We start from the raw sequence: 40,567 nt of genomic DNA on the forward strand, positions 1-40,567 counted from the left end.
CGAGCACGGGCACGAGCGGGGCACCGTGACCGCCTGCGGCGATGTCGCGTGCACGCACATCCGACAGGACGGGAGCACCCGTGCCTTCCGCGATCCAGGCGGGCTGGCCGAGCTGCAGGCTGCCGTGCACGGTTCCTTCCCGCACCCAGTGGAAGACGGTCTGGCCGTGGCTGCAGATCAGGTCGACCGGCCCCACTGCGTCGATCACGGCTTCCGCCGCGACAGCGAACTCCTTGCCGATGCGAGCGTCCAGCTCCGTGACGATCGACAGCGGTACGGCAGCCGGCGGCAGCGCGGCGACCAGCTGCGATCGAAGCTCAGAGGAGTACGGGACGCTCGCACGGTGAACGGTACGTGCCTCGAGAGCATCGTCGACGAGCTGGAACTCGACGACGGCGCAGTCGATGCCGTCGTGCGATGTTCCCGAGATCATGCCGAGTACCCGCACTGTCACGCTCCCTTCTCCCTCAGCGCCTCGCGCAAGCGACCGTCTGCGGCTCCGAGCGCTTCCTTCGCTTCGGTAGCCGTCAGCCCCTGTCGTAGCATGAGCACCGCTACCGGAACCGAGTAGTCGGCTTCGGTCAGCGCCTGTTCAACGGTCTCACGTTCCGCTCCGCTGATCTCGGCAGCGATCCGAGCGGCGCGGCGCCGGAGCTTCGCGTTCGTCGGCCGCACGTCGACCATGAGGTTGCCGTACGTCTTGCCGAGCCTGATCATGGCGATCGTCGAGAACATGTTGAGCACGAGCTTCTGCGCGGTGCCGGCCTTCAGTCGCGTCGAGCCGCTGATCATCTCCGGGCCGACGAGTACTTCGATGGGATACTCGGCCGCGTCGCTCAGCGCCGTGCGTTCGTTGCAGGTGAGGCCGATGCCCAGGGCACCGAGCTCACGAGCGCGCTTGACGGCTTCGACAACGTACGGTGTCCTCCCGCTCGCAGCGATGCCGATGACGGTGTCGAGCGGGCCGACAGCGGCGTCCTCGACGGCTCGTGCTCCTGCTTGCGCGTCGTCCTCGGCACCCTCGATCGCGTCGACGATCGCCCGTTCTCCCCCTGCGATGATGCCGACGACCCTGTCGGGGGTCGAGAACGTCGGCGGAATCTCCGACGCATCCAAAACGCCGATGCGTCCGGGCGTGCCCGCTCCCACATAGAGCAGGCGCCCGCCCGCGATCATCCGTTCGCACGCGGCCTCGATCGCGGGCACGATCTGCCCCATGGCCGCTTCGACCCTGTGCGGAACGCTCGCGTCCTCCCTGTTCATCATGTGCGCGAGTTCGGCGACGCTCATAGTGTCGATGGCTGCGAACCGCGGGTCCGGGCTCTCGGTTGCGAGAGCGCCGTCTCCTGTCGGCTGAGTTTGCGTGTTCACGGTGTTGCTAGCCCTTTCGATTCGGGTCGAGCGCATCGCGCAGGCCGTCGCCGAGGAGATTCAGGCCGACGATGAGGAGTATCAGGACCAGGCCGGGTGCCAGCAGCGTCCACGGTGCGGCGATCACGAGCGTCTGCGCGTCGAACACCATCGTGCCGAGCGACGCCGCGGGTGGTGGTGTCCCGAAGCCGAGGAAGCTCAGCGACGCCTCGGCCAGCACGGCCCACGACAGCGTCAGCGTGACCTGCGCAATGAGGATGCCCGCGATGTTCGGCAGAATGTGCCGCACCATGATCGCAGGGGCGCGCATGCCCGTCGCGCGAGCAGCGCTGACGTAGTCGACCTCCCGCAGCGACAGCACGGGCCCGCGGGCGACGCGCACGAAGATCGGCGCGAATCCGGCCGCGATCGCGATCGCGACGGTGAACCAGTTGCGGTCGAACACGGAAGCGAGCGTCAGTGCCAGCAGCAGCGAGGGGAAGGCGAACAGCACGTTCGTCACCGCACTGATCGCGGTGTCGCTCATGCCCCGCAGGTAGCCTGCGATCACCCCGGCAGCGGTGCCGAGCACGCCGGAGATGAACACCGCGACGACCGCCACCTGCACCGAGTTCGCGACTCCCGCGGCGACACGGGCGAAGATGTCGCGGCCCAGTTGATCGGTGCCGAACCAGTACACGCTCGACGGCGGATGGAGGCGCACGGAGGTGTCCTGCGCCGAAGGGCTGAACGGCAGGACTCCGAGCGCCGAGACCACTGCCAGAATGGCGAAGAGGGCAACGATCACGAGCCCGACGACGCCGCTGGGGCTGCGCAGGAGGGCGACAACCGCTTTGAGGCCGCTGCGGCCCGTGAGCGGCCGCTTGGACGTCGTGAGGTCCGGTGTGTCAACGCTGATACTCATTCGGCACGCACCCTCGGATCGATTTTGCGATAGAGCAGGTCGGTGAGCAGATTCACGATCACGAACAGCAACGCGATGATCAGCACAGTCGACTGCACGACGGAGTACTCCTGCTGGTTCATCGCCAGCAGCACCTGGCGCCCGAGGCCCGGGAGCGAGAAGATCTGCTCGACGATCACCGCGCCGCCGAGCAGGAAGCCGAACTGCATGCCCGTCATCGTGACGACCGGCACCAGCGCGTTGCGCAGCACGTGACGCCAGCGCAGCCTCGACGCCGGCACGCCCTTCGCCTTGGCGGTGCGCACGAAGTCGAGGCTCCTGACCTCCAGCACCGCTGTGCGTGTTGTACGCATGATGGGCGCGGCGATCGCGAAGCCGAGCACGAGGCTCGGCAGCAGCATCTGCTGCAGATTGAGCCAGAGATCCTCCCACGGCCTCGCGTATCCGAGCCCGTTCGGGTTGAAACCCCACGATTGCGCGGCGATGCCGAGCAGAAACGTCGCGAGCAGGAAGCTCGGGATGCCGAGCCCTGCGAGCCCGACGCCCTGCCCGAACCAGTCACGAAGCGCGTTCGGCCGCGATGCCGACAGCATCCCGACGGGGATGCCGATCAGCAGCGCGAACAGCACCGCCAGCACCGCCAGCTCGAGCGTGACGGGGAAGGACAGGGCCGTCATATCCCAGACGCTCTGATGACTGCGCATCGAATAGCCGAGGTTGCCGGTGAAGATCGCCCCCACCCAGGTGAAGTACTGCAGGAACAGCGGCTGGTCGAGCCCGTAGTAGCTGCGCAGCGCCTCGCGCTGCTCTTCGGAGAGCGCAGCCGCTTCGACGCCGTAGGCGGCGGTGATCTGATCCCCGGGAATCGCCCTGAGCATCAGGAACACCGCAACCGAGACGCCGAACAGCGTGAACAGTGCTCCCGCGATACGCCGCGCTACCGGAGACGTCCGAAGACGAAAGAGCATCGAGTTCCTCGTCAGTCGATGTAGGCGTCGCGCAGTGCTCGCACGGAGCCGTTCGCCATGGGCGTGAAGTCCGACACGTTGTCCGCGAGCGCCGTGTACTCGTAGGGAGCGAACAACCACACCCATACCGCCTCGTACTCGAGCTCGTGCGAGACCTCCTCGTAGATGGCTGCTCTAGCCTCCTCATCGGTCTCTTCGCGCCCCTGCACGAAGAGCTCCTCGAGTGTCTCGGAGGTGTAGCCGGCGACGGAGTTCAGGCTGCCCTCGGCCATGAAGTAGCGCTCGTAGCTGACACCGGGATCGGGCTGCGAGCCGTTCAGCGCGAGCGCGAGTTCGAAGTCCGCCGCCATCCAGCGGTCGACGTAGTTGCCGGATTCCAGCGCCTCGATTTCGAGGGTGACGTCGATCTGCCCGAGCTGCGCCTGCAGATTCTCGGTCTGTGCGACGGCGGTGGAGGGATAGCCGTCCTGCATCACGATGATGCTGAGCGTCAGGCCGTCCTCGTAACCGGCCTCTGCGAGGTAGTCGCGAGCGCGATCGAGGTCGGGCTCGGGGCAGGGACGGTCGCTCGGGTCGCTCAGGAATGCGGGCGAGGTGATCGGCCCGGTGACCTCTCCGGCTCCCAGCGCCGCCGACTCGAGCACTTCGTCCCTGTCGACAGCGCACGCGAGTGCGAGACGGACGTTCACGTCGTCGAGCGGCTCCGCCTGATTATTGATCTGCAGCACCTGATAGTCGAGCTTCGGCGTCTCGATGACGTCGACGGTGCCGCCGATCGTCTGCGCGACGAGCGGGTCGTCGAACGTCGCCATCTGCACGTTGCCCGCCTGCAGTGCGGAGACGACGGCCTGCTCATCGGGGATCACCCGGTATTCGACGCGGTCCAGGATCGGCTCGCCGTCCCAGAAGTCCGGGTTGGACGCAAGCGTCAGCGACTCGCTCGGAGTCCGGTTCTCCAGCGTGAACGGCCCCGTCCCGTTGGGCGTCGTCTGAATTGCTTCCAGGTCGACATCCGCCGGCAGGATCGCGGTGCTGCTGAGGGCCAGCTTCGACGGAAGGGCGGCATCCGGCGAGCTCAGCGTCAACTCGACTGTGAGCGGATCGACCGCTTCGATCTCGTCGACCGTCGAAAGATACGTTGCCGACACCGCTCCGGTCTCTTCGTCCATGATCGACTCGTAGGACGCCACGACGTCGTCGGCGTCGAGCTCTGTGCCGTCGGCGAAGGTCACGCCGTCGCGGAGATTGAACGTGACGGTCAGCCCGTCTTCGCTGACTTCCCAGTCTTCTGCGATGCCGGGGACGACTTCGAGGCCCTCGTCGAGTTCGGTCAGCGTGCCGTAGATCAACGACAGGATCTCAACGGAGCTGTAGTGCGTTGCGGTCCAGGGGTTGAGGTTGTCGACGTCTGCGCTGAGACCGATGACGAGCTCCTGCGGAGCATCGCCCGGGCCCGTGTCTTCGCCGCCAGCGCACGCTGTGAGCGCGAGCGCTCCGGCGCTGATCAGTGCCAACGCGCTGAGCCCTTTGCGCCCTGCTGGATTCTTGCGGCCAATCATGCTTGCCTCCTGCAACTCTGGAAGAGGGCATCCCGACGCGGGATGCTCACTGGATAGATCTGTCACACCGCGAACCGCTGCGGTGCAAGGTGAACCGTGCCACCATGTTATTTATTTACATGGATCTTTGCAAGGAGGTAAATTATTTCTATTACGCCGACCTGCGCATCCGAACCGGAGTGCCTGCCGTTATGGTTGAGAACAACATGAACGCCCTCGAAGCCCGCAGCGTCACGGCAGCTGTGCGCGGAACACTCCCCTACCTCCGCCCCGCCGAACGTCGCATCGCCGACAGCCTGCTCGCCGACCGCGAGGGGTTCACACGCTCATCGATCAGTGAGATCGCCGCTCGCGCGGACACCTCGACGACCACGGTCGTTCGCTTCTACAAGCGCATCGGCTACGAGCGCTTCAAAGATCTCCTGCACGATCTGACGCAGGAATCCGCACGGGAGCACCTCGCCGGCACCGAGTTCCCGGCAGAGGCGACCGACATCGACCGTCACGACAGCCTGTCGCAGGTCGTGACGAAAGTCGCGAGAGACGAGAGCCTCTCGCTCAGCGACACGGCGCAGCTGCTGGACATCTCGGAACTACGACGTGCTGTCGAACTCACGGCGGCCGCCACGAGAGTCGACATGTTCGGCGTTGGCGCCAGCTCGATCGTCAGCCGTGACCTGCAGCACAAGCTGAGCCGCATCGGCCGCACCGCAATCGACTGGGCGGAGGCGCATACAGCCTGGACATCCGCCGCCGTACTCGGTGAAGGAGCCGTCGCGATCGCGATTTCGCACTCGGGTACGACATCCGACACGGTCGAGTTCCTCAGGCTGGCCAGGGCGTCGGGGGCCGCGACGATCGCGATCACGAACATGGTGGACTCGCCGCTCGCACGGGAGGCCGACGTCGTACTGCGAACCGCGGCGCACGAAACCGCCTTCCGATCGGGAGCGCTCGGCAGTCGCATGGCACAGCTGCTCGTCGTGGACTGCCTGTTCATCGGCATCGTGCAGCAGCACTACGACGCCTCGGTCGAGGCATTGCGCACGACCTACAGCGCCGTGCAGTCCCGGGCTTCGAGAAAAGCAGACTAGCGCCGGACGAGCTCGACCAGCACCTCCGAGTGCGCCGTGTGCGGGAACATGTCGAACAGCTGCGCCCTTGCCGGCCGGTACCGAGGCATCGCTTCGATGTCCAGCTGCAGCGTCTTCGGGTTGCAGCTCGAGTAGATGATGCGCTCCGCACCCGAGTCGTTCAGCCAGGCCGCGAGCGACGTGATGCCGCGCCTGGGCGGATTCACGATCACGACATCCGGTATCGCTTCGCCGCGGGCGGCCATCTGCGTGGCATCGCCTGCAACGAAGCGCGCATCCACGCCGGCGGCCGCGGCAGCTAGCTGCGCACCCTCGATAGCGTCCTCGCTGACCTCCACGCCGACGATGTCGAGCGATACGTTCACCTCTCGCGCTCTCGCACGCTCAGCCGCGTGCAGCGCGAACCCGCCGACACCGCAGAAGAGATCCCAGACGCTGCCGGGTTCGCCATCCAGCACCCACTCCGATGCTCGCGCGTAGAGCGCCCGAGTCACCGGTGTGTTCGTCTGGAAGAAGCTCCTGTTGCCGAGCTGCAACGTGACGGGCCCCAAGCGCATCGGCAGTCGGTGCTCGTCGCTGAGCTCGATCTCGACATCGCCCTCGAGCACGGCCTTGTGCTCGGGCTGCAGATTCGCGCTGACCGCACGGATGCCCGGCACGGCCGCCCGCAGCGCATCCAGCCCCCGTCGAATGCGGCCCAGCTGGGCTTCGCTCCGCATGACGAAGCGCAGAGCAATTTCGGCATCCGGCGAGACGGTCAGCAGCACGTGCTTCAGCTCGCCCTGCCGCCCGGGCACGCTGTACGGCGTCAACCCGCTGTCGTTGATCCACCGGGACAGCGCGGGCAGCGCGTCCAGCAACGGTCGCTCGTGCAGTTCGCAGCCGGTGAGATCGACGCCGTGCTGTTGCCGGTCGAGGATACCGAGCGTCACCCGCCCCTGTCTGCCCCCGACGACCATCTTCGCCTTGTTGCGGAAGTACGCTTCTTCACTCGCCTGCGCCGGCAGCCAGTCGACCGACCACTGCGACAGCGTGCTCGCGGCGGCCCGCTGCTTCTGGCGCAGTTGCTCTTCGTACGGCACCTGCAAGTGCGTGCACGAGCGACACCGATCCGCCGAGAAGTACGCGCACTGCATGCTGCAGCGGTGCGCTAGGCTGCGCCGTCGAACATGCTCGTCACCGAGCCGTCCTTGAAGACCTCTGAGATCGCCGTTGCGAGCAGCGGCGCGATCGAGAGCACTGTCAGCTTCTCGAAGCGTTGCTCCTCGCGCAGCGGCAACGAGTCGGTAACGACGACACCGTCGATGACATCCGAGTTCAGGATCTCGGGTGCCGGATTCGAGAAGATCGCGTGCGTCGCCGCGACGACGACGCCGGTCGCGCCGTTCTTCTTCAGCGCCTCGGCTGCCTTGACGATCGTGCGGCCCGTGTCGATCATGTCGTCGACGAGCAGACAGACTCGTCCGTCTACGTTACCGACGATCTCGTGCACGGACACTTGGTTCGGGATCAACGGGTCGCGCCGCTTGTGGATGATCGCGAGGGGAGCGCCGAGCTTGTCGCTCCAGACATCGGCGACGCGAACACGCCCCATATCCGGTGACACGACCGTCAGCGACTCGGGATCGAGCGTGTTCTTGAAGTGCTGCAGGAGCACGGGCATCGCGAACAGGTGATCGAAGGGGCCGTCGAAGAAACCCTGAATCTGTGCTGCGTGGATGTCGATCGTCATGATGCGGTCGGCGCCCGCCGTCTTGAACAGATCCGCGACGAGACGCGCGGAGATCGGCTCGCGACCTCGACCCTTCTTGTCCTGGCGCGAGTACGGGTAGTACGGCATGACCACCGTGATGCGCTTGGCACTCGCACGCTTCGCCGCATCCACCATGATGAGCTGCTCCATGAGCCACTCGTTCACCGGGTTCGAATAGGTCTGCAGCACGAAGACGTCAGCTCCGCGCACCGATCCCTCGAAGCGCGCGTAGATCTCACCGTTCGCGAACGTGCGCGCGTCGACGCCCATGAGGTCGGCACCGAGCTCGTTCGCGACATCTTGCGAAAGTTGCGGATGGGAGCGCCCTGAGATCAGGACGAGGTTCTTGCGGTTCTTCGCAACGATCGATGACACGATGCTCGCTTCCTAGTCGTTGTCTTCTGCGTTGGTGGCGTCCCGAGCCGCGTCTGCGGCAGCGGAACCGGATCGGTGCTGCTGCACCCAGCCCTCCATGTTCCGTTGCGGGGCAACGTTGATGGCGAGCGCTCCTGAGGCGACATCCTTGCGGATAACCGCTCCGGCACCAGTGTACGCTCCGTCACGGACCGTCACGGGCGCGATGAACACGGTATTGACACCCGTGTGCACGAAGTCGCCGATGGTCGTCCTGTTCTTCGAGACGCCGTCGTAGTTGGCAGTGATATTGCCTGCGGCGACATTGACGCCTTCGCCTACTTCTGCGTCGCCCAGGTACGACAGGTGGGGCACCTTCGACCCCTGCCCTATGCGAGTGTTCTTCGTCTCGACGAACGTGCCGATCTTGCCGCCGGCCTCCACAACGGTGCCCGGTCGCAGGTACGCCCACGGCCCTATCGTGACGCCGTCACCGACGACCGCATCCGTCGCATCGGCCCTGCGGACGCTCGTGCCGCTCCCGACGCGCGTGTTCGCAAGCGTCGTGTCCGGCCCGACGACACTCCCCGACGCGACGGATGTCGTGCCGCGCAGCTGGGTTCCCGGCAGGATCGTGACGTCGGCGTCGAGCGTCACGTCGATGTCGATCCACGTGGATGCCGGGTCTTGCACCGTCACGCCCGCGCGCTGCCAGCGCTCCACGATGCGATTATTGAGCTCACGGCTCGCCTCCGCGAGCTGCACGCGGTCGTTGATGCCCGCGACGAGCCACGCGTCGTGCGTGGGCATCGCCTCGATGCGCCCTCCCGACTCCTGGATGCCCTGCGCGGCGTCCGTCAGGTACTTCTCGCCCTGCGCGTTGTTCGCGCCGATCTGCTCGAGCGCGATGCGCAGTTCGGTCGCGCCGAACACGTAGATGCCGCCGTTGATCTCGGTGACCTGTCGCTGCTCGATCGATGCGTCTTTGAACTCCACGATCGCCTCGAAGGAGCCTCCGCGATTGCGGATGATGCGGCCGAACTCGCCGGGGTTCACGAGGTGCGTCGACAGCACGGTCATGGCGTTGACGGAGCGATCGTGCTCGGCGATCAATTCGTGCAGCGTCGCCGCGTCGATCAGCGGCACATCACCGGAGAGCACGACAACCGTGCCGTCGAAGTCCTCCGGCAGCGCCGCGAGGCCGAGCTCGACGGCACGACCCGTACCGGGCACCTCGTCCTGCTCGGCGATGACGACGCTCTCGGAGAACGAATGAATCGCCTCCACCATCTGATCGCGCTCGTGCCGCACGACGGCCACGACGTGTTGCGGCTGCAGCTCGTGTGCGGTTCGAAGCACGTGGCCGATCAACGGCAGCCCCGCGATCTCGTGCAGCGGCTTCGCGATGCGGCTCTTCATCCTCGTGCCGGCTCCCGCCGCCAACACGATGACGGCGAGCCGATTCCCAGGCACTGGCATGCTCTCAGGCGTAGACATGGCAATAACGCTACCCAATTTTGCGCCGGGCTCTGACCGGGGTGTCATTTCGGGTGCCGACGCGCACATCAACATCGCGCTAGACTGCCTTGGCGGCATTTCGTGCCGCGGTCCGCCTTGGTGTAATGGCAGCACGACAGCCTTTGGAGCTGTTAGGTCTGGGTTCGAATCCCGGGGGCGGAGCAACGAGGAGGCCACGAGTGAGATTCGACGAAGTCGACGCAATCATCAGCCAGTGGGAGCTCGTGCGCCCGGAAGCCGATGTCTCTCCCCTCGCGGTCTTGAGCCGCATCACCAGGCTTTCGAAGCGCCTCGGGAAGGCGCGGGCCGCGGCGTTCGCGAGCGCAACGCTCGAGCCGTGGGAGTGGGATGTCCTGGCAGCGCTGCGACGTGCCCGCCAGCCTCTCAGCCCCAAGCAGCTGCTGGAGGCCACGATGGTTACAAGCGGCACCATGACGAATCGGCTCTCCGGGCTCGCGGAACGCGGCCTGATCGACCGAGTTGCGCACGAGTCCGACCGCCGATCTTCGCTCGTTGCGATAACAGACGCCGGCATCGATCTCGTGGACACCGCTCTGGATGCGCTGCTGGAGGCCGAGCGCCGCATCCTGTCGTCCCTCACGGACGACGAACGCGATGATCTCGCCTCGCTGCTGCGCACGCTCGGTGGCGGATTCGCCGACCGCCAGACCGACTGACGCCGCCCTCGAGCCCATTCCGGCGTCCCGCCGCGCATCACTCGCAACACCCCTCGCCCCAGCTCTTTTGCCAACTTCTCGGTCGCTGGGCGGCGACACGCCGTGATAGCGCCGCCTTATCGCCCAACGACCGAGAAGTTGACGGCAACATAAGGGCTATTAGAGGGTGCGTTCAGCCCCTGATCAACTCGAGCGCGCGATCGCGAACGCGCTCCATGTCAACGCGATTCTCGGCCTCGACGTTGAGCCTGAGCAGGGGTTCGGTGTTGGACGCCCGCACCGAGAGCCACCACTGCCCCGCGTACTCGCCGATGAAGACGCCGTCGAGGTCATCCACGTCGCCGAACCGGCCGAACTCGTCGATGATGCGCCGCTGCGCCGCCACGACATCGTCGACGCGGGAGTTGATCTCCCCGGATGCCGAGTACGGCGAGTACTTGCCCGCCAGATCGCTCATCGTGCGATCGCCGTCGCCCAGCTCGGCGAGGACGTGCATCGCCGCGAGCATCCCGTTGTCCGCTCCCCAGAAGTCGCGGAAGTAGTAGTGCGCAGAGTGCTCTCCGCCGAAGACGGCGCCCGTTGCGTGCATGGCGTCCTTGATGAGCGAATGCCCGACGCGCGTGCGCAGCGGCGTCGCGCCCGCCGCTTCGATCGTCTCGGGCACGATGCGGGACGTGATCAGGTTGTGGATGACCTTGATGTCCTCTTCACCCTCAGCGCGTACGCGCTCGATCTCGCGCAGCGCAACCATGGCTGACACAGCGGAGGGCGAGACGGCATCGCCGCGCTCGTCGATGACGAAGCAGCGGTCGGCATCACCGTCGAAGGCGAGGCCGATGTCGGCGCCGTGTTCGACGACGGCGCGCTGCAGGTCCACGAGGTTCCGCGGGTCGAGCGGATTCGCTTCGTGGTTCGGGAAAGTGCCGTCGAGTTCGAAGAACACGGGCACGATCTCCAGCGGCAGCGCGGCCAGCCCCGCCTCCTCCCCCAGCACGGCGGGCACCGTCATACCGCCCATCCCGTTCGCGGCATCCACAACGACCTTCAGGGGCCGGATACCGGAGAGATCGACGAGAGAGCGCAGGTGGGCGGCATAATCGGCGAGCACATCGCGACGCTCGATGCGGCCCGACCGTTCCGCGGCCGGAATGCACCCCGCATCCAAGTACTCTTGCGCCCTGTCGCGCACGTTCGCGAGCCCGGTTTCCAGGCTCACACCCTGGGCGCCTCGACGGGAGAGCTTCATGCCGTTGTACTCGGCAGGGTTGTGACTTGCCGTGAACATGATGGCGGGCGCATCGAGCTGCCCGGAGGCGAAGTACGATTCGTCGGTCGAGCACAGCCCGATCATCACGACGTCCGCTCCCGCGCCGGATGCCCCCTCGGCGGCCGCGTCGGCGAACGCCGGCGACGACGCACGCATGTCGTGACCGATGATGAGCGGCCGTTCGGTTCCGACCTCCTCGACGAACGCGGCAGCGAGCGCGGCAACGACTTCCTCCGTGAACTGCTGATCCACGAGCCCGCGCACGTCGTAGGCTTTCACGATCTCGTTCAGGTTCATGAGACTCCCCTTGTCATCGACCGGTATCGGGCGCGCTGCGTGAGGAAGCGCTGCGAACGATCTGCCACCCCTTGGGAGCGGTCGTCTTCGACGCGTGATCGCTGCAGAGGTCGTAGCTGCCCTGCGCGGGTGCCCCGAGCAGCGGCCCGATTGCGATGACTCGCTCGCCGTAGTCGTAGTTCAGCGTAAAGTCGGCGTAGTTGCGACACGTCGGCTTGACGCAAAATCGATCTCCCACAGCAATAGACCTTACTCGGCCGGGGAGCGCATCGCTAAGCTGATGCCCGTGAGACGGCCACGAGACAGGCATCAGCGCAGGGAACCGAGGTCTGCGATAACGGGCCCGTTCCTGCCGTTGACGACGACGCGCGAGCTCCGGTTCGTGGATGCCGTCACGGATGCCGCGGGCTACGTGCGAGAGCTCTGGCGGGAAGAGCTGCAGGGGGTCTCCTTCAAGTGCGCTGACCTGCCCGAGCAGTCGAACGTCGACGAAGACGGCAGGGTGCCGCTGTGGACCGTCGACCGTGCGGCCCGCGAAATCGTCGTGTATCGCTTGGTCTACCAGCGGTTTCTCGCGCCCGGTCTCGAAGACGAATGGCAGGAGCGGTTCGCTGCCGAGGGAGCCGTCTTCCGTGCCACCGCCGAATATCTCGGCAAGGACCCGTGGGAGGTCGCTCCCGACCGTTTCCGGCACGGCTGAGCTAATACTCGACGTGCAGCGCTCCCGCGGCGGTCGGTGACGGTTGTACCGGGAACCCGGCCGCCCGCCCGTCCGGTTCGTACGTGACCGAAGCGCGCAGCCCATCCCCCGAGAGCAGCACTTCGCCACCCGGCGGCGTCAGGCTGACGACCTGCCCCGGCGCAAGCACTCGCTCCTCTTCTCCGATCGTGAACGTCTGCTCCTCATCGCTCGAATTCATGACGTGCAGTCGCAGCCCTTCGTCATCCAGCGGCAGCTCGAACCGCACTTCGCCGTCGATCGTCCGCGAGGGCGCCATCCACGCGAAATCCTCTTCGGAGGCCCCTTCCGTCGGCGTGAACCGCACACCGGCGGCAACGGGCACTTCGCTCTCGACCGTGATCGCGTACACGCCTTCCCCGAGCTCCTCGAGCGGCAGTTCCGTCACGCGACCGTCCGTCAGGTTGAGCGTTGTCGTGATCGGATCACCGTCATCCGAGGCGAACGTCACCTCCGCCTCCGTGTTGTCGCCGTCCGGCAGCAACCGCAGAACCGGGCCCGCGTCGACGTGCTGCTCGTCGTCGAGATGCGTGTGCCCTGCTGCAATGGGGATGCCCAGGAACGTCTGTTCACCGCTGACGGCGACGGTCGCACCGGTCGTGTCGATACCGCCGGGGTCGAGCGTGCGGATCGTCGTCTGCTGCAGGAAGGCAGCGACCGGGCCGCCCTCGCTCGTGACCCGAACGGCCGGCGCCGCATTGCCGACGGAAATCGAAGCGAGATCGACGACCTCCGCGGTGCCCGGGTCGATCACGACTCCGGAGTTCGCGGCTGCGCTCACGGGGCCCTCGGCGCCGAAGATGTCGAGCGTGACGCGCGCCTGCTGCTCACCGGGGTTCGCGAGCACGATCGATGTCTGGCGCCCCGTGGCGGTCGAACCGCCGACGAGCCACTGGCTCCACGTCGGCGATGAGCACGCCTCCGCGCCGATGCCCTGGATCTCGCTCGAGCCGACGTCCGACACGGAGACTCCCGCGATCGTCTCGCTCGTCGATGGCGCCGACACGACCGTCAGCTCCGCATCCTCAACGCCCTCAAGCGGAATCTGCTCGATCGCGGCGTCTTCGAACTCGGGGATAGCCGCCTCGCCATCGCCGACGAGGGAGCGAGCCTCCGCATCCCCCGGAACACCGACACGCACCTGCTGCGGCGGGCACACGAGCTGCTGTGTTCCCGACTGCGGTGCAAGCCGTTCGGTCTCACGCAGTTCTATGTGCGACGGCGCCGTCTCGCCGAAGGCCCACACGGACCCGAACCCCAGCGCGACGGTTGCCGCGATGGCGGCGACGCCGACGAGCGATCGGCTGCTCCACAGCGCGATGGTTTTCGAGCGATTCGCGCGCTGTTCGCGTTCGGCCTCCTCGTTCCACTTCGCCTCGCTGTCCGTCGCGGTGACGTCGTCGGCGTGCTCGGTGTCCATGGCGAGGGCAACGGGGTCGGGATCCGCCCCCTCCTCCCGCTGCTCCTGCGAGTCGCGTGCCGGCGAGCGGCCCTGTTCGAGATCGCCCTCCGTGACGACCGAGGCGCCAGCATCATCCCAGCTGTCGTGCTCGGGTCGCTCGTGGTCGTCAGGCTGTTCGTGGCGTTCGTCGGTCATGCGAAGTCCTTCCTGGCCTCCGGTGCTCGCCGTACTCGCTTACGCGCTCCTCGTCGCATCGACGGCAACGCCAGCAACAGCGCCAGCAGCAGCACGAGCAGCTGCGCGAACAGCAGCCACCATGCCCACGCCGGTGTATCCGGCTCGTACTCGCCGATCGCATCCGATGTCCACAGCAGCCCTGCGTCGGTCGCCCCGACCGCCTGCAGTTCCGCCCGCTCATCCAGGCCCCTGCTGATCGTCTGGTAGAGCGATTCCCCGGCGCCGGACGCATCGCGGAGCAGGATGAAACCGATGCCCGCGTCCACGAGCGTTTCGGTCGCATCCATGGAGCTGCCCGACACCAGGTCAACAGCGAATTGACTCAGATCGCCTGTCGCCTCCGACGGCTGCCGCGCGGTTGTGTTCACCGTCTGCACGTCGCTGAGCACTTCTCCCTGCCCGCGTACGACCGTGAGTCTGATGGTGTCGGGGCCAACGGGTTCGATCACGAGCGTGCCGACGTGCGGCTGCTCGTCGGCCGCGGCGACGACCAGCGCCGGCATCGAACGCTCCGGCTCCGGCTGCACGACGGACGGCGTCATAGCGGCACCGATCACGAGTGCGATCCCCGTGACGGCCGAGCAGAGGGTCACGATGATGTTGACAGCTGCGCTGCGCTCCGCCAGCACGCCGATCGTGATCATGGCAGCGATGACGAGACCCAGTGTCGTCAGGCTCAGACCGGGGCCCGTCCAGATGAACACCTCGGTATCGCCTTCGAACGCGACAGCGATGCGACTTGCGGCGACTGCGGTTGCGAACCCTGTCAGCGCGACCGCGACTCCGGCGACGCCCGGGAGCGCCCGCACGAACGGCGCCGCGAATGCGGCCAGCACAAGAGGAGCCGCGAGCCCGATCGTCAGCCACACGGGCCAGACCGTACCGGCGATCTCCATGCCGGACAGCAGCGGTGAAAGTGTCGCGAGTGCAGCATCCGGGTATCCCGTTGCGAGCACGAGGGCGTCTGGGATGTCGTAACCGAGCGGGATGCCCGGGTCTGCCAGCGCCGCCAGCCAGTGTCCCGCCTCCGAGTGCGCCCAAACGAGTGGCGTGAACAGCGCGGCCGCGGGCACGAGCATCGCGACCGCACGGAAGGCGCCGCCCGGACGGACTCGGGTCAGGAACCAGATCGCTGCAACGGCGACAGCGGCGAGGGCCGCCGGCAGCAGTGACGGGGCGCCTGCCAGCACGATGGCCAACGCGAGCGATCCGGTAGCGACGCCGCGCCAAGAATCACGCGCACGGATGAGCCCGTACGCGACCAACGGCAGCGTGACGTGCGCGAGCACCGCACCGATGCGGCCATCCACGATGCCGGCGAACAGCGACGGTGAGAACGCCCAGACCGCGGCGGCGACAACGGGAGCCCACACGACCCGAGTGAGCCTCCGCACGAGCAGCCAGACGGTGACCGTCGACAGTGCGGGCGCCAGCACCAGCAGCAGCACGATGGCCTGCGACGGCTGCCAGAACGTCAGGGAGCCCAGCAGCGCCACGACGACCGAGAAGGGATCTGCCGGCCCGGGGAACGAGCCCAGGAGGTCCCGGTCGCCGAACAACGCACCGGACCACATGTCGGTGAATGACCCGAGCGGCAGCAGTGCCCCTCCCGTAATGCGGGCGCTCGTGACGATACCGATGTTCGTGATGACGCCGGCGAGCAGCGCAAAGGCGAAGACCCAGAGCGCGCCGCCCTGCGCGAAACCGACGAGGTCGTCCGCGTCGGTCGCGTTCTCGACGACATCGTCGCCGACGAGTCTGCGGCGGGCGCGCAGTGTTCGCCAGTCGATACGCAGGGAGGACAGCGTCGTCCAGCTGCTCGTTCTCGTGGTGCGGATGCGCCTTCTGGCATTCGTGATGTTCCGGAATCCGAACATCGCGGCAAGAGCCGCGGAGAACTCGCTGATGAGCGCCGCCGGTCGCTTCGCCAGGACGTGCCCGACACCGCGAATCAGAGCGAGCGGGAGTGCCAGCAACCAGTGCAGGATGAGCGCGAACGCGTTCGCATACGCGAACCGCCGATGCAATTGGGCCCGCCTGCGGACCGCCGTGAGCGAAGCATCCGACAGGCTCCTGGCCGAGAAGAGTTCTGGGCCGCCGTTGCGCTGGATGCGCGCTCGTGGCTGCAGCGCGACCTGATGACCGGCGAGCCGGGCCCTGACTCCCAGGTCCAGCCCGGCGTCGACGGTCATGAGAGCGGGGTCGAAGCCGCCGAGCTCCTCAAAGACGTCGCGGCGGATCAGCAGCCCGGTTTCCGCGACACCGAGAACATCCGAGCGCGAGTCGTACTGCCCCTGGTCGAGTTCACCGGCAGCGAGGCGGACGGCGTTGCCGAAGGGTGTCATCGTCTGACCGAACTCGTTGATCGTGCGGGCATCACCGACGCGCATGACCTTCGGACCGATGATCGCGAGATGGCGGTTGGCCTCCGCGGACGAGGTCAGCTGTGCCAGGGCATCCGGCTCGGGGGCGGCATCGTGGGCGAGCAGCCACAGCCAGTCGCCGTCTTCCGCGTCGGGAAGCTCAGCGACGCCCTGCGCTGCGGCCTGGCCGTAGCTCAGTTTGGAGCGAAGCTTGACGACGGTATCGACGTGCTCGCGCATGAGGTTCGCGGAGTCGTCGCTGCTCGCGGTATCGACGCCGACGATCGTGTCGGGCCGCTTGGTTCCCGCTGCGAGGGCTTCGAGGGTACGCGGAAGTACCTTCGAAGCGTTTCGGCTCACAAGAACCGCGAATACTCTACTGCGCACCCTGACAGGCTAGATGCCGGGTTCTCGCGCGGCCGTCTTGGACTCGGAGCGTCGTCAGGCGCGCTTGCGAAGCTTGCGGCGTTCGCGCTCCGAGAGCCCGCCCCAGATGCCGAACCGTTCGTCGTTCTGCAGCGCGTATTCGAGGCACTGCTGCCGAACTTCGCAGGAGTCGCAGATGCGCTTGGCGTCGCGAGTCGATCCGCCCTTTTCCGGGAAGAATGCTTCGGGGTCGGTCTCGGCGCAGAGTGCGTCGGCCTGCCATGCGAGGGGGTGTTCGCCGTATTCGCTGCCGCTGCCGGGAATCCCTGGGATACCGAGATGGACGGGATCAACAAACCAGTCGTCAGGTACGCCACGGTGCATACCGCCGTGCGATGAGTCCACCATCATGCTCCGTTCCTCTGCAGGCAACCCGTCCGAGCGCCTACCTAATTACAACGGTGTTATTCCGGTTTCGTCAAGTCGGCGATTCTATGAGTGTTCACAGGAAGAGCCGGGATTGGCCGATTCAGCGGCGTGTCTCGGCGGATTTCCACGCACACGCCCGAGGTGCTGGAAGTTACTGCGCCAGCGCGAGCCAGGCCGATTCGGAGACGATCGCAACGCCCTCGACGTTGTCGATGAAGGCCGCTTCTCCTGCTGCCAGCTCCTCGACACCGTCCGCCAGCGTGACCGTCGTCGGCGCGACCGCGATCAGGATGCCGCATGCGGCGACGCCGGGGGCGTGTTCACCATGGATGCGACGCAACTCGAACGGGGCATCCGGCGAGTACTGCAGAGCTCCCGCCAGCGTTCCGCGCGCCATGCGCGGCTCGGGCAGCGGCGAGAAGTCGGCGATGCTCATGAGCTCGTCGACATCGATGTGCTTCTGCGTCAGCCCGGCACGCATGACGTTGTCGCTCGGCCCCATGAGTTCGATGCCGACACCCTCGAGATAGGCGTGCAGATTGCCGGCCGGCAGGAACAGGGCTTCGTCGGGGGCCAGTGTGACACGGTTCATGAGAAGACCGCCGACGACGATGCCCGGGTCGCCGGGATAGTGTTCCGCCAACCGTCGCACCGTGTCCCCCGCACCGGCGTCCTCTCGGCTCAGGATCGTGACGGCGCCGGTGACCGCCGCAACGACGCCGGCGACCGCGTCGTCTCTCGAGAGCAGCCACGCCACGGCAGACTCCATCGAGGTATCCAGGCGCTCCAGCAGCGGCTCGGCTCCCGCATCCACCGCCGTCACTGCCCGCAGGAGTTGCTGTGCCTGCGCGATGGATCGCAGACCGCAGAGCGCTTCGAACTCGGTGACCGCGACGATGATCTCGGGCTTCGCGAACGGGTCGCGGTACGAGCGATGCGGTGCATCCAGCGGGATGCCGGCAGCATTCTCACGCTCGTAGCCGGCTTCAGCCTGCTCGGCCGTCGGATGCGCCTGCAGACTGAGCGGCGATCCTGCCGCGAGCACCTTCAGCAGGAACGGCGGATGCGGAACTTCGGCTTCGTCGAGCACGACCCCGAGCGTGCGGCCGTCGGCAACCCGTGCGGGGCTCCCCTCGTGCGTGCCCAGCCACAGTTCAGCTTCACGAGCGGACGACCGCTGCCCGAACAGCGCGCTGATCCTGCCATCGCTCCCCCATGCGTAATCGCGCGGCGAATTGGAGATCTTAACAAACATCGATGCCCTTCCATCCTGCTTTCGCTGTCGAGAGTAGCAACGGGTGTGCGGCAACGCGCCATCCGGCCTAGTCTTTCGGTACGAACGCCTACCGCTCAGAGAGGACCGAAATGGGCATCGAACCGCTTCCCAGCGACTTCTACGGTTTCGAACAGGAGCTCACGGAGCAGGAACAGGGGCTGCTGAACAAGCTGCGCGCCGTGCTCGATGACACGCACGGCATCGTGCAGGAGCACTGGCACAAGGACGAGTTCCCGCACGGGATCATCGAGCCGCTCGCGAAGACCGGCGCGCTCGGCTTCAACTGGGAAGAAACCTGGGACTTCCAGGGCTCGGCAGCGTTCCGCGGCTGGATCGCGTTGGAGATGGGGCGTGCGGATGCCTCCATCGGCACGTTCGCGGGCGTTCAGAACGGTCTCGCTAGCGGCTCCATCGGTGTCTGCGGATCACCGGAGCAGCGCGCCGAATGGCTGCCGAAGCTGGCAAGCGGCGAAATCATCGGGGCATTCGGACTCACGGAACCGGAGAGCGGCTCGGACGCCTCGCTGGGCCTCAAGACCGGTTGCCGTCGCGAAGGCGACGAATGGGTCATCAACGGCGCCAAGCGCTGGATCGGCAACGCGACGTTCGCGGACATCGTCATCATCTGGGCGCGCGACGAGGAGGACGGTCAGGTCAAGGGCTTCATCGTGCCCACGGAGACCGAGGGCTTCACCGCGACCAAGATCGAGAACAAGATCGCGCTGCGCATGGTGGAGAACGCCGACATCACGCTCGAGAGCGTTCGTGTCCCCGAGTCGCTCAGGCTGCAGAAGGCGAACTCGTTCCGTGACACCGCGAAGGTGCTCAAGCTGACGCGAGCGGAGGTCGCGTGGCTCGCCGTCGGCGTCATGGCCGGTGCATACGAGGCCGCCGTCCGTTACGCGAAGGAGCGCGTACAGTTCGGCAAGCCCATCGGGCAGCATCAGCTCGTACAGGAGCTGCTGGCGAAGTCACTCGCGAACATCACCGCGTCCATCGCGCTGTGCACGCAGGTGTCGAAGATGCAGGACGAAGATAGGCAAGAAGACGCCCATTCGGCCATGGCGAAGATGTTCGTCACGGCCAGGATGCGCGAGGTCGTGGCCTGGGCACGCGAGGTCTGCGGCGGCAACGGCATCGTCACCGACTACGACGCAGCACGATACTTCGCCGACGCGGAGGCTCTCTACAGCTACGAGGGCACGTATCAGATGAACGCGCTCATCGTCGGCCGCTCCATCATCGGCAAGAGCGCCTTCGCATAACGCTGCGCGCGGTTCTGACGCGTCAGATGCCGAAACGACGAAGCGCGTGCCGCAGCTGGGCCGCGCGACGGCCGATTCCCCAACCGGTTACCTTGACGAGCGCTTCTGTGACGATCGCGCCACCCATCTTCGACGCGCCCGCTTTACGCTCGCGGAAGACGATGGGAACCTCGACGATGCGCGCTCCCGCATCCGCGACGATCCTGGTCATGTCGATCTGGAAGCAGTAGCCGGCGCTCGTGACGCGGCGCAGGTCGATGCCGCGCAGGAAGTCGGCTCGAAATACCCGGAACCCGGCGGTCATATCGTGCACCGAAATCCCCATGGCGACGCGTCCGTACGCGTTTGCGGCTCGCGAAAGTCGTGCGCGATCCTCGGCCCAACCGTCGGTTCCGCCACCGGCGACGTAGCGCGATCCGATCACGAGGTCGGCATCCCGTGCCGCAGCCAGCATGTCGGGCAGGGTCTGCGCCGGGTGCGAGCCGTCGGCATCCATCTCGATAATCAGGTCGTAGCCTTCGCGCAACGCCCACCGCATCCCGGCGAGGTAGGCGGCGCCGAGGCCGCGCTTGGCTTCGCGATGGAGCACGCGGATACGCTCGTCCGCAGTCGCGAGTTCGTCGGCCAGTGCGCCGGTTCCGTCAGGGCTGTTGTCATCGATGACGAGAACGTCAACGCCGGGCACCGCGAAAATGAGTTCGTCAAGCGTACGAGCGAGCGACTCGATCTCGTTGAAGGTCGGCATGAGCACGACCGCGCGTGGTTGGGGCAAAGCGGCTCCGTTGTCTGCGGCAAACGAGCACCATCTTGTCATACGCGAGGATGAGGACGCTTACAGCCGTTCGTGGCACGATGGACGAGTGACTGACGATCGACGGCTGACGGTGTTCGCCGTGCTCGTGATCGTGCAGCTCTCGTGCGGCGATCTCGTTCGCAACATCATCGGCTGGCCCGCATGGGGGGCAACGGTCGGGGCGCTGCTCGTGTGGGCGCTGGTCGAACTGTGGTTGCGTCGCAAACGCGTGAAACGGCCCGGTATCGCGGTGCTGATGTTCCTCGCGCTAGCGTTCCTCTCCGCATTCTGGGCTGCATCCTGGTGGTCGACGCTCCTGGGCGCCGCAATAAGCCTCGGGATCGCGGCGTCCGCGCTCGTTATGACGTGCATGCCCCTGCAGCGATTCATAACACTGCTGCACTGGTGCTTGCAGGCCCAGCTGATCGGGTCGCTCCTGTTCGAAGTCGCGGCAGCGCTGCGCGGAGGCGGCGTTCGGCCCGTCTGGTACGGCGATATTGCGAACAGCGAAGTCTATTGGTGGACGCACGGCGAACTCTTCGCGGGCGGCCGCATCTACGGGCTCCCCGGCAACCCCAACCTCATCGCGATGCTCGCGATGCTCGCGCTCATCATCGCGGTCGCGAGGGCGCTCTCGGGGCGAGATCGCCGGACGTGGCCCGTGTGGGTCGGCCTGTCCGTCCTGATGATCGCGCTGAGCCAAAGCATCACCGTTGCCCTCATCGGCGGGGCGATCCTTGCGGCGTCCACGCTCATCGTGATTCGCTTCAGAGTTTCTCGGCCCGCCTACTATCGCGCGTTCTTCGCTTCGCTGTCCCTCATGGGCATCGCGGTCATCATCGGTGCCGTCCTATGGCAGGCGCTCGCCGCATGGCTGGGTCGTTCTTCGGACCTGACGGGGCGTCTCGACATCTGGCGCATCGTGCTCGTTCGCTGGCTCGACAGCCCCATCGTCGGAGACGGGTGGATGGGGTATTGGATGCCCTGGGTCGAGCCCTACGATGGGCTGATCGTGCACGGCTCGATCGTGCATCTGCAGGCGCACAACGCCTGGATCGATATGGCCCTGCAGCTCGGAATCATCGGCGTGCTGATCTTCTTCGCACTGCAGGTGACGGCGATGCGGAACGCGGTCGCCATCATCCGCTACGGCAACGAGCACCCTGCGATCCGGGCGGTTCCGCTGCTGCTGCTGATCGCGCTCGCAGTGCAGGGGCTGACCGAATCGCGACCGCTGACCGAGATCGGCGCACTGCTGCTGTTCGTCTTCGCAGCCGGCCTGCCGCGGAGCCGCGAGGGAGGCCCACGCACGTTGCCGATCGAGACGCAGCCTCGGCAGGAGCAACCGAAGTAGGCACGTCGCCGCCTCTCGTGACGCTGCTCGGCTCGGTGCCGAACGCCGGGGAAATCAACCCGTGTGACCGAATGTCGGGCCGTTTTCCATACATTCGGGCAAACCCATACATTCGGCACAGTCAAGCGGATGGGCACATCCGGGCAGGGTGCAGGCACCGCGTTTCATAGCGCGCCGGCGCAGCAGTGCGCCACGTGCACTCCCCTACGACGCGTATCGTAGACATGCCATGGATAACGAGAATCCCCTGTACCGAGAGCGACCCGTCAGCTTCGTCCGCCGCGGCTCCCGTCTGCAGGGCCGCAGGCAGCAGCTCTGGGACGACTACGCCGACCGCTTCGTCATCGATGTACCCCGTGACGTCGGTGCCACGAGCATCGATCCGGGGTTCCGGCTCGACCCCGAACAGACGTTCGGCAGGGATGCTCCGCTCGTCATCGAGATCGGCACGGGTCTCGGCGAGGCAATCGCTGCCGGCGCTGCAGCGCATCCGGAGAAGAACTTCCTCGGCATCGAGGTGTACCGGCCGGGTATTGCGAGCCTCCTGGGGCATGCGGCGCAGGCGAACGTGAGCAACGTGCGCGCCGTGCTGGCGAACGCGCCCGATGTGCTGGAGACGATGCTCCCGGCGTCGAGCGTCGCGGAAGCGTGGATGTTCTTCCCCGACCCGTGGCACAAGAAGCGTCACCACAAGCGCAGGCTCGTGCAACCGTACTTCGTCGATCTTGTCGCGAGAGTACTGCGGCCGGGCGGCACGTGGCGGCTCGCAACGGACTGGCAGGAGTACGCCGAGCACATGCTGGACGTCACGGATGCATCTGAGCACTTCACCAACCCGAACGACGGCTACGCTCAGCGCTTCGACGGCAGGACGCTCACGAGCTTCGAGAAGAAGGCGGGGCAGGCGGGGCGCGCCATTTTCGACATCGAGCTCACTCGCCGCTAATCGAGCTCCACGAGTTCACGCGCTTCGGCCAGCAGCGTCGCCGTCTCCTCGTCGGTGAACGGAACATCGCGAACAGCATCGACGAGGGGCCCGAGATACCTCGGCAGCACGGGCTCCAGCGCAGTCAGGGCATCCCGCAGCGTCGGCTCGAACACGAAACCGTCGCCGGGACGAGGTTCGCTCGTCACCATTCGCGCCATATAGAACGGCAACAGGCGGCCTTCCTGCCAGCGTCGCCAGTCGCGCATCCCGTGATGGTTCGGGCTCGGCCGCAGTGTCGGGTTCGCCTCGTATCCTCTGCCGGCGTTGATGGTCTTGCGTTCGAACTGCTCCCACGATCGCCACGGAACGTGCAGCACCTCGATTCCGGGGCCTCCCGGGGGCTCGCCCTTCGACAGCAGTGAGGTGAAGTGGTTGCCCTGCCGCACGTCGACGCCGGGATGCCCGACATGGATCGCATTCGGCGTCGGGTGGGCAGGAACACCGGCTGCGCGGAGTTGCCCGGCGCTGCGTTCATCGCGCCACAGCATCCTCGTGATCAGCCCGCCGCCGGTCTTCGCAACCGGCCCCACGAGGTTCACGACGGGGACGGTGGTCGCGACGATCTCCTTCGGCCACGATCGGATGACGTCACTCACGAATGCATCCGGTGTGCGCGAGACGACGAACTCGTCGGCGTCGGAGTTGACGACCCAATCGGCCCCGAACTCGACGCGCGCGAGGCGTGCCATCCGCGTAACGACCTGGGTCTGCTGTTTACGATGCTCCGGGTCGTGATAGACGGTCACGGGAGCGACGCGCGCATACTCGTCCAGGATCTCGCGGGTTCCATCGCGTGAGGCATTGTCGGTCACGAGGATGCGATCGAATCCCTCCGCAAGGTGGTGCTCGATCGCCGCCGCGATGACATCGGCTTCGTCGCGCACCATCATCGTCATGACGACGCGGCGCTGAGCGGGTTCGTTCACGGCACCCATTCTCGCAAAGGTGGCTCGCCCGGGTTCACACTAGGGAGCCGGCGGCACCTCCATCAGCACGAAGTCGTCGAGCTCGAGATTCATCCATACCGGCATCACTCGCATGTACGCGTCCGGCATCGTGACGCGCTCGAGATTCTGAAGCCCGGCATCCTCGAGGGTTCCCTCGGTTGCAGCACGCAGTGCACCATCCTCCAGGACCCAGAGGCGACCGCTCATGTCGGTCATGACCTGCGTCGCCTGCACATCGGAGACGGTCAGGAGACCGCACAGGTCCGCGGGCAGCTCCACCGGGTTCATCGCGAGGTGCTCGAGGGCGCCCTCTGCAACGGGGTGCACCTGTTGACTCGAGGCGAAGAACACCTCGTCACTGCAGGTGACGAGCCAGCTGTCGAGTGTCGTGTCGTGCGTGCCGACATCGTCGAGATCGCTGTCGCTCAGCGCTACCGGGGTCTGCTGCAGGCCGAGCGAGACGAGGATCGCCTCGTCTGCGACGGGTACGAGCCCCGCGTCGGCCGAGAAGATGTACCGGTCGTCGCTGTCGCCGATGACGACCTGCCCGCTCTCGAGGACTCCGTAGGAGGGGATGATGTACGACTCCCCGACGGGGAACGAGTCGAGCAGCCCGGAGGGCAGCACGAGCCGGTACTTCGTCGGGAGATCGCCGTTCTGGAGCGTCGCGAGCTCGACCGGGCGCTTCTCACCGTGCTCCATGAACCAGAACTTGCCGTCGCCGTCCGTCACGAGCTGCGAGGCCCGGTGGTCGGAGAAAGCGAGCGCTTCGCACAGGTCTGCGGGAAGCTCGGTGAACGACATATCGAAGTGCTCACGCGTCTCGTTCGACTCGAACGAGAAGAGCTCGCCCCCCGAGGCCACGTACTGCGTCGAACCGCAGACGAAGCCCCAGCCCGAGATCTCGTTCGAGGACAACCCCAGGGATGCGATCTCGCTCGCGGACATCCGCGTCGCGGCCGTGTCGATACCGAGCGCTTCGAGGTACACGGAGTCGGCGACCGGGAGCAGCCCCTGCTGGGCGGAGTACACGTACTGCTCTCCGCTCGCGGCATCCTGTATGACATCGCCCACCGTCGCTTCAGCAGCTGGGGTATCGGGGGCCGTGTGATCGCTTCCCTGCGTCAGCGAGTTGATATACCGTGGCGGCAGCGTGACCCGGAACTTGTCGTCCAGGTCTGCCGCTTCGAGGGAAGCCTGCGTCGCAGCGCGCTTCTCGCCGTTCTCGATAACCCAGAGGTCATCGCTCAGGTCGCTCGCGACCTGCGAGACTTCGTTCTCGGAGAACGTGAGCGTCTCGCACAGGTCTGCCGGCAGTTGCGTGGGAGTCATCCCGTAGTGGCTCTGCACGGCCGCCGATTCGAAGGGTTGCAGCACACGAGAGGATGCGAAATAGCTCTGGCCGTTGCACTGGATGGCCCAGGAGTCGAGCGTCTGGGAGGCGAGGCCGTGGGCCGCTATCACGGAGCTTCCCACGTTGCGAATATCGCCGGCTCTGCCCATCGACACGAGGAAGGCGCGATCGGTGACCTCGATCATGCCGGCATCCTCCGAGTAGATGAAGTAATCGCCGTTGTCCGTGTCGCGCAGGACGTCGCCGGTCGTCGCGTCGACTCCGGTGAACGCGTCCCCCGTCGGCATCGTCTCCGCGAAGAGCCTCGGCAGCGTGATGCGGTACTTGTCGTCGAGCCCGACGGCTTCGAGCGCCCCTTCCGTGGCGGCACGCTTCACGCCGTTCTCGATGAGCCACAGTCCGCCGGCTTCATCGATGGCAACCTGCGAAACCTTGTCCTTCGCCTTCGGCAGCACACCGCAGAGGTCAGCGGGCAGTGCCGTGAACGGCACACCGTAGTGGTCACGCGTTGCAGCCGATTCGAAGTGCTGCAGAAGACCCGAGGACGCGAGGTAATTGGCATTGCCGCAGCGCAGCCCCCAGCCTCTCACCTGCGTGGACGAAAGGCCGTACTCGTAGATCTGAGTGGGAGCCATCTGCCGTACGTTGTGGTGCAGCCCCATCGACACGAGCTGCGGGCGCTCGGGAATGCGCACGAGTCCGTCGCTCTCCGAAAACACGAAGTAGTGGCCCGTCGACGTGCTCTGGACGACATCGCCCGTGCCGAGCGAGCTACCGGTCGGGTCGCCGAACCAGTCGGTGTACATGCGCCAGAAGTTCCGGTTGCCGTACGACGAGCAGGTATCGCCCGTGCCGTAGAGATTGTTCATCGCGGCCTGATTGGGCTGGTAGGGCGTGTAGTTGTACAGACCCGCGGTCGCGTAGTTCTGGATGAACACCTGCGAAGAGCCGCAGGAGGAGCTCGGATTGTAGAGCACGGAGTTCCAGGCGTTCGGCTGGTGCCTGAACTGCGTCGGGTGCTCCTTGTAGTACTGGTAGGCGCGCGCCCCGTAATACATCTGCGTGAAGAAGCCGCCGAAGCCTGCGTCGCAGGGCGCTGTATCGGGGCATCCGTACCCGGTTGCCGACTCGAAGCGCCACGGAGCCGGATTCTGCAGCGATACGAGACTCTGCTCCTTCTCGATCAGCACGATCAACGCTTCCTGGCTGATGTTGCACGCCTCCCCGACCCGCTGAATGATGCTTGCCGCACTCTCGTTGTCGCGACCCTCCAGTCGGTCGCAGTACAGCGAGGCCGCCATCGTCGGCGTCGGCTCCGTGTAGTTCAGGATGCACGTCTGCCCCGTCTTACAGCCGGGGTTCTTCGACTCGAGGAACGACTGGACCTGCGACGCGCTGGTCATCGCGCTGCCGTTGTAGAAATTCTCGTCGGAGATGATGTAGCCGGCGTCGAAGTCGCTCGCGTCGGCGGCATCGGCGTCGCGATCGAGGTACGGAATCGCGACCAGCACCGCCGCTATCAGCACGGTGACAAGAGCGAGGGACCAAAGGCGGAGGGACTTAGCCATGGGGTTTAACCTTCAACTGGAGCTTCAGGACTCATCCAGCTTAGGTGACACGCCGCCGAAATACCAGCGTACGTCAAATTTTCAGGTAATGAGCAACTACTGCTGCATCTCGAACGTCCACGGCACCTGCACGAGGCTGCGGTCGGTCCAGAACTCATTCCTGTCGACTCGAAGAGCGCCGAGCCGGGTCACATTCGCCTGCGGCTCCTGCGCGCCTTCCGCACGAATGTCGGCGTTGAACCAGTACATCCCCTCCGTCAACGGCAGTCGCTCCGCGACGACGTCGATGACGTGCTCACCCGCTGCAACGGCATCCGGGATCCATCCCCTGTCGGCACCGTTCACACGGAAGACCGTCTGTTTGCGCTCGTTCGCCATCGACAGCGTGAAGACGGGGCGTTCGAGACGCTCGTGCGCCGTGAACCGCAAGCGGATGCGCACCGGCTCCTCGGGGCTCACGATGTCGACGGACTCGTCCAGCGAGTTCAGCACCTCGACGCTCTCGAGAGTCACGCCACCCAGCCCGACCGCGCGAGGCGACGCCGTGTGCGGCTGCTTTGCGGAAGCGAAGCTGGCCTGGAATTCGGGGATGATGTCCTCTGCTTCACCCACACTCATGAGTTTGCCGTGGTCGAGCCATGCGACCTGGTCGCAGAACGTCTTCATGAGCCCGACGGAGTGGCTGACGAGCATGATCGTCGTGCCCGACTCCTTGAGGTCGTGGAACTTCTGCCGCGACTTGGCCTGGAAGTCCGCATCGCCGACCGAGAAGATCTCGTCCACGACGAGGATGTCGGGCCTGGTGTGAATCGCAACCGAGAATCCGAGCCTGACGTACATGCCGCTCGAGTAGTTCTTGACGGCGTTGTCGATGAACCGTTCGACCCCCGAGAACTCGACGATCTCGTCGAACTTCGCATCGACTTCGCGCTTCGACATACCGATGATCGCGGCGTTCAGATAGATGTTCTCGCGACCGCTGAGCTCCGGGTGGAACCCTGACCCGACCTCCAGCATGGCCGCGAGCCTGCCGTCCGTCACGATGCTGCCCCTGTTCGGCTCGAGGATGCCCGCGACGCACTTCAGCAGCGTCGACTTCCCGGAGCCGTTACGCCCCATGAGCCCGAAGGTCGTGCCTTTCTCGACCTCGAACGAGACGTCGTCGACAGCTTGGAAATCCTCGTAGGCAGCCCTCCTGCCCTGCAGGATGGTGCCCTTGAGCGACTGATTGCGGTCGTGATAGATCCTGAACGTTTTCGTGACGTCCTCGACCCTGATGGCGCTTGGCACTAGAGCTCCTCGACGATTCGGGCCTGGTGGCGATTGTAGACGAGCACCGCGAGCGCCGTCAGGACGACTCCCCAGCCGGCGATGATCAGGATCGACGAGAGTTCGGGCCACGCGAAGTCGTAGAGCACGCGACGGAAGGCGGTGAGGATCTCGAACGCGGGATTGAGCTTGAAGAGCGTCACGAGCGGAATCTCCGTCCCGAAGAACGTCCAGCCCCGCTCGACGAGTTCCTCCTGCGCGCTCTGCACGATGCCGAGCGGGAACATGACGCCGGAGCCGTAGAACCACACGCGCGTCAGGATGCCCCAGAAGTGCTCGATGTCGCGGAAGTACACGGTCGAGACCGCCAGCAGCAGCCCGAGCCCGAATGCGAACAGGGCCGTCAGCAGCACGAGCGGCACGAGCATGATCAGCCGCAGGATGACCTCCCAGCCGCCGAAGAGCCCGCAGATCACGGCGAGCACGAGCAGCTCGGTCAGGAACGTGTACGTGCGTGAGAGTACGCGAGACATGGGCAGCGTCCACCTGGGCAGATAGACCTTCTTCAGCAATCCGCTGAAGGAGATGTACGAGGTCATGCAGTCGTTGATCGTGCCGCTGAGGTAACTCCAGACGATGATGCCGACCGCGAGCCACAGTCCGTAGATTTCCATGCCGGAATTGATACCGGGGGCGGGAGTCGCCCTGAACAGCAGTCCGAAGACCACCCAGTAGATTGCGATCTGCGCGAGCGGGTTGATGAGCGACCACGTGCGACCGAGGAAGGTGCGCTTGTACTGGCCCTTGACGTCGCGGCTCGCGAGCGCCTGCAGCAGCTGCCAGGTGTTATCGCGGGTTCGCGTTCTCTTGACCGTCGCCATGGCTCTCCATCACTCGTGATGCCCGCGCGGCACGGCAACTGCGCAGGCATCAGCCATTATCAGACAAGATCTCGTCGAGCCGTTGTTCAACGTACGGTCTCATCGACTCCACGTAGGTGTTCGTCAGATGCCCCACTGTATCGCGGTAGACGACGATGCCTCCGATGACAGCGGGGCAGCCGTCCTGCGTGCAGAACAGATCGTGCGTTTCCAGCAGGTGGGCTCCCGACTCCTCGGCGGCCTCCGGTAACCGGTCGGTGGGATCCATGGCCTCCTCGACCGTCATGGCGCAATCGTCGACCGTCGGGTCGAACGTAACGCGACTGATGCAGGCGAGTGATTCGTCCGTGAAGTTCGGGGCGTCTTCGATGACGACGACCTCCGAACCGTTGTCGATGACCGGCTGCCAGGCCTCGACGTAGCCTTCGACGGGGTTGTCCCACCCGAACACCGCCCACCTGGCGGCCGAGGTGATCACGATGTCGTAGGGCTCGTCGGGGTCGGCGACATCGCGCTCTACGACGTCGTGCAAGTCTTCGCACAGTTCGTAGTCGTCCATCGCGGTCGTCCACTGGCAACCGTTGCCGAGGTAGTAGTCGATGTGCCAGCCGCGGTCGTCGGCGATGCGATTCAGCATCGTCACGTACATTGCCATGTGGCTGTCGCCGATGATCGCGACCCGCACGTCCTTGTCCGTCTCCTTGGGCCCCGAGCAGTCGGGCCAGTCCTGGCCGGCTTCACGCCAGCAACGGAACTGGCCGTGGATGTCGTCGGCAGCGTGGTCGACGGCCGGCACGACCTCGCCGTGGAGGTCCTCCACATTGCAATCGTTCATGATGGCCCTCGCGCCGTAGCACGTCGGCGGCGCGACCGCCTCGGGCTCGGCATCCGCAACGGGCTGCGTCAGCTGGAACACCGACAGTGCGCTGAACAGCAGCGACGCCGCCGCGACGGACGAAACGACGACCTTTCGGCGTTTGGTCCAGGACCATTTCTTCGACAGCCACGGCGACTTCCGCGCCGGGTCCTCGATGTACTTGAACGACAGCGCAGACAGCACGAGCGTCAACGTCAGCGTCACGAGCCAGTAGAGCACCGTCGCGTCCGCGAGGAAGGCGAGCGAGAGAATCACGACCGGGAAGTGCCAGAGGTACAGCGAGTAGCTGATGTCGCCGATGTACTTGCTGACGGGGTTCGTCAACGGGAAGACGGCGCGATCGTAGGCGGCGTCCCGGTCGGCTCCCGCGAACAGCACGACGGCTGTCGAGACGACCGGCAGCAGGCCCCACGGATACGGGAATCCGTCGGCGGGATCGATGACGAGCCAGCTCGCGACGATGCCGACGGTGCCCGCGTACGCGAGCACGATTCCGACACTTCTCGGAGGCCGCCACGGTACGTAGTGCAGGGCGACGGCGAGCATGGCGCCGAGCCCGAGCTCCCAGGCACGCGACAGGGTCGAGAAGTAGGCGACCGTCGGGTTCGTCTCGGTCTCGTAGGCCGCCCACACCAGCGACGCGATCGACAGCGCGGTGATCGTGCCGAACAGCAGCAGCCCGCGCACTTTCGCCGACCCGCCGAAGCGGATGCCGAGCCACAGCACCGCGATGATCAACAGCGGCCAGACGACGTAGAACTGCTCCTCGACGGAAAGCGACCAGTAGTGCTGCATCGACGACGGCGGCTGCCCTGTCGCGAAGTAGTCGGTGCCGGTGGCTGCGAACCGCCAGTTCGCGACGAAGATCGCGGCGAAGATGCCGTCGAACGCAGTGTCGATCGCACGGATTCTCGGCAGCACGAACGCGGCGATCGTGACGGTCACGAGCAGCACGGCGAGCGCTGCCGGCATGAGCCGTTTCAGACGTCGCCGATAGAAGTCGGTCATCGAAATGCGGCCGTTACGATCGAATTCTCGCAGCAGCAGCCCCGTGATCAGAAAACCGGAGATGACGAAGAAGACATCGACGCCGACGAAGCCGCCGACCGGCCAGTGGAAGACGTGATTGACCACGACGCTCAGCACCGCCAGCATCCTCAGACCCTGAATGTCCAGTCGCTGATGCTGCTGCCGTCGATCCGGCATCGCGTGCCCGCTCATCATCCCCTAGCGTCAGTGGTCGCAAAACGAGTCGAGTGTATTCGACCGTCCTTCGAACTTACCTTTCGGCGAGACCGCGTGCACTCGAGGCCCCGGAATAGACTGGGCCTCGTGTCCAGCCCGGAGCGCATCCCCTCCTCCCCCCACACCGTGAACGTGCGGGGGGTTGACGTGTTCAGGTGGCTGCCTCGTCGTTTCTCGGCGCTGCCCGAGTACCAGCCGGAGAACTTCGGCGACGCGCTCGCAGCCGAACTCGTCCGCGGCATCGTCGCGTGCACCCCGGCTCTGCGGCAACAGCACAGATCGCACCGGCTGCTCTCCATCGGTTCGGTGCTGCACTTCGCTCGGCCGCACGATGTCGTCTGGGGCACCGGTGTCAACGGCAAGGTCGAGGGCGCGAGGGTCGGTTCGAGCCAACTGGACGTTCGTGCCGTGCGGGGGCCCCGGACACGCGACCTGCTGCTGCAGCGCGGTGTTCCCGTTCCGGATGTCTTCGGTGACCCCGGCCTCCTGGTCCCGACCGTCTTCCCCTTCACGCGCGACTGGGCCCAGCGGAAACGCCGTGCACGTGCCGTGATCCCGAACCTGAACGACGCGCGGGACTACGCGTCCCATCCGGACTTCGTGAATCCACTGGCGCCGCTCTGGGACGTCATCCGGCGGATCGCGGAGAGTGAATTCGTCATCGCGTCTTCGCTGCACGGCATCGTGATCGCGGAAGCGCTCGGCGTGCCCGTGCGCCCGCTCGAGAGCCCAGCCGAACCCGCATTCAAATACGACGACTACGCAGCGGGAACCGGCCGCGACCGCCTCCCCGCGAGCGCAACGATCGAGCAAGCGCTACGGTCGGGGCCCATCGCGCCGCTCGAGTGGAACGCCGAACCCCTGCTCGAGGCCTTTCCGGGCGATCTGTGGCGAACGGTCGAGCACTCCCACGCGCTCATCGCCGGCGCGGATGCCGCAGCGCTCTCCGCCACGCTGGCGAACGTCGAGAGCGTCGCGGGGCCCGCCGACGAAGTGTTGATCGGTCTGAGCTCGGACTCGCGGGAGGTCGAGGAGCGAGCGCGTGCAGCCCAAGAGCGGGACCCGCGCATCCGGCTCCGTTCCGTCGCGACGCTGCGCTGCTCCGGAACACCGTGGGACTTCATGTTCGACTGGGCTCGCGGCAGCACCGTGTCGTTGCTGACCGCGGGAAGCACCTATCGCGACGGATTCTTCGAACGAGCACGCACGAACCTCGAATCCTCGCGGGCCGTCGGCGCCTTCGGCCGCGTGCAGACGTTCGGCAACGGCCCCGACGACGACCCGTGGCGCACAGCGTCCGTGTTCGACGCCGAAGCCGAGATCACACTCGCTGAGCATCCCGAACTCCTTACGCTCGAGGGGCTCGCGGGGGCGGTGCTTTCGAAACAGCGGATCGACGATCACGCCCGGCTCGGCCGCGGTGAACTGCCGCTGCTCGGGGTACTCGCGCAGAGTCTCGAACGGAGCACACCGCTCATCATCGAGCCGGAACTCGCTGCCCTGTTCGCGCGGCCGGAGCCCGCAGAGCTCGAGGCGCCGGGGCTGTCGAACACGCTCGATCGATATGCGGACGCACTCACGGGTCTGCCGGAAGCAGCGCGCCCGATGACCTCCGACGCCGTGCTCGTCGGCGCCGCTCGCGCCATCGAGTCCTGGCCCGGCGAACCGCGATCGAAGGATGTTGCGGATGCGTCACTGCGATTGCTGCGCGCGCTGCGACCAACCGCCGCAACCGACGCCGATCGTGCTCTTCCGCTGGTTGCTGCGGCATTCGGGCTCGGCCCGCTCTGGACGGGCGCACCGGATGCCGACGCCGTCGAGGCATTCGAAGCCGCGAGCCGGACGCTGCAGCACGAGGGCCCGGAAAGCGCGTGGATCGCTCGTGCGCTCGTAGCGGGCATCCCGCACATCCTCGCCGTCGCCGTCCCAGAGCAGCTGGCGTCGCTGCGGCGCGCTGCAATCGCGTTCGGTGAGCACGCCGTGCACGATGGCGTTCCCCTGCCGAGCCCTTGCGCGGCCACTGTGGCGGCTGCGCACGAAGGCGACGACGTCTCGTTCGCGCTCACAGCGATCGCCGACGACGCGGTGGAGATCGAGCACGCGGTTCCTACCGGCGTGGGCTTCCTCATCACCGGCACCATGCCTCGCGTATTCGCGAGGCAGCGCCTGCAGGTGTGGGTTTCGGATGCGGCAGCCGGAACGGCGCGCGTCGGCAGCCTGACCCCCGGAAAACCCGCGGATACCCGGCTGACGTTCGCCGGTCACGTCCGTCACGCGTTCGCCCCGGCCGGCAAGCTCGAACTACGTGTCCCCGGCGCTATGCGCGGACCGGCCATGACGACCGCGCGCACGCCCGTTCGCAAGGTACCGCAGCAGTTGTTGCGCCCCGTGGAGATTCCCCTCGACGGGGGAACCGCGCTCCTGGTACGCAGACCCTCGCCGCTCTCCGTCGTGCGTGCCCGGCTCCGGCACTAGAGCCGTGGTCAGCGGCCGAGCCGCCGACGTGCGGCACGAACGACGACGCCGCTCGCATTGCGCACATGGCGTGGACGGACCCGCCGGGCCATGGACAGCATCTGCCCGGGCGTCGGAGCCCCGCGGTCCTCGTCGGCTTTCGATACGCGAGCCAGCACGCCGCGCACGCGTCGCGCGACGTACATGACGCCGAACGGCTCCGGCTTGCGCGCGGCCTCTCGTATCGCGTTCGCATCGGCGCTGTTCGCCAGCAGTATCTGCCGGTCGCGCCACTCGAACGCAGACTTCGGCAGGCCGACTCGCACGAGCGCCCGCGCTTTTCGCTGCAACGAGACGATCTGCTCGTCGGAACGGCCGGGGTCATCCACGATGGCCTTCAGGTACGAAGCCCGCACGAGCCAGGCCGCGACGCGTCCCGTCTTCCCGTCGATCGCGATCGCAGCGCGCACGATGCCCGCCGCGTCGACGCGATCGAGAGCATCCGCCATCGTCCGTCCCTGTGCGCCGACGACGATGCGCGCAGCCTCCCAGTCGCCGCGGCCCACGAGGTTGTAGAACAGCCGGTGGTGCACGGGCAGCGAACGGACGGCGTCGCGGGATGCGCGGGTCACCAGTTCGAGCATGAGTTCCCGAACCCTGTCGAACTCGACGTCGTCCTGCAGCGCGACCTCGCGACCGTGCGCCCACACGTCGAACTCGAGGATGCCCGCGAAGTAGCGGTCGCTCAGCTGCTTGTCGCCGAGCGATGTGACCGCGTCGCAGCAGGCGAGCTCCTGCGTGAAGTGGTCACGGAGCGCATCGGAACGCAGCTTGTTGCTCGTCATCGACGTCGACCCGACTCGACGTCGATAGACGTACACGGGTTCGGGAATCACATCGAAAGGGATCAAGCAGTACGCCCTGGTCATCGCCTGGATGTCATTGGAGCGACGAGAGTCCGCGAATTCGAGGCCGAGCCGCTGCCACGTCGACCTGCGAATGATGCGGTTCCAGCAGACTCGATCGCGCAGGAACAGCGGCTCGTCGACCAGCGTCAGCCCCGCCCTCGCTTCGCGATACAGCGGCAGGTTCGAGCTGCGCTGCACGAGACGCTGCGGTTCGCTCGTGACGTGATTGCCGATGACCATGTCGTTGCCAGAGGCGTCCGCCTGCTGCAGCAGATACTCGTAGGCGCGCTGCGGCACGAGATCGTCGCCGTCGGAGAAGGCGAGAAACTCCCCGTTCGCCTGACCGATGGCGAAGTTGCGGGCCTGCGCGCCGCCTTTTCCGGGGTTCTGCAGCGGCCGCACCCTGGCATCCCGTGCGGCGACGTCCTCGACCACTCGCTTCGTTTCGTCGGTGGACCCGTCATCCACCACCAGCACCTCCAGCGACTGCTCGCTGGCACCGAGGATCGACTCGAGAGTCAGACCGATCCAGTCCTCGACGTTGAACGCCGGGATGATCACACTGAGCCTCGGTTCCAAGGCGCGCCCCACGCTTGGGCCGGTCATATGTGGCTCCCTTAGGATTGAGTGTCACAATTTTCTGGAGTGTAACGAAGGGTGCTATGCCTGCCGACAAACCAGCGGTCTCCATCATAGTTCCGATCTATAACGTCGAGGACTGGCTAGCCGCTTGCTGCAACTCCCTGCTGTCGCAGACGTGGACGGACTGGGAAGCCATCCTCCTCGTCGACGGATCTCCCGACGACTCCATCAGCATCGCCCGTCGCTTCGAGGATCAGGATGCCCGCTTCAGGGTCAAGGAGATCGAGAATCGCGGGCTGGGCGGCGCCCGCAACGCGGCACTCGAGATCGCCCGCGGCGATTACGTCTTCTTCCTCGACAGCGACGACGAGCTGACCCCGAAGGCGCTGGAGATGCTCATGGCTGCGTCCCTTCGCACGGGAGCCGACATCGCGGCGGGGTACGGGGAAGACCTCTTCGACGGCGGTATCCGCAAGCGCTACTGGACCTATAACGCTGCGCAGTTCCTGCGCCGCCCCGGCACCTACACGATCGATCAGATGCCCAGCCTGACCGACGACCACACGGCCTGGGGCAAGATCATCCGGCGCGACCTGATCGAGCGCGAGGGTCTGAGCTTCCCGGAGGGCGTGCACTGCGAAGACATCGTCTTCTCACTGCAGAGCCAGCTCGCGGCGAACCGCGTCGCCATCGTCACCGACTCCGTCTACCTCCACAGGCGGCACGGGGCAGCGATCAGCGCCGATTATCTGCGCGAGAAGACGCTCGGCGACTGGATCTCGGAGGCTGCGAAAACCCTCGACGTCATCGAGCCCGTGGATGCTGCGGTGCGCGATCACTATGTGCTCAACCACACGCTCAAGCAGTGGCTGACGAGAGCGACGAAATTCACCCGGATCACGAATCCCGATCTCCTCGCCGGGGTCGAGAACCTCGCCATCAGAATGCTCGAAGTCGCCGATGACGACGCCGTCGCGGACCTCGATGCGTACTCGCTCGCCGTGCTGCGGGCATTCGCGGCGCGCATCCCCAGCACCCGGTGGCAGGGGCTGCCTGCCGATCCGCTCGAGCGCCTCGGCCGCGACGACATCGACGACGAGGACTTCGTCGCTGCCGTCCTCGAGGCGTGCCAAGCCCTCGACACGGAAGACCCCGCAGAGGGCCGCATCGCCGGGGTGCTTGCGCTGAGCAAGCTCGTCGTCCCGCTCGCGAGCGGCTACCCGCTCCCCCGAGCCCGCGAGGTGCTGCAGTCGGTTCGGAATCTGATCGGCGGCATCCCTGCCTCGGCTCTGGGCGCTGTGACGACCCCCGCGGTGCAGGAACCCGGCCTGCGGTTGCCGGACAGCATCCGCATTGCGTGGCAGACGCTCGCGACCGCGCCGACTGCGGCCGGGAAGATCACCGGGGTGCACGCGAGCGCGACAACGGTAACGGTCTCCGGCTCCCTCGAACACCGCGCTCACTCGTGCTTCAAGGACGACTTCGCGCTGGTGTTCGTCAGCGAATCGGGGCTGGTCACGAAAGTTCCCGTCGCAACGATGCGGGATGGCGACTCGCTCCTCTGGCAGTGCGCGGTTCCGTCGTCCGTACTGGATAGCGGGCCTCACCGCCTGCTGCTGCGACAGTCGCGTCGATACGCACCGTCTGCCGTCGATCTGCGTCTCGAGTTGGTCGAAGGAGCGCTGCACGGAGGAGCGACGGACGAGAACGGGGCGGGAACCGTGCTCTCCTTCCACGCGCCCGCAGGTCTCGCAGATCAGCGAGCGCCGCACGGTGGCCGACTCTTCACCTTTCCGAACTGGTACTCGAACCCGTACTTGACCATGCTGCACACGGAAGTGATCGGCGGCGGCAGCGAGCTCCCGGGCACCGTCGACCCCGGTCGATTGATGGCGGAACTGCGGAATCGACGCGCATCCGGCGCCGTGCACATCCACTGGACGGGCCCTCTGATCGAGAAACGCAGATCGCAGCGCGAAGCCGAAGAATTCGTCGACGAGTTCATTACCGCGCTCGAGGAGGCAAGGGCTCGCGGAAGGGCTGTTCTCTGGACCGTGCACAACGCCCTCCCGCACGACTCGAGGTACCCCGACACCGCGGTGCGACTCCACAGCGAGATCGCGCGGGTCGCCGACATCATCCACGTGCTCTCGCACGCAACCGTCGATGCCGTCGACGGCGTGTACGAACTGCCTGCCGACAAAGTGCGAGTGCTCGAACACTCGAGCTACCAGGGCATGTACGGCGATCGTGTGCCGATGTCGGATGCCCGCCGCGAAATCGGAGCCGGCGGCGGTCGCACGGCGCTGTTCTTCGGCCAGCTGCGGCCGTACAAGGGGCTCGACCAGCTCTTCGACGCCGCGATTGCGCTGCAGCAGGAGAACCCCGTCGAGCTCCTCCTGGCCGGGAAGCCCGCGCCGGAGCTCGCCGAGGAGCTCGACCGCATCAGGGCTAGCGGCGTCTCCGTCACGAACGCGCTGCGCTTCATCGAGGATTCCGAGGTGGCGGCGTGGTTCTCGGCTGCCGACGTTGCCGTGCTCCCGTACCGCAAGGTACTCAACTCCGGTTCGATGATGCTCGCTGCGACATTCGCGTTGCCCGTGATCCTGCCGGATGAGCCTGCGCTCATGGCCGATTACGGCGACCAGCCGTGGATCCGGTTCTTCGACACGACCCGCTCGGCAGCATCCATTGGGGAGCTGCTCGCCGACGGATGGTTCGAGGACGCGGATGTGCGCCGTGCTGCTCTCGAGTTCGCTCGCCGCAGGTCGCCGGTCGCGATGAGCCGCGGCTACGTGCGCATGCTGCGCGAGGCGACCACGTAGCGCTCGACTCGCCGCACCCCATCCCATCCGGTCCCGTCAACTTCTCGGTCGCTGGGCGACGACACGCCGCCAGAACGCCTTCCCGTCGCCAGGCGACCGAGAAGTTGGCAATAGCGGAGGGGATGAGTCCAGCAGGAGTGCTCAACGACGGGGAAAGAGATGGTCTCCACGCTGCACGATTCTGCAAATGTCATCCAGCACAGCATCCAGATCGCTCATGACTTGCCAATAGGTGACCCGAACGACGATGTAGCCGGCAGCGATAAGTCGACGATCACGGGCACGATCCGCTTCGAACGACTCCGAGGAGCTGTGAAACTGCTCACCGTCGACCTCCACGACAAGCCTGTCCCCGATAAGCGAGTCAACTCGGTCTCGATCAATCCGGACTTGCTGGCGGAACCTGACTCTCCTCCTTCGCAACCCCAACTGCAGCAACGACTCTGCTCCCGACTCCGACTGCTCACTCGATACGGCAAGCGCACGAGCGGCCCGGGAACTCCCCGAACCGAACAACTCCTCGAGGCGCCGTCTCGGTAGCCTCTGCAAGTGCAGTACCGACTCGAACAGCACCACGAGCCATTCGAACGGCTGGCAGAACGTGGCGCTGATCAACGCATCTTCGATTGCGTCAAGAGCAAATCGACATGGGCGTGCATCCCTGTCGACATTCGCGCAAATGTGCACATTCGGCTGCAACGGCAGCGTGCGCTGTTCCCTGTACTCGGTTCTTCTAGCGTGTACGACGTCGTGCAGCTTGTCGAACCAAACCGGGCTCCACACACCCGCAAAAGAGAGTGCCGAGACGCAGGTGACGGTGGCCCCCGAGCGTACGGCTGCGGTCACCCCCGCATGCGCACCCGGTTGCGCGTACCATCCGTATCGAATCCGCTCGAGCTCCCCGCTCGTGAGAGCAGCGCGAATATCATTCTGCGTGTAACCGCAGTCGACCAGATGAGAGCGGCGCACCACGCCGCCACTCTCGACAGGAAAAGCGCTTGAATTCACGCAGCCATCGTGGCCGACTCTAGCGACCGAAAGTCATCGCGAACTTCTGGCTTGTGAACAAACCCACCGTTGTTCAAGTTGTGAGGCGGAGGTTCTGTCGTTGGCTGTGAGGAAACGGAAGTGCCAGCAACTTGCGCGTTCCCTTCCGCCCCGTCAACTTCTCGGTCGCTGGGCGACGACACGCCGCCAGAACGCCTTCCCGTCGCCAGGCGACCGAGAAGTTGGCATTAGCGGAGGGGATGGGGCGGGCTGCGTCGCGGCTCAGGCTTCGAGTTCGCGCAGCAGCGCGAGGAAGCGATCGGAGATGATCTCCGGGCGCACCGTGTCAGCGAACGCGAGGGCAGCACGACCCTTTGCCTCCCAGTCGATCGAGGTGTCGTTCAGCACGCGCCGGATGCCCCCGACCTGATCGTTCCTGTCGTACGTGACGACCCACTCCTCGTCGCCGAATTCTGCGAGCACGCTGGGTTCGTCCGGCAGAATCGCGGGCACACCGAATGTCGCCGACAGCAACGCCGACCCGGAGTTCAGAATTCGCCGATACGGCAGCACCGTGACGTCCGCGGCATCGAACCACAGTGGCACCTCGTCACTGTTGACGTAGCCGCGGTGCACGACGGCTTCGAGTTGGTCGCCGATGGCAGCGTCGATGGCTCGCCAATCCCGTGCCGTCCCTCTGCCGGCGAGCATGAGCGTCAGTGATCTCGACGCCGATTCGGCAGCGGCAATGAGATCGAGGGCACCCTTGTACGGCTTCATGTGCCCCAGCATCAACGCCGCGAACCTGTCGGGCGATGCTCCGAGCAGTTCGCGCGCCGTCTCCTGCGAACGAGGTTCGTCCTGCGGTTTGTACACGCCCGCATAGCTGGGATGCGGGATGATCCGGATGCGGTCGGGCGGCAGTCGATAGTCGGTGACGAGACGTTCGGTTGCGCGGTTCATGACGTGGATGATGTCGGCGCGAGCAGCGAGTTCAGCTCCGAGCCTGGCGTCCTGCTTCACGTTCCTCGCGTCGTGCGCGAGAGCGTTGTGGAGCGTCCAGATCAGTTTCGCGCCTCTCGCTCTGGCATTGTCGATCGCGGCCAGCAGGCGGCGGATGCCGTTTTCGGCTCCCCACGGCGTTCGTGCGCTCTGCGTCACCTGCGCCGTCCAGTTCATGTGGATGACGTCGCCAGACTCGAGCTCGTCTGCCGCGGCGACGAAGTCGGGCAGCGCGATTACGCTGCGCACTCGGAATCCCGCATTCCTAGCGGATGCGAGCAGAATCGCCAGGAACGGATTGTCGTCGTATGCGGGGAAGACGAGAACGGACTTCACAGGCCCGCTGACCCCCGCAGTCGCTCCATCGCGCGGTTCTCGAGCAGCTGGTGGAGGTAGTCTCCGTAGCCGCTCTTCAGCAGGGAATCGCCCAGATGCTCAAGCTGAGCATCGTCGATCCAGCCGGCTCGCCATGCGATCTCTTCGATGCAACCGATCTTGTACCCCTGCCGCGCCTCGATGACGCGCACGTACTCGCTCGCTTGCATCATCGAGTCGAATGTGCCGGTGTCGAGCCAGGCGACCCCTCGATCGAGCACCTTCACGTTGAGCTTGCCCTGCTGCAGGTAGTGCGCGTTGACGCTCGAGATTTCGAGTTCTCCTCGTGCAGAGGGCGCAATGCTCTTCGCAACTTCGA

The 40,567-nt window shown here is 65.9% G+C and carries 32 protein-coding genes and 1 tRNA gene; 9 read left to right on the plus strand and 24 right to left on the minus strand.

Features of this window, described 5'->3' with window-relative positions; all coding sequences use genetic code 11:
- The 5 genes from Q0O95_RS04345 to Q0O95_RS04365 form a co-directional block, all read right to left on the minus strand.
- Nucleotides 1-454, minus strand: a 454-nt coding sequence (locus tag Q0O95_RS04345; RefSeq protein WP_293695702.1) for an anhydro-N-acetylmuramic acid kinase, incomplete at its 3' end; no start/stop codon positions are given.
- Nucleotides 451-1,371, minus strand: a complete 921-nt coding sequence (gene murQ / locus Q0O95_RS04350) for an N-acetylmuramic acid 6-phosphate etherase (RefSeq protein ID WP_293695705.1) — start codon at nt 1,369-1,371, stop codon at nt 451-453. The genes Q0O95_RS04345 and murQ, both read right to left, overlap by 4 nt.
- A 7-nt stretch (nt 1,372-1,378) precedes the next feature.
- Nucleotides 1,379-2,275: an ABC transporter permease gene (locus tag Q0O95_RS04355; RefSeq protein WP_293695708.1), complete on the minus strand. Its 897-nt coding sequence runs from the start codon at nt 2,273-2,275 to the stop codon at nt 1,379-1,381.
- Nucleotides 2,272-3,243, minus strand: coding sequence for an ABC transporter permease (locus Q0O95_RS04360; protein WP_293695711.1), 972 nt, complete (start codon nt 3,241-3,243; stop codon nt 2,272-2,274). Before Q0O95_RS04360 ends, Q0O95_RS04355 begins: the two co-directional genes overlap by 4 nt.
- Nucleotides 3,244-3,254: 11 nt before the next feature.
- A complete protein-coding gene (locus Q0O95_RS04365; protein ID WP_293695714.1) occupies nt 3,255-4,802 on the minus strand; it encodes an ABC transporter substrate-binding protein in 1,548 nt (515 codons plus the stop codon).
- A 191-nt stretch (nt 4,803-4,993) separates the two neighbouring features.
- Between Q0O95_RS04365 and Q0O95_RS04370 the strand changes: the two genes are divergently transcribed.
- Nucleotides 4,994-5,896 carry a MurR/RpiR family transcriptional regulator gene (locus tag Q0O95_RS04370; RefSeq protein ID WP_293695717.1) on the plus strand — a complete coding sequence of 301 codons (903 nt, stop codon included), beginning with the start codon at nt 4,994-4,996 and terminating at the stop codon, nt 5,894-5,896.
- Here Q0O95_RS04370 and Q0O95_RS04375 read toward each other — a convergent pair.
- From Q0O95_RS04375 to glmU, 3 genes are all read right to left on the minus strand, one after another.
- The gene (locus tag Q0O95_RS04375) at nt 5,893-6,978 is read right to left on the minus strand and encodes a methyltransferase domain-containing protein (protein ID WP_366516437.1); all 1,086 of its coding nucleotides are present in this window, start codon (nt 6,976-6,978) and stop codon (nt 5,893-5,895) included. The two genes, Q0O95_RS04370 and Q0O95_RS04375, sit on opposite strands and share 4 nt — an antisense overlap.
- A gap of 68 nt (nt 6,979-7,046) precedes the next feature.
- Nucleotides 7,047-8,024 carry a ribose-phosphate diphosphokinase gene (locus tag Q0O95_RS04380; protein ID WP_293695723.1) on the minus strand — a complete coding sequence of 326 codons (978 nt, stop codon included), beginning with the start codon at nt 8,022-8,024 and terminating at the stop codon, nt 7,047-7,049.
- Nucleotides 8,025-8,036: 12 nt separating this feature from the next.
- Nucleotides 8,037-9,500: a bifunctional UDP-N-acetylglucosamine diphosphorylase/glucosamine-1-phosphate N-acetyltransferase GlmU gene (glmU, locus tag Q0O95_RS04385; protein WP_293695725.1), complete on the minus strand. Its 1,464-nt coding sequence runs from the start codon at nt 9,498-9,500 to the stop codon at nt 8,037-8,039.
- Between the two features lie 111 nt (nt 9,501-9,611).
- On the opposite strand from glmU, the gene Q0O95_RS04390 reads away from it, so the two are divergent.
- Nucleotides 9,612-9,683 (plus strand) — tRNA-Gln (locus Q0O95_RS04390).
- Nucleotides 9,684-9,700: 17 nt separating this feature from the next.
- Nucleotides 9,701-10,198 carry a MarR family transcriptional regulator gene (locus Q0O95_RS04395; RefSeq protein WP_293695728.1) on the plus strand — a complete coding sequence of 166 codons (498 nt, stop codon included), beginning with the start codon at nt 9,701-9,703 and terminating at the stop codon, nt 10,196-10,198.
- 172 nt (nt 10,199-10,370) lie between these two features.
- Here the strand turns inward: Q0O95_RS04395 and Q0O95_RS04400 are convergent, their stop codons facing one another.
- Together Q0O95_RS04400 and Q0O95_RS04405 are read right to left on the minus strand one after the other, a co-directional pair.
- Nucleotides 10,371-11,762 carry a phosphomannomutase/phosphoglucomutase gene (locus Q0O95_RS04400; RefSeq protein WP_293695730.1) on the minus strand — a complete coding sequence of 464 codons (1,392 nt, stop codon included), beginning with the start codon at nt 11,760-11,762 and terminating at the stop codon, nt 10,371-10,373.
- Between the two features lie 13 nt (nt 11,763-11,775).
- A complete protein-coding gene (locus Q0O95_RS04405; RefSeq protein ID WP_293695732.1) occupies nt 11,776-12,000 on the minus strand; it encodes a DUF3499 family protein in 225 nt (74 codons plus the stop codon).
- 48 nt (nt 12,001-12,048) lie between these two features.
- Here Q0O95_RS04405 and Q0O95_RS04410 point away from each other — a divergent pair, with 48 nt between their 5' ends.
- Complete coding sequence (locus tag Q0O95_RS04410; RefSeq protein ID WP_293695735.1) at nt 12,049-12,462, plus strand: hypothetical protein; 414 nt, start codon at nt 12,049-12,051, stop codon at nt 12,460-12,462.
- A gap of 1 nt (nt 12,463) precedes the next feature.
- Here Q0O95_RS04410 and Q0O95_RS04415 read toward each other — a convergent pair whose 3' ends face one another.
- From Q0O95_RS04415 to manA, 4 genes are all read right to left on the minus strand, one after another.
- Nucleotides 12,464-14,098 carry a DUF5719 family protein gene (locus Q0O95_RS04415; RefSeq protein ID WP_293695737.1) on the minus strand — a complete coding sequence of 545 codons (1,635 nt, stop codon included), beginning with the start codon at nt 14,096-14,098 and terminating at the stop codon, nt 12,464-12,466.
- A complete protein-coding gene (locus Q0O95_RS04420) occupies nt 14,095-16,890 on the minus strand; it encodes a glycosyltransferase family 2 protein (protein WP_293695740.1) in 2,796 nt (931 codons plus the stop codon). Before Q0O95_RS04420 ends, Q0O95_RS04415 begins: the two co-directional genes overlap by 4 nt.
- 54 nt (nt 16,891-16,944) lie before the next feature.
- A complete protein-coding gene (locus Q0O95_RS04425) occupies nt 16,945-17,280 on the minus strand; it encodes a WhiB family transcriptional regulator (RefSeq protein WP_293695743.1) in 336 nt (111 codons plus the stop codon).
- 169 nt (nt 17,281-17,449) lie between these two features.
- Nucleotides 17,450-18,553 carry a mannose-6-phosphate isomerase, class I gene (manA, locus tag Q0O95_RS04430; RefSeq protein ID WP_293695746.1) on the minus strand — a complete coding sequence of 368 codons (1,104 nt, stop codon included), beginning with the start codon at nt 18,551-18,553 and terminating at the stop codon, nt 17,450-17,452.
- 110 nt (nt 18,554-18,663) lie between these two features.
- Between manA and Q0O95_RS04435 the strand changes: the two genes are divergently transcribed.
- Nucleotides 18,664-19,839, plus strand: coding sequence for an acyl-CoA dehydrogenase family protein (locus Q0O95_RS04435; RefSeq protein WP_293695748.1), 1,176 nt, complete (start codon nt 18,664-18,666; stop codon nt 19,837-19,839).
- Between the two features lie 22 nt (nt 19,840-19,861).
- On the opposite strand, the gene Q0O95_RS04440 is transcribed toward Q0O95_RS04435, so the two are convergent.
- Entirely contained in the window at nt 19,862-20,611 is a 750-nt protein-coding gene (locus Q0O95_RS04440) for a polyprenol monophosphomannose synthase (protein WP_293695750.1), read from the minus strand.
- Nucleotides 20,612-20,699: 88 nt separating this feature from the next.
- Between Q0O95_RS04440 and Q0O95_RS04445 the strand changes: the two genes are divergently transcribed.
- A complete protein-coding gene (locus tag Q0O95_RS04445; protein WP_293695752.1) occupies nt 20,700-21,986 on the plus strand; it encodes an O-antigen ligase family protein in 1,287 nt (428 codons plus the stop codon).
- Nucleotides 21,987-22,215: 229 nt separating this feature from the next.
- A complete protein-coding gene (trmB, locus tag Q0O95_RS04450) occupies nt 22,216-22,932 on the plus strand; it encodes a tRNA (guanosine(46)-N7)-methyltransferase TrmB (protein WP_293695754.1) in 717 nt (238 codons plus the stop codon).
- Here trmB and Q0O95_RS04455 read toward each other — a convergent pair.
- From Q0O95_RS04455 to Q0O95_RS04475, 5 genes are all read right to left on the minus strand, one after another.
- Entirely contained in the window at nt 22,929-23,900 is a 972-nt protein-coding gene (locus tag Q0O95_RS04455) for a glycosyltransferase family 2 protein (RefSeq protein WP_293695756.1), read from the minus strand. The genes trmB and Q0O95_RS04455 overlap by 4 nt on opposite strands.
- A gap of 39 nt (nt 23,901-23,939) precedes the next feature.
- Complete coding sequence (locus tag Q0O95_RS04460) at nt 23,940-26,843, minus strand: hypothetical protein (protein WP_293695759.1); 2,904 nt, start codon at nt 26,841-26,843, stop codon at nt 23,940-23,942.
- A gap of 96 nt (nt 26,844-26,939) precedes the next feature.
- Nucleotides 26,940-28,133 (minus strand): ABC transporter ATP-binding protein, encoded by a 1,194-nt coding sequence (locus tag Q0O95_RS04465; RefSeq protein ID WP_293695761.1) that lies wholly within the window; start codon nt 28,131-28,133, stop codon nt 26,940-26,942.
- The gene (locus Q0O95_RS04470; protein WP_293695763.1) at nt 28,133-28,993 is read right to left on the minus strand and encodes an ABC transporter permease; all 861 of its coding nucleotides are present in this window, start codon (nt 28,991-28,993) and stop codon (nt 28,133-28,135) included. The genes Q0O95_RS04465 and Q0O95_RS04470 overlap by 1 nt, the downstream gene beginning before the upstream one ends.
- Before the next feature lie 49 nt (nt 28,994-29,042).
- Nucleotides 29,043-31,094: an acyltransferase family protein gene (locus tag Q0O95_RS04475; RefSeq protein WP_293695766.1), complete on the minus strand. Its 2,052-nt coding sequence runs from the start codon at nt 31,092-31,094 to the stop codon at nt 29,043-29,045.
- A gap of 108 nt (nt 31,095-31,202) precedes the next feature.
- On the opposite strand from Q0O95_RS04475, the gene Q0O95_RS04480 reads away from it, so the two are divergent.
- Nucleotides 31,203-33,590: a polysaccharide pyruvyl transferase family protein gene (locus Q0O95_RS04480; protein WP_293695769.1), complete on the plus strand. Its 2,388-nt coding sequence runs from the start codon at nt 31,203-31,205 to the stop codon at nt 33,588-33,590.
- 8 nt (nt 33,591-33,598) lie between these two features.
- Here the strand turns inward: Q0O95_RS04480 and Q0O95_RS04485 are convergent, their stop codons facing one another.
- Nucleotides 33,599-35,083 (minus strand): glycosyltransferase family 2 protein, encoded by a 1,485-nt coding sequence (locus Q0O95_RS04485; protein ID WP_293695772.1) that lies wholly within the window; start codon nt 35,081-35,083, stop codon nt 33,599-33,601.
- Between the two features lie 56 nt (nt 35,084-35,139).
- On the opposite strand from Q0O95_RS04485, the gene Q0O95_RS04490 reads away from it, so the two are divergent.
- The gene (locus Q0O95_RS04490; protein WP_293695774.1) at nt 35,140-37,884 is read left to right on the plus strand and encodes a glycosyltransferase; all 2,745 of its coding nucleotides are present in this window, start codon (nt 35,140-35,142) and stop codon (nt 37,882-37,884) included.
- Nucleotides 37,885-38,025: 141 nt separating this feature from the next.
- Here the strand turns inward: Q0O95_RS04490 and Q0O95_RS04495 are convergent, their stop codons facing one another.
- From Q0O95_RS04495 to Q0O95_RS04505, 3 genes are all read right to left on the minus strand, one after another.
- On the minus strand, nt 38,026-38,892 hold the full coding sequence (locus Q0O95_RS04495; protein ID WP_293695776.1) for a DUF559 domain-containing protein: 867 nt from the start codon (nt 38,890-38,892) through the stop codon (nt 38,026-38,028).
- Nucleotides 38,893-39,153: 261 nt separating this feature from the next.
- A complete protein-coding gene (locus Q0O95_RS04500; RefSeq protein ID WP_293695778.1) occupies nt 39,154-40,209 on the minus strand; it encodes a glycosyltransferase in 1,056 nt (351 codons plus the stop codon).
- Nucleotides 40,206-40,567: sugar phosphate nucleotidyltransferase (locus tag Q0O95_RS04505; RefSeq protein ID WP_293695780.1), on the minus strand; the 362-nt coding region annotated here is incomplete at its 5' end. The genes Q0O95_RS04505 and Q0O95_RS04500, both read right to left, overlap by 4 nt.

It is taken from the genome of uncultured Agrococcus sp. (assembly GCF_945915485.1).
In the GTDB taxonomy this organism is placed as follows: domain Bacteria; phylum Actinomycetota; class Actinomycetes; order Actinomycetales; family Microbacteriaceae; genus Agrococcus.

Coding starts and splice junctions, on each gene's coding strand:
- manA (WP_293695746.1), bottom strand. CDS start 18,553: ATGTTTGTTAAGATCTCCAATTCGCCGCGCGATTACGCATGGGGGAGC.
- Q0O95_RS04475 (WP_293695766.1), bottom strand. CDS start 31,094: ATGATGAGCGGGCACGCGATGCCGGATCGACGGCAGCAGCATCAGCGA.
- Q0O95_RS04435 (WP_293695748.1), top strand. CDS start 18,664: ATGGGCATCGAACCGCTTCCCAGCGACTTCTACGGTTTCGAACAGGAG.
- Q0O95_RS04425 (WP_293695743.1), bottom strand. CDS start 17,280: ATGATGGTGGACTCATCGCACGGCGGTATGCACCGTGGCGTACCTGAC.
- Q0O95_RS04415 (WP_293695737.1), bottom strand. CDS start 14,098: ATGACCGACGAACGCCACGAACAGCCTGACGACCACGAGCGACCCGAG.
- Q0O95_RS04485 (WP_293695772.1), bottom strand. CDS start 35,083: ATGACCGGCCCAAGCGTGGGGCGCGCCTTGGAACCGAGGCTCAGTGTG.
- glmU (WP_293695725.1), bottom strand. CDS start 9,500: ATGTCTACGCCTGAGAGCATGCCAGTGCCTGGGAATCGGCTCGCCGTC.
- Q0O95_RS04370 (WP_293695717.1), top strand. CDS start 4,994: ATGGTTGAGAACAACATGAACGCCCTCGAAGCCCGCAGCGTCACGGCA.
- Q0O95_RS04365 (WP_293695714.1), bottom strand. CDS start 4,802: ATGATTGGCCGCAAGAATCCAGCAGGGCGCAAAGGGCTCAGCGCGTTG.
- Q0O95_RS04490 (WP_293695774.1), top strand. CDS start 35,140: ATGCCTGCCGACAAACCAGCGGTCTCCATCATAGTTCCGATCTATAAC.
- Q0O95_RS04460 (WP_293695759.1), bottom strand. CDS start 26,843: ATGGCTAAGTCCCTCCGCCTTTGGTCCCTCGCTCTTGTCACCGTGCTG.
- Q0O95_RS04470 (WP_293695763.1), bottom strand. CDS start 28,993: ATGGCGACGGTCAAGAGAACGCGAACCCGCGATAACACCTGGCAGCTG.
- Q0O95_RS04355 (WP_293695708.1), bottom strand. CDS start 2,275: ATGAGTATCAGCGTTGACACACCGGACCTCACGACGTCCAAGCGGCCG.
- trmB (WP_293695754.1), top strand. CDS start 22,216: ATGGATAACGAGAATCCCCTGTACCGAGAGCGACCCGTCAGCTTCGTC.
- Q0O95_RS04360 (WP_293695711.1), bottom strand. CDS start 3,243: ATGCTCTTTCGTCTTCGGACGTCTCCGGTAGCGCGGCGTATCGCGGGA.
- Q0O95_RS04400 (WP_293695730.1), bottom strand. CDS start 11,762: ATGAACCTGAACGAGATCGTGAAAGCCTACGACGTGCGCGGGCTCGTG.